Origin of the sequence: Microcoleus sp. Pol11C2, from assembly GCF_036701505.1 — a bacterium.
In the GTDB taxonomy this organism is placed as follows: Bacteria; Cyanobacteriota; Cyanobacteriia; order Cyanobacteriales; family Microcoleaceae; genus Microcoleus.
This window is the reverse complement of record NZ_JAUBQX010000021.1, coordinates 1-57,671: the sequence shown is the minus strand read 5'-3', so window position 1 is coordinate 57,671 and position 57,671 is coordinate 1. Positions and strand designations below refer to the sequence as shown.

Genomic DNA, 57,671 nt, shown 5'->3' with positions numbered 1-57,671 from the left:
TGCAGCGGCGATTGATTGAGAAAAGTGCAAGATCCGGACTTACGCATGACCTCCCGATATGGTGTTTGGTCGGGGTAATCCTCCGGTGATTGCCCCTACATCATAACTGCGGGTCTTGTACCATAAAGTAGTTCCTAGAAATTAACACATTTCTCTCTATGTAAAATCTCTATTTAAAAACATCTTTCGTCTTTTAAAGCACCAATGTTGCGGTCAAATAAACTGCGGCGTGCAGGCCTAAAATTCCCCAATTCAGAGCCAAGTTTTGCCAAGTCGGTTCGTAGACTGCGCTCTTATCGAATAAGTGCGGCAAGATTGTGCGATGGGGCAATCTTACCGCACTTTTCTCAACCGTTCACATAATAATCCCGCGTTCCCTTCGCATTCATCGCTTCTCCGAGTCGATTTAACCCGTACACGTAAGCCGCAGTTCTCATGGAAATTGAAAATTCCTGAGATTTTTTCCAAATTGCCTCAGTTTCTTCGACCATTTTATGCTTCAACCGCTGATTGACTTCCTCCAGCGTCCAATAAAGTCCGCTGCGGTTTTGCACCCACTCAAAATAACTAACCGTTACGCCTCCGGCATTGACTAAAATATCAGGGATTACCTGAATTCCCCTTGCTTCTAAAATCAAATCAGCAGCAGAATCAATCGGCCCGTTAGCTACTTCAAAAATAAACTTAGCCTTAACATCATTAACATTGGCTTCTGTTATTTGATTCTCCAAAGCGGCTGGAACCAGCACGTCTACATCTAATGCTAAAAGTTGCTCATTTGTCAAGATTTCGTGTTCGATAATATTGCAAACAGAACCTTCGCAGTAAAGGGCTTTGATACCTTTGTTAGAATCTTTAAAGCCTCGAATACTGGGGATATCCAGCCCTTGTTTAGCATAAATTCCCCCTTGGGAATCGCTGACAGCAACAACTTTGTAACCTGCTTTCCACAGCAGTTCAGCTATTTCGGCACCTGCATTGCCAAAACCTTGTACTGCTACAGTCGTATCTGGAGGATTTAGCTCAAATTTGGGTAAGATAGTTTCTACTACAAAAAAAGCACCCATTGCTGTTGCCGTATCTCTGCCCAAACTGCCGCCAATTGTCACTGGTTTTCCAGTCACCACCGCTGGAGAAAGCTGACGCTTAATAATATTGTACTGATCCATCATCCAACCCATAATCATGGGATTGGTGTACACATCCGGGGCGGGAATATCGACATCGGGGCCGATGAAATCTGCGATCGCATCCACATAGCCCCGGCTCAACCGTTCCAATTCCAGTTTAGACAATTCCTTGGGATTGAGAGTAATTCCGCCCTTTGCTCCTCCAAAAGGCAAGTTCAAAACTGCACATTTAAAAGTCATCCAAAATGCTAAGGATTGCACTTCATCAAGGGATACTCCCGGATGATAGCGCACTCCTCCTTTAGACGGGCCTCTGGTATTGTCGTAGCGCACCCGATAACCTTGAAAAATTCGCAGGGAACCGTCATCCATCCGCACGGGAATCGATACAATTAAACTGGATTTGGGGTGTTTCAGCCTTTCGATCGTATCCTCAGAAAGGGACACATATTTTAAGGCTCGTTCTAATCGGCGGCTGGCATCGGCAAATAATGATTCAGACATAAGAAGTTAGTTGAGTGTTGACTGTTGTCAGAGAGAAGAAGGCTTCGAGTGCTTAAGCTAATTTAATCACAATCCTGGTTGAATGCTGTCAACTGTCAAGGGTCAACTCTTCACAAACTGCCTTGTGTCGCTCGACAATATCGCAGTGCCAAGCAGCCATTAAGCAGATACACTTACAATAGAGAGTGATATTTAAGCTCAAGCCGCAATTTGAGTTCGATCGCTCAAATCACTGGCAGCCATCAGGGGAATTAAATTCTGAAATAGATCGAGGCTGTAGCTGACGTTAGAAACTGAATTATTATTATGGTTGGACTCCTAGCCGCACTCTCTGCGTCTGCGGCAGGGGGTATGAGAATTGCCCTGCCCCTGCTGTTAATTGGTTTGTTGCGGATTGACAAACTTTGGTCGGAAATACCTCTATTGTCGGGGGTTCCCCCCCAGGTGGCTATCACCATCTTGGTGAGTTGGTCGCTGTTAGAGTTATTTGCTTCTAAAACCTTTGTAGGACAGCGGGTACTGCAAATTGTGCAAATTATTTTCAGCCCTATTGTAGGAGCAATTATGGGAATTTCGATCGCTCAAGTAAGTTCGATCGACGAAATTATTGCTCACCCTTGGATGCTGTGGATAATTGGTATTGTCGGAGGTTTGTTGGCTTTAGTGCTGCAACTGGTACAAGCAGGATGGTTTTACCGGCTGCGGGGTTTGCCGATTTGGGTGATTTTCCTCCAAGATGTTCTGTGCATTTCCTTGGTTTTGTTTGCCTTTGACGCACCACGGCAGGGAGGGTTAGTGGCGATGATGCTGCTGTGGCTGGCAATTCGCAGTTCTAAAGAGTGGTATCGCTGGTACAAAAGTCAGGGAATACCGGGCGATAGGGGAAACCCCCGCCGCCGCAAGCGCGATCCTGATTAATTAGTGATTAGTTATTGGTGATTAGTGATATCGTTTACGGTTGTTTCGGAATGATTTAACCGCAGAGACCGCAGAGGGCGCTGAGGAAGAGAAGAGAGAGATGAAGAATTCCGATCCCAACGGATTGGATATCATTAGTCATGTGTAACAACAGTCAACAGTCAACTGTCAACAGTCAACTGTCAACTGGCAATTTAAAGCAATCCGATCGAGTGTAGCGGGCCCTGACCCGTAATTAACTCCAGCAATAGTGCCACAAAACCAATCATTGCCACACGACCGTTCCAGACTTCCGCCCCCGTGGTCAAACCCCACTCCCACTGCTCTTGAGGGTACATTTTCACTATCTTGGAAGGGCGTATAACATCAGAGAATTTAACGCTGGGAGATTCGATCGACTCGATGACTAAATCGGCCAAGGCTTCAATAAACACCGGATGAGTATTCAGGGCGGGCACTCGGTAGAAATTTTTAATCCCCGATTCTTCTGCTAATTCTCGATACTCCATGTCAATTTCTTGCAGAGTCTCGATGTGTTCGGAAACAAAACTAATCGGAACTACCAACAAATCTTGGACTCCATTCTCTGCCAATTCGGTAATGGCGTCTTCGGTGTAAGGCTTGAGCCATTCCACTGGGCCAACCCGACTTTGATAAGCTAGAGTGTGTTCGTTTGATCGATTCAAATGTTCCATAATCAGACGAGTGCAATCTTCAATCTCGCGCTGATAGGGGTCTCCAGCCTCTTCTACGTAGCTGAGGGGGACGCCGTGAGCGCTGAAAAAGATGTGAACTCGATCGGGATTTGGATTGTGGTCTAGTTGTTGGGCTATCAGTTCCGACATTGCCTGAATGTAACCAGGCCGCTGATACCAAGAAGGAATCGCGGTATATTGTATATCCTTGAGGGCAGAATCTTTGCCCCACATTTCTTCTAGCTGCCGGAAGCTAGAACCGCTGGTGCTGATGGAAAATTGAGGATACAGCGGCAAGATTGTCAAATGTTCAATGCGATCGCGCTTAATTTTGGCGATCGCCTCTTCGGTAAAAGGATGCCAGTAGCGCATCCCGACGTATACTCGAGCGTCCTGTCCCTTTTCTTGCAAGAGTTCTTGCAGGGCTAGGGCTTGTTCCTCGGTAATTCGCCGCAAAGGAGAGCCGCCCCCGATTTGGCGGTAGTTTTCCTGGGATTTTTGAAAGCGCAGGGTCGAAATCAACCAGGCGAGCGGTTTTTGCATCCACGGAAACGGAATGCGAATGATTTCCGGGTCAGCAAACAAGTTGAACAGGAAAGGACGGACATCCTCGATTTGATCTGGCCCGCCCAAGTTTAATAGCAATACTCCCACACGACCCATAGCGGTTACAGCTCTCCCATCGTCTCAGTTCTGTTACTTATCTTTATCATATAACTTAATAATATCTTAAGTCGATAGCAAGGTATACATAATTTTGACTATGGCAACAATTTTTAGAGATTTAAGTTATCGGTATCAGTGTCTCTAGGATTGCGATCGCGCGTCTGGCTGCTTTGAGCGTAGGCGGCCATACTCGTTTGGGTCACAACGGGCAAGGAAAAATCTACCATCAGCCAATTATTATTTAGAAGCTTTTGCCGACTGTCAGTTTGACCGAAGTAAACAGCAGCGTTGCGATGCACGAAATGCAACGGGCGCAATTGCGACAAATCTTTCAGGAAGTATACCGCGTGATCAAGCCCGGTGGTCTATTCATTTTGGTAGATTTTCATCGGCATACAAATCCGGTATTTAGGCGAGGGTTGGCTGTATTTTTGTGGTTGTTTGAGACTGAAACTGAATTAGGGAGTTTGTTGGCAGAGGTGGGATTGCGATCGTACAATTCCGAAAAAACTCAACAACCCAAACTTTATGCTGGCGGCAGCATTCAAGTAATCCAAGTTCAAAAGTCATATCAAATCCGGTAGCATCGTCGGGCGTCAAATCCAGTCAATAGTCAACACTTCCCGATGGTGCAACCGGAATTTATCTAATTAATTAATCTGCGTTAATCTGTGTTTATCTGCTCTCATCTGCGGTCAAAAAGAGAGAATGTATTCACCGCAAATGACAATGAATTGACGCTGATTCACGCAGATAAATAGAAGAGATATTTGAATAATTACAAGCGTAACAAATTTGATATCATTCGTCAACAATCATTGGTAGACACAATTGCCTTTCCTTGTAAACAATCGGGAAAAGCATCTGCGTTTATCTGCGGTTTCCCTCTCAAAAAAAATCGGCAATAAGTCTACTAATGACTCATGACTCCTAACTAAACAAACTTTTTTGCTTCTGCCAAAGCCGCCTCAAACTTGAGCAATACATCCTTTTCTGTGTGAATAGCTTTCTCTTGTTCCAGGAGCGGGCGGCCAAAGCGAAAAATGCCGTCCTGCTCTACGTGATCTACATAAGGCAGCGTTTCTGGATGCGGCAAAAATTTTCTGCCGATTGGGTACGGCGTGTGGAAAGAAAAACTAAAATCGGGAAACTTGTCGCTTTTGATTTCGAGATAGTAAAGCGAGTAATAATCTTTGGTTTCTGAGTACACGCATTCGCGGCACTTATTTACCAATTTGCGGTTCTGATAGAAAAAATCCCACTTGTCCCAATAGTAGGCATCTTTCATCATTTCCTCGTGGTCGTCGCACAGTTCGAGATATAATTTGTCAGCATCCGCCGGACGGTAGAAGTAAAGCATGGCGTAAGGCATTTCAATCAGTAACTTGACAGCTTGATTTTTTCGCTGGTACCATTCCTGCTGGTGAGTTTCGTATACTTCCTTATATTTAATTGCTTTAAAGCTGTTGAGCTGATTTTCTTTGGCCCAGCGCGACGCCCAAACTGTCCAGTAAGCTAGCTGGAAGGTTGCTGAAATTTCCGCCGAACCTTGTTCTTTCCAGTCGGCAATGATTTTTTCCCAAGCTGAACTAAAAGCTAATCGCGATTGTTCGTTTTCTTCTGGCTTTTCTGTATTGATTGGGGTGGGTATTTGGTGATTATTTTTAATCAGCCCTTTGGGTTCTTTGCGCCAATTATTAATATCGGTTGGCGTTAGACTTAAGATGAATCTTCTGTCGTGAACGGGATATTCTAAATGGATTCCTGATTTGCGGAAAGAGCGGTATTCTAAAATAGGGAGTTTGTCTTGTTCAATCCACTGCTGGCGTTCTGCTGGCGAACACTTGAGCATTGCTTCTAATTCAACGGGATCGACCGCTAATTCACTTTTGAATGTCTCCCAAAATCTTTCTTGTTCGGCTGGATTTGCTTCTAGCAGGGATACAATTCGGTTGACGAGATGATCGGTTTGGTCTTGGCAATTTTCGGGAAGTCCTAAGAAGTCGAGGAGTTTGGTCTTGAGTATTCGTCTGGCAGAGATTAGCTCGGCTAACATGAGAAGCTCCAGTAGAGTCATGACTTGCGCCCTTGAATTGGCAAGATTTGCACAAGTCTTATATATCTTAATAGATTCTCTTGGGTTATCGGCAATTGAAATGTCCGCGCGAGCGAAGCTATCCCGAACGCGGGTGCGAGCTCGTTGCGGTAGGGAATCGCCCACCAGCCGCCCCATCCCTAAGCTAAAATACTCAAAGCTAGACCAAAAGCCCGATCGACCTTTTGGCGTGATTGGCTAAAACTCATATCTTGCACCATTCTCAATTACTTGTTTAGGAACAGGCTTTTGGGTCTGTTCCACAAGAAAATTTATATTTTGTGGAACAGGTCCAAAAGCCTGTTGCTGACAATGGTGCAAAATATCAGCTAAAATCGATAATTGCGATCGCGCACCCACAAACTCACAGGCACAGCATGGCCTGTTTTGTCAACCTTTACTTCTACCAAAAATGATTGTCGCTGCTGCCTTTGAGCTTCGCTAATCTCCTGATTGACTTTTTCCCTTTCATCCTCTGGCATATAATAAGTTTCTAAGCCGTATTCCATCTGCCAACCGTTATATTTGCCCTTAATTGCGATTTGATTGGCGGGCAAATTGGTGGGATTTTCTAGACTGACGCGGACGGGTTTCCAAGCTTGGGGGCGGCCGGGATTAGGCGCGGTTTTTGGCGCTTCTAATATTACATAAAAACTGGTTTGTGGCTTGACCTTCTGTGTATTTTGTGGACAAACAACTCCGGGCGGACAATATATTTTTTCTGCAGGTAAATCTTTCCAGCCGGGGAGTTTTTGCAGATTTGTGCGCTCGGAAATATCATAGCTCAAAACTTGGTAATATCCGCGCAAAAAGTCGTAAGGATCTACTGGTGCTGTTTGCAGGACAACTGTTTTGCCAGTCATAAAAGTGTAAACTGCGGGAGCGGGTACGGCGGCAATTAGTCCGATTTGCAAGAGTAAAGGAACCCACAGCCTCCACGCGGGAAGGCGTTTTGCTTCTGGGGGAAGCTGAAACAGATTTGTTGTATCTGGATTTTCAACTAATAAGTCAATGTTGTCGCTGTTCATATTAGGTATGGGTTATATTGTTTAGGGTTGTTTCGGAATGATTAAACCACAGAGACCGCAGAGGCCGCTGAGTTAGAGAAGAGAGAGATGAATAATTTCTATTCATCGGGGATTGTTGCGAAGTGGCGCTCGAACCACAAACCAGCAGCAATTACGCCAATTCCGCATAATACAAAGACAAAAGATTTGAGCAACAATCCTGTGTTATATTCAAATACTCGGCTGATAATTTGCAGGGTGATTAATACCATGCCTCCCCAAAAAGTCTTGCGCTTTCCTAATGCTAAACCTTCTCGGATTAAGCCGACAGCGAGCAGAAATGATAAAACATTGAACAGAAAAGTCGCTAATTGAGGAATGGGAGTAAAACTGAGGTGAAGAAGTGGTATAAAGGCGCTGGCGAGGATTAAAATGCCGATCGCACTTGTAGTCAAATCCACTGCTTTTTGTTTTGGCCGCCGCAGTTCCAAACGTCCCAAACGCAGCCACTCAAACACCGTGAAACCGCCCACAACAGCCACATTTGCCAGCAAAACCCAATCGGGCTCAGTTGTGGCAGGATTCGGCGAATCTTGCCACAACCAGTGGAAAGAAAGAACATAAAATACACTGGCGAGAAATAGCAATGCTAAACTGCGGGCGGTAGGTTGAAACAGCTTCCTGTGTACCTTCGGCCAGATTTCATCGTCGTATCCCCACAGCAAAGCGGGCGGTAAAGCACAAAAAATTGCAGCACCCCAGCTTGGATTTAACCCTTGGACGATAGAAACTTGTAGGGAGAAAATTATCGCGATCGCACCTATGGCAAAAATAGCACGCGATCGACACCAATAAGCCAGCGGCACAAACATTATACTGGCTGCGATCGGCATTTGCCGCACCAAAACTTCCAGCCAAGAAAACTCGACTTTGGAAGACCAATCTAACACGGCAAGCCAATAGCCTAAACCGACTAAAAGTGCGGACAAAACGCCCAAGGAAGTCAACCGCAAACTGTAAGCCATTCCGAGCACGCCGATTCCCCAAGCAAGGTAAAGTCCGTAGGAAGAACCGCCAATGTGGAACATTTGCGCCATCAATGCCATATTGGTTCCTAAAATCAGAGCTCCTAACAGCAACAATCCTTCACCTAGGAGTTTGTTTCGCCCTATTGTTATGGGCAAATTGAGATTGGAGTTTTGGCTTCGGGATGGGGGAATTCGCCACAGATAGAAACCTGCTGCATTGACTGCTACGAAAAGACTTAGCAGCAGCGCGACTCTCACTTCTCGCGACCAAACTTGCCAGTTGGCCGCTACAAAGGTGATGACTCCTATACCGAGGAGAATGCCGCCGAGACTCATCAGAATGCTGAGGAATCGGTTGCGGGAGGCGGTTTCAAGTGTGTTGAATTGGTAGCGTTCGGAAAGTTGTTGGTAGAATGAAGTGTCGATGAGTCCTTCTGCTTGCCAGAGTTTGGCTTGTTCTCGCAACTCGCGCCGAAATTTATCTGAAATCATTGTTGATATTCCAGAGGATTTGAACTGTGATAGTTTTTAATATGTCACTTGTGGGTTGATTGTCGATGGAGGCTGGGACACCTGCTGAACTAGCACAAAAGTCTTTTTTGGGTTTTGAGGTTAGTTTCAATCCCTAATAGGGGTTTAGTTTGATTGCAACGATTGATTTATTTTTGATGGTGCGTGTAAAATCTTTGTTTCAATCCCTGATAGGGATTTAGGTTGATTGCCACCGGGAAAATGTAAGGGTTCTGGGATTGGGAAATTGTTTCAATCCCTGATAGGGATTTAGGTTGATTGCAACACGAGACGCTAAACGCTGAGCGTAACTGCTGGCGTGTTTCAATCCCTAATAGGGATTTAGGTTGATTGCAACATCCATTGTATTGATCGTATCCTGGAAATCGTCGTTTCAATCCCTGATAGGGATTTAGGTTGATTGCAACGCTATCAATTATTTCATTCAAGTTGTTAGCCGATTGATGTTTCAATCCCTGATAGGGATTTAGGTTGATTGCAACAAAAGCTGCCCATAAATCGCAGATTATTACAACTGGTTTCAATCCCTGATAGGGATTTAGGTTGATTGCAACTAGCGACCACTTACGATCGCCCACACTCCACCGAGTTTCAATCCCTGATAGGGATTTAGGTTGATTGCAACCGTAGAGGGGTTTATCAATAGCCGCATAGGGAGTTTCAATCCCGGATAGGGATTTAGCTGGATTGCAACCAGACTGCCTTATTATTTTGAGCCGGGTGAGGTTGCGTTTCAATCCCTAATAGGGTTTTAGTTTGATTGCGGCTTTAATCAGTGTAGAAAGCGTGGCATAGAGCTTTTTTAGTTTCAATCCCTGATAGGGATTTAGGTTGATTGCAACAGTTTCGCAAAAATTCCCGATCGACATTGTGCAGCCGTTTCAATCCCTGATAGGGATTTAGGTTAATTGCAACTCTTCTCAGATAATGCAGATATCCCGAATAAAAGTTTCAATCCCTGATAGGGATTTAGGTTGATTGCAACTGTGTATCGTATGAATCTTTCTCAGTGTTATACGATGGGTTTCAATCCCTGATAGGGATTTAGGTTGATTGCAACATGATTATTATTACAGATATATAAGCGATAGTATGTTTCAATCCCTAATAGGGATTTAGGTTGATTGCAACGTATCTTTCAGCAACTGGTTGGGCGGAAGCTGTGTTTCAATCCCTAATAGGGATTTAGGTTGATTGCAACTCAAAGAGTCGCCGTTCATAGCTAAAGGATACGTGTTTCAATCCCTGATAGGGATTTAGGTTGATTGCAACTATATCGGAGCGTACAATTGCGCTTCTGTTCCAGTGTTTCAATCCCTGATAGGGATTTAGGTTGATTGCAACTTTTTTAACCGAGGTTCCCCCGAATAACACGGTTGCCAGGTTTCAATCCCTGATAGGGATTTAGGTTGATTGCAACGTGATCTGCAAAATCAAAACCGATTCAACCGGATGTTTCAATCCCTGATAGGGATTTAGGTTGATTGCAACATTGTGAGCATTATCAATAATCGGTGCAAGCACAGGTTTCAATCCCTGATAGGGATTTAGGTTGATTGCAACAGTTGGTTTCTGACACTCTTACTGTATTTAGTTTTCCAGGTTCGTTTGCGTCTGTACTAAAAGTACCTTTTCAATACCGACCTGTCAAGAGGCAAAATTTTAAACAAACCTCAAAACCTTTGACAGCAAGCAATACAGCATTTGCGTCGGATTTTTCATAAAGTGCCTTAAACCCATACTACGCAACTGATACAGCCGAAAAAAATTACCCCCTCAAAAAAACACCTACCCCTAGGCGCAAATTTTATCCATCAACCCGATTCAAATTCCAGTCGTAAGGCAAAAAAACGATCGCCCATCCATCACCCACAGCCGCCTCGGGCCCCAAATAACCGCCCACATACTCAGCCACCGAACCCGCCGCCTTTACAAAATCCTCGCCGTACCACTTAAAAATCTTGCTCAAATAAAGCGTCTTTTTCTCGGCATCATATCGCACCTTATCAGGATTGTGAATAAAACGGCTGGCATCCGCTTCTAGTTGAGTCCGTACCGACTCCGGGAAATAAGCCCCCCGGCGCAGCAGCGGGCACCCGACAGAAGCGCAAACTAATGCAAAATGGATGCGCGGTTCGGCAAATTCCGGCCGCAAAATTGCGTGTTCGATTTGATTGAGACTGTACTTTTTGCCGCCAATAATCGAATTTGAACGAGTGAAAAAATCCAAAAAACTCAGCCAGTTGGGAATTCCCAAAACTTTGGGACGGATCGACGCGATCGGATATACTTCGAGAACTTGAGAAATTGCGATCGCATTGTACGCATTCAGCCACAACGCCAGCCGCGCATCCGCATCAGTACCATCCGCCAAATCCACATCCGCCAAACTTTCCAGCCACGCCCTCAAAACATCCGCCCCCTCAGCTTTCCAGCCCCGATAATTGACGCGGCCCAAATCGTCAACGTAGCGTTGCAGCAACTCGTCCCAAATCGTAAAGTCGATCGTAGCGATCATTTATTACTATCCATAATATAAGGCGGGCATGGCTTTAACTTATGCTTCTATTTAATACTACCGTCAACCGAAATAACACCTACAAAGGTAGTATTTTTTAAATTAACCCCGTCAAACGGGCTCTGGATTAAATTAACTTGAGTCAAATTAGCGCCTTGTAAATTAGCTTGCCACAAACAAGCCCCGCTCAAATTTGCCCCCAATAAATTAGCTTCTCTAAAATTTGCTTCTCTCAAATCTGCCGCTTGCAAATGGGCATTTGCTAAACTCGCCTGCCGCAGGAAATGCCGAGAAATCGCCGCCCGGACACTGGTTAGTTTACCACAACTAATTGACTTGCTGGGGCTTAGGTGCAATCACCTGTGTAGCCAACCCGAAAATCATTCCCCATGAAACTGCTCGCAAAGTTACAGATTTCCTGCTCTTTACATTCTACAATCTTAAAAGATTCTTAATTTCAATTTCAACGGGGATCGGTTTCTTCCGGCCCAACACCAATTCCGCTTTGATCTGCAATTTTTTTAATTCCCCTTACCTTCCTAACACACTATGAGCGATCGCACCGACTTTTTCGATAAACTGTTAGCCGCTGTTGAAAACAATCAAAGTTTGCTGTATTTAGCCCTCGATCCAGACCCAGAAACCTTGCCCCCGCTGGTTTCCATGACGGGGGAGGAAACTCAAAGTTTTGTAACTGATTTGTTGGCAAAGCTAAAAAGTGCGATCGACCAAACATCCGATTTAATTTGTGCTTGCAAAATCACCCTCGGTTTTTACCAATCTCTCGGTATTCCCGGTTGGGCATTGCTGCAAGAAATTTTAACAATTATTCCCCCTCACCTGCCAGTAATTTTAGATGCCAAACACTGCGATTTAAATACCAGCACAGTGTTTGCCAAAATTGTATTTCAAGACTGGCGAGTTGATGCTATTACTTTAAGTCCCTATGCCGGATTCGACCAAGTAGCGCCTTTTTTGTTATACGCCGGAAAAACTGTTTTTGTACTCTGTGCCACCGCCAACCCCTCAGCCGAGGCTGTGCAAGAATACCCGACGCCAGAAAATCCTTTGTACTTGCAATTAGTCCGACTTTCTCAAACTTGGGGAACTCCAGAAAAACTCGGTTTAGAAGTAGGAGTAATGCCGGATATGTTAGCCCGCATCCGCCAAGCCGCTCCTGAACGCCTAATTTTAGTCGAAGGAGACATCGCCGAAGAAATTGATCTCACAGAAGAAAACGACCTCGCACAACTGCTGGCGGCCGGTTTAAGCAAGAATGGTGAAGGTTTATTGCTGCCAGTCCCCCCGAGTTTATTAGCGGGGAAAGAGCCGCGCCGAGAAATTGAGAAATTGCGGGATAATATTAATCAACTGAGGCTAAAGGCGATCGAAGGTAGTCCAACTTGCGAATTGTGGTTGCCCGATGTTTGCTTTTTGCAACCCGAACCTCACCGCGATTTAATTTTACAACTTTATGACATCGGCTGCGTAGTTTTTGGCGACCACGTACAAGCATCGGGCGCCGTATTTCCATATTACATCGACTTGCGGAAAATTATCTCAATTCCTCAGATTTTCCATCAAATTGTCAGCGCTTATGCAGACATTCTCAAGGATTTAAAATTCGATCGCATTGCCGGAATTCCCTACGGTTCTTTACCCACAGCCACCGGTTTAGCATTGCGGATGGAACGCCCGATGATTTTTCCGCGCAAGGAGGTGAAAACTTACGGTGCCGGCAAGTTAATTGAGGGGCATTTTCAGGCAGGAGAAACGATTGTGGTAGTCGATGACATTTTGATTAGTGGCAAAAGCGTGATGGAAGGCGCGGCTAAGTTAAAATCGGCTGGCTTGAATGTGGAAGATATCGTGGTATTAATCGACCACGAACAGGGAGTTAAAGATAAGATGAAAGCCAACGGTTATCGCGCACATTCTGTGTTAGCGCTTTCGGAAATTGCTCAAACTTTGTATCAAGCAAATCGCATTGATACCGATCAATTCAATCTTTTGACAGCGGAACATTAAAGTAAAAAAAATCTAGTTACCAGGCTCTGCCTGGTAATTAATATCCGGAGGCTCTGCCTCCAAATTTCTGTCTCGTTTGGCTTGTTTTAATGGAGGCAGAGCCTCCTGAAATGCGTTACCAGGCAGAGCCTGGGAACGAGTAACAAGCGAGATTAAGCTTGCAAAACTTCAATTAAAGCATCGCCCATTGCCCGACAGCCGACGAGTTTCATGCCTTCCGACATGATATCACCAGTGCGATAACCTCGATCCAAAACTTCGACAACTGCTTGCTCAATTTTATTAGCAGCTTCCGGCTGATTTAAGGCGTAGCGCAGCATCATTGCCGCACTCAAAACTTGGGCGATGGGATTTGCTTTATCTTGTCCGGCGATGTCTGGTGCGGAACCGTGCACGGGTTCAAAAACTCCCGGCCCGGTTGCTCCCAAACTAGCAGAAGGCAGCATCCCAATACTACCAGTTAGCATCGCCGCCGCATCGGAAAGAATGTCGCCGAATAAATTGCCGGTGACAATTGTATCGAACTGTTTCGGCCAGCGAATTAACTGCATGGCGGCGTTGTCAACGTAGAGATGAGAAAGTTCGACATCAGGGTATTCTGAAGAAAGGGCAATAATACGATCGCGCCACAGTTGCGAAACATCCAAAACATTCGCTTTATCAACGGAACACAGCCTTTTTCCCCGCTTCCTGGCCGTCTCAAAAGCGACTCGCCCGATTCTGTCAATTTCCGACTCGGTGTAAGCCATCGTATTAACACCGCGTTTTTCGCCTGTTTCCGTCTCAAAAATACCTTTCGGTTTGCCGAAATAAATGCCGCCTGTGAGTTCGCGGATGACCATAATATCCACGCCTTCGACAACTTCCCGTTTCAAACTAGAAGCATCAACCAATTGCGGTAAAATAGTCGCAGGACGCAAATTTGCAAACAATCCCAATCCGGCGCGCAGTCCTAATAATCCCGTTTCCGGGCGCTGTTCGCGGGGCAAATTATCCCACTTGTAACCGCCAATCGCTGCCAACAATACTGCATCGCAGTTGCGGCATTTTTCCAGTGTTTCTTCTGGCAGCGGATTGCCTGTTGCGTCAATAGCAGCGCCGCCCATTAAAGCTTCTTGAAATTCAAAGCCGATGTCCAATTGTTGACCGACAAGTTTCAGGACATCTACCGCCACAGCGATAATTTCAGGGCCGATGCCGTCTCCTGGTAAAAGAGTGATGCGGTAGTTTTGAGTCATATCTAGTAAGTTGAGAAATTTTTGCGAGCTTATCATTGTATCAGGACAAGCTAGCTAAAAATTCATTCTCGATCTCTTAGTCCGCAGAGGCAGACTTCGTTTGACTCTTAAGCGGTTTCAACCGCCGATTGATAAAGACGATAACTTAATCTATAACTAACAATAGTTCGATCGCACGCACGTACAAAAAAATCGGCAAGGAGTCGCGCAGTGACAGAGGGCGAAGGCATACCAACATCAGCACAGATTGATTCTCGGGACTATTCTTGGGCCTTTTGGCCGGTCGTCCCCCTCTATCCCTACAGCAAGCGGCGCACCATCCGCAAGGAAATAGTCAAGGACACAATCTGGACTTTTGACCAACTACAAGGCATTTTCTACGTTGTCGTCCCGATTCGGATGACAGTAATTAAACTAGAACCCGAAGGCCTTCTCGTCTACGCCCCCGTTGCACCGACTCCTGAGTGCATCCGCTTGGTAAAAGAGTTAGTAGCAGAGCACGGCGAGGTGAAGTACATCCTGCTGACAACGGTTTCCGGCATCGAGCACAAAGTTTTTGTCGGCCCCTTTGCGAGGAGTTTTCCCGAAGCGCAGGTGTTGGTGGCCCCGCAGCAGTGGAGTTTCCCCGTGAATTTGCCGCTGAGTTGGCTGGGTTTGCCCGCAAAACGCACCTCTGTACTGCCCCTTGACAGCAGCAACACGCCGTTAGCCGATCAATTTGACTGGGCAATTCTCGGCCCCCTCAACCTGGGTTTGGGCAAATTTGCTGAAGTTGCGTTATTTCACAGGCGATCGCGCACGCTGATGTTAACAGATTCCATAGTTTCGATTCCCGAAAATCCGCCCGCGATCGTCCAACTCGACTCGTACCCGCTGCTGTTTCACGCCAAAGACAGCGCCTTGGACACGGTGGCAGACACCCACGAAAATCGGCGCAAAGGGTGGCAGAGAATCGCCTTATTTGCCATGTATTTTACGCCTAGCGTGCTGGAAGTGCCGCCGTGGTCGGAGGTGTTAGCCAGCGCGCGCCAAGCGCCAGAACGCTCTAGGAAAGCTTATTTCGGGTTGTATCCATTCAAGTGGAAAACACATTGGGAGCGATCTTTTGAGGCTTTGCGGGGAGGAGGGCGGTTGTTTGTCGCGCCGATTTTGCAGACATTGATTCTCAACCGCGCCCCGAGGGAAACTCTTGATTGGGTGGATACAGTGGTGAGTTGGGACTTTCAAAGGATTGTACCTTGTCACTTCGATGGTGCGATCGACTCCCGGCCGCGTGAATTTCGCCAAGCATTCTCATTTCTGGAAAAACACTCGCCTGTTAATTCCTTACCCGAAGATGATTTTAAATTGCTCAGGCAAATTGATGCGGGTTTGAATAAAACCGGTTTGGTTCCGCCTGCGAAAGACAAGGTTTAATCTTACATCTTGCACCTTTGTTAAGAACAGGCAAGATGCCTGTTCCCCAAAACTCAATGTTATTGTGGAACGGGCATCTTGCCCGTTCCTAAACAGGTAATTAAGAAGGGTGCAACATCTCAGTTTAATCTTATACCAAGTTGCGTTCAGACGTACAATCATGAGTGATACCAAGTTGGGGTATAAACCGTAATTCCATGAATAAGAAAAACTTTTTGCTGATACTCTGTCTGTTGCTACCAAGCCTAGTCATAGGCTGCAAGCAGCCAGAAACCTCTCAAAAACAGGCATCAAGTCCGTTTGTCGCCACACAAACCACCAGCATCCCAGGTTGGAAAAAATTTGAGGGACGCGGTGCACAATTGCAGTTACCGGAGAGTTATAGCGGCGGAGATCTCAGCCAAAATCTGGACGTGGTGGTTCAAAAGCTGGAATCTTTGGGGCCCTACTATCAGCAGATAGCTCAGTCTCTCAAACAGAATCCATCCGCATTCGTCATTTGGGCTTTTGACTCGAAGGTTGGTAAACCCAATTTTCTGAGTAATGTCGCTATTGCTAGAGAGTCAGTTGGCTCTACAGTGACAATAGATACATACTTGGATCTGATTACCAAACAATTACCCAGCGAATTTCGTGTCGTGGAGCAGAAGAAGGTGTCGCTTGACCGCTATCAGGCAGGTCAGATCGTGATAGAAGCAACAATTTCGGGTGTAACTGCCAAACAGATAATGTACACGATTAAGCAAGGGAGCAATATGTGGATTGTTGCATTCTCTACCAGTGCTGAGGAATTTGAACAGCGCAGGCCCACGTTTGAACAAAGTATTAACACGTTTTCAGTGAGCGATTAGCTCGACTTTTTTTCCAGCGAACCTTGTAGGTCTGTTGTATAAGCTGATACTAAGTTGCGTTCAATGAGCTTATTCTAAAATGTGGGAAATAAGTCATGGAACGCAAGCGTTCCGGACTAGATGCTAGATTGACAACTCCAGGACAAAGTTCATCGACTACCTTAGACATTGACTTGAATATTCGGTTATTAAATAAAGTATTTTTCTCGTAAATCTTCTCACAGATGTTCAACGGGCATTAATTCGGGGGTATAAGACGGTGGAGTCAAAAGCCGAATTTTTTCGGAAATTTCAAATTATTTGACATTTATCACCCTCAACTAGATTCTACATCAGAATGCAACTTGGTATTACATCTTGCATTATTCTCAAAAACAGGCATCTTGCCAGTTCCACACAACTCAATATTATTGTGGAACCGGCAAGATGCCCGTTCCTAAACAGCTAATTGAGAATAGTGCAACATCTCAGTTCAATCAGATATCTGTAGGGACAGGGCATTGCCGTGCCCTTACCTTTCGCACTTAAACTCATCAAACTTCACCACTTGCGACTCCGGTTTGCGCGTATCAAAATAGTAGCTGCTAACCATACCCTCCCCCGTATCAAAAATAGTAAAAGCCGTAATATCATTGCTATCAATATACGGCAACGGCCGCCCGTCTTCTCCCAACAAAGGCGCCACAGTCGGCACCACAGGTTCCAATCCGTTCGGGTCTCCAATAGCGCTGTAATCTTCCCGATATGCCGGCGGCACAAATCGGCGCTTTTCCCCCGCAAAAGCACCGTAACTGTTGCCCACATTAGAAGTCTCCAAAAAGTGCATTCCGCTGGAACTTACAAACCGATTCCACAAGTGCGAATGTCCGTAAAATACCAACTGCACCCCCGCTGTTTCTAGTAGCGGCACTACATCCCGAATCAGATAATCTTGCTGTTTCGGATACTCGTAACGCACCATTTTAATCTCGCCATCGAGAGCGCGATCGACTATTTGCACTGGATCAGTATAAGCAGGTACAATATTGTCGCCCAGAGAATGCGGCGGGTGGTGAAACATTACAATTTTATATTTTGCCTGCTGGAACTCCGAACTCTTTAACTCTTGTTGCAGCCAAGTATATTGAGCGCTACCCTTGACAATCGGCTCAAAAATATGCTGTCCGTATCCCCATTTTTCAGGCTTATTAAAATCTTCGTCTCGTTCGCGATACCTGCCTCTGGCACCCGGATCTAAATTCGGAGTCCGCCAGATATTCGTAACATACAAAGTTACTAACCGCACGTCCCCAAAAGTCACCGCATAGTATTTTTTGTTACCCCCTAAATTAAAAATTTCGTCATATGTATCGCTATTAAAAGTATTGTTTTTTAGCCAAATTTCGCGCACTGAAGGGTCATTATTGGGATTCAAAGATACAGCACGTTGAGCGTATATTTTCTCGGCAGCGGCGCGGGGAAAAGGATCGTGAAACTGCTCGTAGAGTGTGCTGCTATTTGAATACCTACCCATGATTTCGTGATTGCCAATGGCGGGAAATAAAGGCGCGTGTTGGATCAGTTCGCCGCCGCTGTAAACGGTTTTGATGCCGTTTTTGTCGAGTGCGGAAAATGCCCGACCTTGCAGCGCGGGAAAGAAGGCGCGGCCTTGGTAGTCGTCAAACCATTCAGAAGCGCGATCGGGTATATTAATTAAATCCCCTGCCATAAAAACCGCGTCAACTCTCCCAATTGTTTCGGCTACTTTCTGGAGATTTGCTGCTGTCATAGGCATCAATTGATGGTCGGAAGTGAGGAGAATTTTGAGCGCCCTTCCTGCTGCTGGTGTTGGAGAAAGAGTGAAAACTTTGCTGCTGACAGATGCGCCGTCTTTCCTTTCGCTGGTGACTCGATAAGGAATGCGAACACCGGGCATTAAATTGGAGACTTCTGCTTCGTGGCGCCAGATGTCGCGGAGAATTGGATTGCTGTCAATTATGCTTTGTTTGATTTCATCGGAGATGCGCGAGTCTTTGTCTTCGCGAGTGCGGCTTAGCTTCGTAGTATTTGCAGCCGCAATTTCATTCAGATTTTCGCCGTAAGCAACCGTGTTGCGAGTACCGGCAAACTCGGTGAACCAGACAACTCGCACCGAGTTTGCTGTTGGGAGTTGCAGAAATGGATCGGTTAAAAGTTGAGGTTGGTTGAGGTAAGATTGCATAATGAAACCTAGCAATAGGACAATCAGAAAGAGGACGGCAAAAAACCAGGGATTGCGGGGTAAATCTCTAGAATTTTCTAATTGATCTGGCAATGGTGTCAACATAATTCATTAGCCATAAGTCATTAGTAAGCAGAAAAAAAAGCAATCGATTGTAGATTCTCGACTCGAAATTTTAAACTGCCAAGGTTATCAAAAAGTTAAGAAATTAGTAGAATATCTCAGATATAAGAAACCTCAACCCTTTTTTGACATCTTCTTATCTCTCAATTCTCTTTCTCTGCGCCCTCTGCGCCCTCTGCGGTTCATTAAAAAAAATCTTTCTCAAAAATGCTTGAGACTTGCGATATAACATTTTTAACACCCTTCCTTCAATCTAAAATCTAAAATCTAAAATCCCATGACTCGCCACCTTCTCAAGGCTAACTGCAACACCGTACACTTGGGCGGTTTCTCTCCGAATATCGAACCTGCTTTAAGGGTGGATTCGGGCGATCGCATCGACATCGAAACCTATTCAGGATATTATGTTGCTGACAAGGCCCCGCCCGAATTTCTGACGCCGGAATTTTTAGATATTTGTCAGAATTTGCCTCCCCACCGCAAAGTTGGCCCCGGGCCCCACTTGCTAACAGGCCCGATTTATGTTAATAATGCCGAACCGGCAGACGTTTTAGAAATTCACATTGAGGATGTTTACCCAAGTTTGCCAGTCGGATTTAATGCAATTCGTGCCGGATGGGGAGCATTACCTGACTATTTTTCCGAACCTAAATTGCGGTTTATTCCGCTAGATTTACAGCAAAAAACTGCGGAATTTCCCCCAGGTAGCCGCCTTGGGATTCCCCTGCGTCCTTTTTTTGGAATTATCGGCGTCGCCAATGCCGAAATCAACCGTTCTTCTATTCCTCCAGAGCGCTACGGCGGCAATATGGACAATCAGGAACTCCAAGCAGGAACGCGGTTATTTTTACCTGTTTTTCTGCGCGGCGGTTTACTGTCCATCGGTGACGGACATTCGGCACAAGGAGACGGTGAAGTTGACGGTACTGCTATAGAAACTTCGATGAACGGGACTATTCAAATCATCTTACGCAAAGATTTTATTTTGATGTTTCCGTTTGCAGAAACGCCCACTCATATTGTAATTATGGGATTCGGTAGAACATTAGATGAAGCGTTTGAGATGGCGGTCAAACAGACGGTTTATTGGTTGCAAAAGTTTGCGGGTTTCAAAGAGGAAGATGCTTATGTTTTGTGTTCCATTGCCGTAAATTTTCGGGTTACGCAGGCTGTCAACAATCCTCAGAAAGGAGTTCACGGAATGATGCCCAAGTGTATTTTGCCCGATGTGAACATTATTGACCACCGAGTTTGAGGTAAAATGATAACACGCGATCGACAAAAAAATTACGATCGCGATCGCACACAATACACAAATTTGTCACTGCTGTGGTCGATCGGGATCGCCATCCTGTTGACAATTAAGCTTAAAATAGGATAAGTTACCAGTTCTACCTAAATCGAACTCAACATGAAAAACCAGACTGACGATGTTGCCAAAAAAGATTTAGTCGATCGAGCTTTTGGGAGTGCAGAAATACCAGATCCGACAGCGTGGGTGCACGAACATTATTTTCTGGCTAATTTCGCCCATACTCTGGCCCACATCCAAGAACATATGTCTGAAGACAGTTGCGAAATCGGCGAGAATGGTGAGTCTGGCGAGGGGATATTATCGATCGATGCCAAAATTAGAGATATGTTGAGAGCTACTTTTAGCGACGACGGCTGGCAGTATGTCGAAAGTTTATTGTGAGTTTGGTACAATGCCTAAGTATTTGTACCTTCATAACTTGAGCTCGTAAATGATACCAGTTTCACAAAAGAATGCAACTGTAGCCGGGTGATCTAAACCCTTAGATCATTCGTTATCCCCAATTTTTTAATCTCAAATATCAAATCTCAAATAATATCACTTTCCTCCCCCAAGACAGACTCGCAATTCAGACTGCCTGCGTGCATTTCCACCCCAATTTGAAGTAAATTTGACCTATTGTGATGTAGGATACTTTAGATGGGGGGGAAATTACTGTCACTAGGAATTTCGATCGATCGCAAAAACGCCGCACTTTCTTCAGGCAAAGCAGTATTGATAAACATCCCGCTGCCCAACTCAAACCCTGCTTGCTTGGTGACTCTGGGAATAATGGCGATATACCAGTGAAAGTATTTTGTTGCCCGTTGGGCGATCGGCACCGATCGAATATTATAGTTGTAATCGGGATTGTTCAATCCGTAATAAAACTTAGCCAGTACAGTTTTTAAAGTATAGGCAAGATCCGTAAGTTCCGCATCAGTAATCTCATCAAACGAAGAGGAATGGCGGCGCGGAAAAATCCAAGTGTGAAACGGTGAAAGTGCAGCGTAAGGGATAAAAGCCACAAAATGTTCACTCTCACAAATCACTCTTTCTCGCGCGGCTAATTCATCTTCCAAAGTCCGGCAAAACAGACATTCTCCCGTGTCATCAAAATATCTAATAGCTTCGTCAATGCGGCTGCGAAATTGGCTGGGTACAACGGGCGTCGCTGCTATCTGCGAGTGGGGGTGTTCGAGAGAAGTTCCGGCAGTTTCGCCGTGATTTTTGAAGATAATAATTGTTTCAATGTGGGGATTTTTTCTAATTTCTACATAGCGCTGGCGGTATACTAAAAGTATGTTTGCAACTTCTTCAACGCTCAACAAAGCTGTCGTCAAATCGTGCCGCGGGTGTTCGACAATTACCTCGTGAACGCCGATTCCCGCCATCGTGCGGTGAATTCCCGATGATATCCTCATCCATTCTGCTGTCGGGGAGAGGGCGGGATATTTGTTATAAATTGCCCTGACTTTCCAGCCAGCGCGATCGCCCAAACGGCAAGTTTCTAAGGTTCCGTCTTCCTCATTTCCCACGCAAAAGGGGCAATCGGCACGGTGCGGTGGCACTAATATTTCGCACTTTTTTTTGTTAGCAAATTGATCTGGTCTTGTCGCCCGTTCGGTGGCGATGATTACCCAATCTCTGGTAATTAAATTTTGTCTAAGTTCAGACACTTTTTTACCTTCACTTGTAGGGCTTAACCGTTTATTATTGTATAGAAAAATTTGTATGTTGTCATTCCCTATTGCAATTTTTTAACAAATCTTGATTTCTAATTTTCCCAGCCGTTTCCCAACAAAAGTTAACAACAGTTGGCATCGAGGAAAGAGGGCGAGTAGGGACTACAGTGGTTGCTCGCGATCTTACAGAATATCTGTCTAGGCAGTACAGGCAAGCACAGATTTTAATTGCAGAGATTAAGCCAACTGCAACTGCACATTCTGCAACTTGCAAATAGCTTTCAACACTTGCACTAACAAGAGCGGTCGCTCTTTGTAAATCAAGTTCAATTCCGGTAAAATCTGATAAGTGCAAGGATTTCCGCGCGTCACCCGCAAAAACCGATAACTTTCGCCATTCGTTGTCAATCCCCAAACAGACGATTGCTGCTGCAAACTTTTATAAGCATAAGTCAGCAATTGCGGCAAACCGGCCCAAGGATCGATCGCACTATTTTGCGCCTCGACTACCAAAATCCAAAACTGTGCCACCGCGAGCTCTGCATCCGGCTGATTTACGGCTAAGACATCCAACCGCCCTTTAATTAAAGTATCCCCATCCTCAACCTGGATCGGGATGCTATCTCCCATTGTCAGCACGATCGGAATATCAAAAAATCCTGCTAATCTCATTAACGGTGAAAGCACTAAAAATTTAACAAGTTCTTCTGAAACTTTTCCGGCGGATAAGTAGCGTCGAAAGTCAGTTCTAATTTTTAATATTTCCTGCTGTTCTAATTCTGACAGCGGTTCCAAAGAGAAAAAATCGGTGAAGGCATCTCCTTCTCGCTCTTCCAGTTTGAGAAGGCGGCAAACGTCATTTAGCGACAGTTGGCTTGCTTCTAAATTTTGGGTTATGCTTTTCCCTATCATTTAGGTTGAATAATTCTTTTCAAGCAGCTTCACATCATTATACTATTAAACTAAAACTTGTACAATATTTTATATGAAAACTTTACCCGAAACGAAGCTCTATCGAACTTTATTTAGCCTCAAGATTCGATGCCATTATAATTTTCAAATAAACAGCCACCGCCCCAACATTTACACAATCACCAAAATTCTTAACGAAACTAAAGATATTTTTGCGGTCAATTGCGTACAAAATAGTTTAAAGAAGTAGATGCAGTTACAGAAAAAGCAATGTCACAAGATACCATCGAATCAATTCTTCATGAAAAACGCCTATTTCACCCGCCCGCTGAATTCTCAGAAAAAGCACACATCAAAAGCTTAGAAGAGTACCAAGCCCTCTACGATAAAGCCAAAGCTGACCCCCAAGCATTCTGGGCAGAACTTGCCGCCCAAGAATTGCACTGGTTCCAAAACTGGGATACCGTGCTCGACTGGCAGCCGCCTTTTGCTAAATGGTTTGTCAACGGCAAAATTAACATTTCTTACAATTGTCTCGATCGCCACTTAACCACTTGGCGCAAAAATAAAGCCGCCCTGATTTGGGAAGGCGAACCCGGAGACTCTCGCACCCTCACCTACGCGCAACTCCACCGCGAAGTCTGCCAAATGGCGAACGTCATCAAAGAATTGGGAGTTCAAAAGGGCGATCGCGTCGGCATTTATATGCCGATGATTCCCGAAGCTGCGATCGCCATGCTAGCCTGCGCCAGAATCGGTGCAGTACACAGCGTTGTTTTTGGCGGATTTAGTGCAGAAGCTTTGCGCGATCGGCTAAACGATGGCGAAGCAAAACTCGTCATCACCGCAGACGGTGGCTTCCGCAAAGATGCAGCAGTTGGCCTCAAAGCACAAGTAGACAAAGCCCTCGCCAACAACGTCGCACCCAGCGTTACCAACGTTCTCGTCGTCCAGCGTACCAAACAGGAAGTGCACATGGAACCCGGGCGCGATCACTGGTGGCACGAGTTGCAAAAAGACGCTTCCGCCGACTGCCCCGCCGAACCGATGGACAGCGAAGATATGCTGTTCGTACTCTACACCAGCGGCAGTACCGGCAAACCGAAAGGAGTCGTCCACACCACAGGTGGCTACAACCTTTACACCCACATGACCACCAAGTGGATCTTCGACCTTCAAGATACCGATGTCTACTGGTGCACCGCAGACGTAGGCTGGATTACAGGCCACAGTTACATAGTCTACGGCCCGCTTTCCAACGGCGCGACCACAATCATGTACGAAGGTGCACCCCGCGCGTCCAACCCAGGCTGTTTTTGGGATGTGATCGAAAAATACGGCGTCACAGTTTTCTACACTGCACCCACTGCGATCAGAACATTCATGAAAATGGGTGAACACTTGCCGAATGCGCGCAATTTGTCATCTTTACGATTGTTAGGAACCGTCGGCGAACCGATCAATCCCGAAGCTTGGATGTGGTATCAGCGCGTAATTGGCAACTCGAATTGTCCGATCGTCGATACTTGGTGGCAAACAGAAACCGGGGGAATTATGATTACCGCTTTGCCCGGTGCAATTCCTACAAAACCCGGTTCTGCCACCCTACCGTTCCCCGGAATTGTGGTCGATGTTGTTGACCAAGATGGCGAACCAGTCACTAACGAAAGCGGCGGTTATTTAGTGGTGAAACATCCTTGGCCGGGAATGATGCGTACACTTTACAACGATCCAGACCGTTTTCGCCGCACCTATTGGGAATATTTGCACCCGAAAGATGGCGAATTTGTGTACTTTGCAGGGGACGGCGCGCACAAGGACAAAGACGGTTATTTCTGGGTAATGGGCCGCGTTGACGATGTAATTAATGTGGCAGGACACCGACTCGGCACAATGGAAGTCGAGTCGGCTTTGGTATCGCATCCAGCGGTGGCGGAAGCTGCGGTTGTTGGTAAACCGGATGAGATTAAAGGTGAGGACATTGTGGCTTTTGTCACGCTGGACAACTCGCAGCAACCTAGCGATGAATTGGCTAAGGAATTGAAGCAGCACGTTGTTAAGGAAATTGGGGCGATCGCCCGTCCCGGCGAAATTCGATTTACCGATGCTTTGCCGAAAACGCGAAGCGGCAAAATCATGCGCCGGTTGCTGCGTTCTTTAGCTGCGGGAGAAGAGGTTTCTGGAGATACTTCGACCTTGGAAGACCGGACGGTTTTGGATAAATTGCGCGGCGGTTCGTAAGGGGATTTTTTTCAGGGCAGGTTCTTAATAGCAGTAGGGTGCACTGCCCGGCGCACCTTACTCTTTCTCCTTATGCTATGTTAGATATTTTTACTGTAGCAATGAATTATTTGGCTCATCTATTCTTATCAAAAGGCACACCAGAATCCCTGATTGGCAACCTCTTAGGAGATTTTGTCAAAGGTTCGGCCGTCAACCTTTATCCCGAGGAAATTAGAAAGGGCATCGATTTGCACCGCAAAGTAGATAGCTACACGGACTCTCACGCAATAGTGCGATCGAGTAAAAGCCTTGTTTCTTCCCACAGACGAAGGTTTGCTGGAGTTTTGATTGACGTGTTTTACGACCACTTCTTAGCTAAAAATTGGCTGGAATATTCAGAAATTCCGCTCCGGGATTTTTCTCAGGATGTCTATAAAATCCTGCAAGACAACCGCGATATATTACCTGACTCTCTCCAGCGGGTGCTGCCCACAATAATCGCCCGCGACTTGCTTTCATCTTATCAGGAAATTGCCGAAATCGGCATCACTCTTACAAGAATGTCGGCGCGACTAAAACGCACAAATAACTTGGCAAGCGGCATAGAAGATTTGACAGCTAACTATCAACGATTAGAATCGGATTTTCGTGATTTTTTTCCCGATTTGATAAGATACGCGACTGTTGGCAAATTTTAATATAAAAAACAAAAATTCCAGTTGCTCGCGATAACGAACTCGTGTATAATCCAAGCCATAACTGCATGAAATCTCAAATGCAACAGGGTTCAAAATATGGCAACCAGAATTCCGAACCTGCAAATAACTAAAGTAGTTGATGGCGACAGCATCAAAATTTTTCTCAACGGAAAAACCGAGTCTCTGCGCCTGATTTGCGTCGATACAGAAGAAAGTCATTCAGGAGGCTCCAAACCTATAACTGCGGCGGGAAAAGCAGCTTCGGAAATGGCTAAAAAATATTTCGCCACAGCAGAGGGCGGATTTGCTACAGTTGACATAGAATTTGATACAGATGACCCGATAGAAATTGCGGTGGAAAAACACCGCGATAACTACGGGCGTCTACTATGTTACGTGCATAAAGACGGAGAAAATTACAATTTGAAACTGATTGCCGAAGGCTGGAGTCCCTACTTTGTGAAATACGGGCGCTCCAGATTGTATCACCGCCCAATGACTGAGGCAGAATCGGCAGCTAAAGCTTACAATCTGATGATTTGGAATCCGATTATCAATGCCAAAATTCCCTCTCGCAACTATGCTAATTTACTGCCTTGGTGGTCGATGCGAGCCTCAATTGTTGAAGAGTTTCGGTTGTCGGAAGCAACAGGAGGAGCGCTTTCTTTGAGGTTGCACTACCCAAAAATATTAGCGGCTTCTGAGAGAGCTAAATCTATTACTATTTTCTGCGATTTGCAGGCGGGAATTACTAAATGGATCGGCGGGAGCGCTCTAATTTATGCTGGTTCAGTGTATCATAAATTAGATTTGTGGATACCAGATGCTGAAACTGATGAAAGAGCTCCCTTGAAGCGGCTAATCGAGAAGCGTTATGCGGGCCTGGGACGGGGATATGTGTATGTCAGTGGGAAAGTAGAACTGTACAAAGGGAAGCCTCAAATAGTTTTGAAGGATATCAAACAACTTTCAGACTTTCCCAGATAATATTTTAACTAGAGTGAATTTTATCAATCCTTTTTACTATATATAATTTTCTGAGGAAGTAAGATCGCAAAAATAGAGGGCGTTGCTAAAAAACGATCGCCCTCTATTCAGCCATGATATTCTATTTATCAAGAGATGCAGAAACATTTATTGCTGCATTGAAGGAATATCAAAAAATCGGCATCCTAATGGATTTGTGCGTGCAGATTGATTTTGAGGAGTTGTTATAGGAAGACTAGAGTTAGGAGGTGTGGTATTCAATTCTGAGACGGTAAAAGATTTAGAAATGTTAGGATTTTTCCCGAGATTGCTGGCAGAAGTGTTAGCAAGATTTGGTGACTCGGTAATTGTAATCTTTTGTGTTGCATTTACATTTGTCTGCGATTTGACAGTGGTTTGTGCCTGACACGGATAGGCAATCATAGCAGAAATTACAGCAAAGCTCAGACATCCAATATAGCCCGTTGATTTAATCATATTTATCTAAACCTAAACTTAAAGAACTATTAGTAATGCTCCTAATAATAGATTAAGTTAGGAAAACTTATGTTTCAAGCGTGTTTATGCGTATTTTTTTAAACTTAATAATTAGGTATTTGTATGTAGGAAAAAAAGATAAAAACGGGGAAATTACTACTAAATGTAAAGTTGCAGTAAAGATAGCGGGTTTTTACTGAGAAAAAATTTTAGGAAATCCCGCTGGAGTTTTAATCACTGTCTGCTGACGGAAGAACACCTTTCTCGCTTAACAGGAAGGATGCCTGTTCCACAAAATAAAATTTTCTTGTGGGCCCTTCCTCGGGACCGAGTTCACCAAAATTGTTTGCAATTGGCGATCGCTCTACTAAACCCAGCCCCACAGGATTAAACTCTTAAAAGGAGAATGAAGTTCTCAATACACCAACTGAGATCGGGTCGCTATCGCGAGTGTGACCGGGTTGAAAAATCCAGATCAATCCAGGGGTGACGCTGATATTATCATTCACCTGCCAGCGGTAGAATACCTCTACATGAGTAGTCGTTCCGGGTTGCCCGCCCGATCGCCCTAAACCCGTATCTAAAAAATCAGGAACGTTATTGCCTGTAGGTAAATTGCTGCTGACAATTTTAGGCGGTTGTCCGATATAAATCCCTCCTAAATTTCCAGCTTTAAACAAATCGGGGAAATTTACAAAAACCATATAATTTGTAGTGGCTACCGTACCCGATTTACTAGGAATCCGAGAATTAGTATAACCAGCCCAACCTCCCAGAGAAACTCGCGATGAAATGCGCCAATTTAAACTTGCTCCAACTGCATGGGTTTGCAGAGAAGCGGACTTATTTGTGTTAGAATTGATAGCTGTTAATTGGCTATCGCCTGCCAAAGTAATCAGATTACCGTCAGGCGAATAATCGTTAACGTAATAGATAGTAAAATCAACGGGATCGGCTGGTGTCAGAGTTAGTTGTACACCCAATGTATTGTGTCCTCTAGACCCGTTAGAACTGACAAAAAATCCAGAAATGTTAGTTGAATAAACTGCTTGCAAACTGGCTCGCTTCGCAAATTGCCAGTCAATGCCGATGCCGCCTAAACCCAAACCAGTGTTCAAAATAGGGTTTCTTTGGGCGAAGGCAGAAATGGGGCCAGAAGCTGCACTTTCTGCCCGATTCGGCCCTCGAAAAGCGGTAATCATGTTAACTCCTGCTGTTCCTGCAAACACTGCCAATTTGTCACCGACCAGAAAGCGGTAGTTGAGGTCGCTGACAGTTAATCCAGAAGTTTCGGCTACATTATAAGCAACGTTTACGTCTTCGGTTAATTGTGGTGAATTGCTTCCGTTCTGGTTGTAAAAACCGATTAATAAGTTACTGCGAGGACTAAATTGAGTGGTTAAGTAGAATTGATTGAGGTTAATGGTGTTGACATTTGTACCCGGGTCTTTGGTATCTCTTTTGCCGTCTCTGGGAGTCCGATCCGCACGGTTGGGCGTGCGCCCTTGTATTCCAAAAATTGTGAATCCCGACAGCTTAGTTGTGGTCGAAAATTGATTGGCTTCTAGTTCGCTAGTTCGCGCTTCTAGCACATCCACTTTGCCTCGAATTGTGGCAATTTCGGCGGCAAATTCTTCTTGCAATTTTTGTAGTTTTATTAAGTCGTCTCGCTTAGCTAGACTTTCAGTTGATTTGGCGATGGACTCGCGGATTGTATCTAAACAAGCATTGACTCCGGCTGCAAATTCATAGCGCGTTATAGCGCGGTTTCCGCGATAGGTTCCGTCGGGGTATCCAGCTATGCAGCCGTATCTTTCTACTAAGGATTGCAGTGCTTGAAATGCCCAGTCTGTGGGCTGTACGTCGCTGAGTTGGGAAACTGATGTAACTTGTTCTAGTGAGTTGTCACCAGGGTAAACTAATGGGGGATTTTCTAATTTATTTTCTTCAACTAATGCGGGTATTGGGGCGGGCTGGGTTTCGCTGGCTTCGGATACGTGAGTTTCTATCTCACTCGCGATAGGTACGGGTGGCTCCGATGTGGGGTTTATCGGTGAAGTTTCATCTACATTGTCAGCTTTTTCGACTAATTTGCGATCGGGATTACGATCGAAATTACCCGCTAGATTATTGGTCGGTGCGGGTAATTGATACCATTCATTAACTGGATCTTCCGAATTTGCACTATTTGCTGTTGTTTCCGGATCAGTCGTTTCTGCTAAGGCTGGAATGCTGAATAATGCCTGCAATCCGAATCCTAGTATTAAGCTGCTAAGGATTTTCCAAATTGGTCGATCGCACTTATGATTTTTCATATTATTTATACTTTGTGAGTAAAAAGCTAAAAAAGTGAGAAAAAGCGTTATTTCCTACGGAATAGCTACGCACGCGCGTACTATTCGAGATGAAGGGCGATCGTAAATTGCATTCCTTCTCCCAAAACCGACGAACAAGTCAAACTGCCACCCTCGCTTTCTTCCAATATGTGACGGCTGATTGACAATCCGGTTCCCGTTTTTTTTAACAGATTTTGTAATAAATGAAGAGTCAAAAATATGTGATATTTTTCCCTCATATCTTCCTCTGCTATTGTCCTTGAGTTTAATCAAAACCTATCGATTTCAACCCCAAAAAGTAGTAACACTAATAATTGAGCCTGGCCTATAATCGATAAAAATTTATTTTTGTGGTTTTTGTGGTCACTTAATTTTTTTAACAACTATAAAACTATATAGACAGATAACTTAGTGATCTTTAAAAGCTTGAGTAAATTAATATTTTTTTATCTTTGGAATTTACGGACGGTTATTATTTCCCTTCACACTAGGTCACAAAACAATAAAAATTATATCATTTTTTCCAGGACGCTAATACTTTATCCTCGCTGTATGCACGTAAAAGGTGCGGAGCGAGTGAGCGTGTAACATCGTTCCGACAGAAACACAATCGATTGTTTTAGCTTGCCAACTTTTTAACTTCAGTATTATTAAGGTTGGTTAAGCCCAATATTAAGTGTATTTAACCCGTTAATACTATAATATTATCACCGCAAATCTGTAGCTGCCAATAGCTGCGCGATCGATCCACACTCCAGAGACTTAAAAGCTATGTGCCAATTACTGGGAATGAACTGCAATGTTCCGACAGATATTTGCTTTTCTTTTGAGGGTTTTTCTGCAAGGGGGGGCAAAACGGACGTTCATCAAGACGGTTGGGGAATTGCTTTCTTTGAAGGTTTGGGATGTCGCCTCTTTATAGACTCTAAACCTGCGATTGCTTCTCCGGTTGCAGAAGTAGTGCGTCGCTATCCCATTCATTCCACTAACGTCATTGCTCACATCCGCAAAGCTACCCAAGGCGAAATTGCTCTGGAAAACTGCCACCCTTTTATTCGGGAACTTTGGGGACGTTATTGGGTGTTTGCTCACAACGGAAATCTCGAAAACTTTTATCCAGAATGTGCCGGAGTTTACAAACCGGTTGGCAAAACTGACAGTGAAAAAGCATTCTGTTTAATATTAGAAAAGCTGCGCTCTACTTTTCCTCAAAGTAAGCCTGCTTTAGCGGAAATTTACCCGGTACTGGAGGAAATTACTAAAACTTTGGCAGAACACGGAATTTTTAATTATTTACTTTCCGATGGAGAACACTTGTTTACCCACTGTTCTACTAATTTGCATTATATTGTGCGACAAGCACCTTTTGCTAGCGCTCACTCGATCGACGAAGATATAACAGTCGATTTTCGGGAATTGACCAAGGAGGACGATCGCGTGGCTGTTATTGCCACTTTTCCGCTGACAGATAACGAAGTTTGGACGCAAATTCAGCCGGGAGAATTGCTGGTATTTCAGGATGGTTGGCCAGTCAATTCTGGGCTGTTGGAGTTAAGCTAACGAGACTTAAACAAATTTAAAGCCTAAACAAAGCCCCAACCTGCTAAATGACCGGCTTTCGAGTTTGATTGATAAAGCCAGATTTGCCATCGCGCTTGACAGTGGCTAAGCCTTCCGAAAAACTGCCCGCCGCCGAAAATTGCGGGGCGATCGCCCACTGGTCTGCTTGATTGATATATCCCCACCCTTTTAAAGCGCTAACTGCTGCTAAATCTTCATTAAATGAGCGGGCGTTGCACAATTTGAGGATGATTCTTGTGGGGTGTCCCGCCTGCTGTGAAAATACACGCCTTCGGGCTACGATATCCCATCCCACAAAACAATCAAAATCATCCCGCAATTATGCAACGCCGAGTAGTTACAGATTTGGTTGCTGCCTAGCTTCCGACTGTCCCCGAACTGACAACAGAGGGATTAATTCGGTTGAACAGCCGCTAGAATTTGTCCGGCTGTCACCGTTTGCCCCTTTTCACAAAACAATTGGGCGACAGTACCCGCAACATCAGCAGTAATAGCAATTTCCATTTTCATCGCTTCCAAAATTAACAGGCGATCGCCCTCAGCAACCGCATCTCCAACATTAACCAGCACCTGCCAAACATTGGCCGAAACGTGAGCGACAACCGCCTCACAGCCGATCGGCAAAGTAACCTCCGCCACCGTTTCAGAAGCTACATCCGCCGAGGCTTCTGCGGCCGCTTCAGCGTCAAATTCCCCGGATGCGGCCCAGCGATCGCGCTCTGCATTAAATGCGGCCTGCTGCTGCGCTTTAAACTCAGCCGCACTGCCCGCAATAGAATGCAAAAACTCATTGTATTCTCTCAAATTAAAAGTGATTTCCTCAACCTTTAATTTAAACTTTCCTTCAATAAATTCTTCCCGACAGCGGTGCAATTCCTCATGAGAAACCGGATAAAATCTCATTTGATCAAAAAAGCGCAAAAGCCAAGGTTTACCAGACTGGAAATCCGCCGTTTGTTTGAACCGATTCCACATTTGCACCGTGCGGCCGACAAATTGATAACCTCCGGGCCCTTCCATCCCGTAAACGCACAAATACGCGCCGCCAATGCCCACTGCATTTTCAGGAGTCCAAGTGCGGGCGGGATTGTATTTAGTAGTAACCAAACGGTGGCGCGGATCGAGGGGAGTTGCGACGGGCGCGCCTAAATAAACGTCTCCCAAACCCATCACTAAATAGCTAGCATTAAATACAATTTCTCTGACTTGTTCGATGCTGTCAAGCCCGTTTATGCGGCGAATAAACTCAATATTGCTGGGACACCAAGGTGCATCCGATCGCACAGACTGCATATATTTTTCAATTGCCAACAGCGTCGATTCATCTTCCCAAGATAAAGGCAAGTGTACAATTCGTGCCGGCACTTCCAAATCCTCGATCGCTGGAAGTTCCGCCTCCGCCGCAATCAGCGCCTGCATTAGCTGCTGTTGCGAAATCTGGCGGCTGTCAAAGTGAATTTGGAGCGATCGCATTCCCGGCACTAATTCGATAACACCCGGCAACGGATTTGCTTTCAACTGTTCCATCAATGCGTGCGCCCGAAAACGCAAATTTAAATCCAGCACCAAGGGGCCGTATTCAACTAGAATATATTTATCCCCAGCTTGACGGTAAGTAACAGCAACCTGTCCCGTAGATTCGGGAATTTCGTGCAAAATGGGAGAAGCGGGAACTGCGGGCAATTCCTCCGCATTTTCCTCAAAAACAGGCAAGCAAAAATTAGCAATTTGCTTATCTTGTGCTAATTCCCGCTGCAAAGCTTCAGCAAAACTCAAACAGTGAAAGCGAATGCTGTCCCCGGGTTTTAGTTGCCCGATTTTCCACAATTCCGACTGCACAATAGTAGCAGGACAGACAAAACCTCCCAAACTCGGGCCGTCAAGACCGAGAATTACAGGCATATCGCCCGTAAAATCGATCGTGCCGATCGCGTAAGCATTATCGTGAATGTTAGACGGGTGCAAACCCGCTTCTCCTCCGTCTTGACGCGCCCAGGTGGGCTTCGGGCCGATCAGCCGAATGCCCGTCCGCGTCGAGTTGTAATGCACCTGCCAGTCTGTGGAGAAAAACATTTCGATGTCTGACTCCGTAAAGAAATCCGGCGCGCCGTGAGGCCCGTATAAAACGCCGATTTCCCAATTATTGCTGTAGGCGGGAATTAGTTCCGGAGGCAAAGATATTTCCGCTTCCAGAGTTGCAGTTTGGTTGAGTTTTAACACATCTCCCGGACGCAGCGTGCGGCCCGCGTGTCCGCCAAATTTGCCCAGTACAAAAGTTGATTTGCTGCCCAAATAATCGGGGACATTAAAGCCGTGTTTGACTGCTAAATAAGTGCGGTAGCCGCCGCCTTGAATAGCTTTTAACTTGAGAATGCTGCCAGCTTTTACGGGAATTGCCGTCCAAAACGGCACCGGTTCGCCGTTTAGCGTTCCCTTCATAATTGCCCCAGTCAAACTAATAACTGTATCGGCATTAAAGCGCAGAGTTGGACCTGTAGCTGTGAATTCCAATCCTGCTGTCGATTCGGGATTTCCTACTAAACGATTTGCCGATCGAAATGCCAGATGATCCATCGGCCCAGAAGGCGGCACGCCAACATCCCAATAGCCAATCCGCCCCGGATAATCCTGAATGCTGCTGTAGGTTCCCCCATCCAATACATCGATCTTTAAAGGTGCGTATTCAAAAGAGTTTAAAAAGCGCGTGCTCAGTTCGCCCCGGCTGAATCGGGAGTCGTCCAAAATCTGGCGGAGGTAATCTAAATTAGTTTCAATTCCCGCTATTTCACTGGCATCTAAAGCAGCTTTAAGTTGAGCGATCGCCTGGGTTCTATTATCCCCGCAAACGATTACTTTGGCTAGCAGCGGATCGTAAAAAGGAGTAACCTCCGTGCCGGTTTCTATCCAACTGTCGCAGCGGACGTTTTCGGGAAACGCAACTTGATTCAGCAACCCGGAACTCGGCTGAAAATTCTTGCCGGCATCTTCGGCATAAATTCGCACCTCAATTGAGTGTCCCTGCGGCCGATAGCGGTACTCTTCCAGGGGGAACAAATCCCCAGAAGCCTGTTTTACCATCCACTCAACGAGGTCGATGTTGTTGACAGCTTCAGTAACGCCGTGTTCAACTTGCAAGCGCGTGTTGACTTCCAAAAAATAAAACTGTTTCGCATCGACATCAAATACAAATTCAACAGTACCTGCTGACTGGTAATTTACCGCTTTTCCCAACCGCACTGCTGCACCGTACAACTGATTTCGCTGTTCGTCGCTAATAGCAGGGGCGGGGGTTTCTTCTATTACTTTTTGATTGCGCCGCTGCACGGAACAATCTCGCTCGCCCAAGGCGATGACATTGCCTTTGCCATCTCCAAAGATTTGGACTTCAATGTGCCTGGCTGTTTGAATGTATTTTTCTAAAAAAACGCCGCTTTGTTTAAAATTGCTTTGACTCAAACGCTGTACTTTTTCAAATGCTTCTGCCAAATCTCGATCGCTAAAACAAGCCTGCAAACCGATGCCGCCGCCGCCTGCGGTACTTTTGAGCATCACCGGATAGCCGATCGCCCCAGCCGCTTTTTGGGCATCTTCTAAACTTGCTAAAAGTTCGCTTCCGGGGGTTAGCGGCACTTGATTTGCAGCGGCTATTTCCCGCGCGGTGTGCTTCAATCCAAAGCAGCGCAACTGACTCGGAGTCGGGCCGATAAATGCAATATTTTCGCTGGCACAAGCTTCGGCAAATTCAGCATTTTCGCTCAAAAAGCCGTAACCCGGATGGATAGCTTGAGCTTTTGTTTGGCGCGCAACTTCGAGAATGCGATCGAACCGCAAATAACTCTCGGCTGCGGCGGCTGCACCGATACAAACGGCTTCGCTGGCGGCGAAAACGTGCTTGGCGCGGGCGTCGGCTTCAGAATATACTGCTACTGAAGCAATTCCGAGGCGATCGAGCGTGCGGATAATTCGGCAGGCAATTTCACCGCGATTTGCAATCAAAACTTTGTTAAACATTTAGGTAATTGCTAATTGATAATTGATAATTGATAATTGCTAATGGGCAATCGATTCTTCAGTCCTATGCAAGAGGACTTTCGCTATTAGCCAGGGGTTTAAACCCCTGGCGGTTTCTGGCGGATATGCAGCTACAACCTATACCGCATCCCAAACAATCAACTGAATCGGTGTAGGATTGTAAGCATTGCAAGGATTGTTCATTTGCGGGCAGTTAGAAATAGCAACCAGCGCGTTCATTTCGGCTCGCAAATCAACTGTACTTCCCGGATCAGAGATGCCGTCAACAATTTCAAGCGTGCCATCTTCGCTAACCGGAACATTCATAAAGAAGTTGATATTGCTGACTAAATCTCGCTTGCCCAAACCGTAGGGAAGAATTGCGGCGAGGAAATTTTCAACGCAGGCGTGCTGGTATTTTTTATCGAGTCCAAACCGCACCGAATTGCTCTCGCAGCTACAGGCGCCGCCGGAGGTATCGTGCCGCCCGCAGGAGTCAGAAATTATGGTCATCATGGCTCGCCCTTCATTGGAAATGAGTTGGCTGTTTGTAGTGACAAAGATGTTGCCTTGGTTGACGATCGTATCGGGGGCGCTGTAGCGTTCGGAAGGGTCATCGGCATTGTAAACTAAAAAATCTACTGCTTGATTTCCGCCTAAATCTACAATGCGGAGAATCTGTCCTTTTTTGATGACACGAGCCCAGGGATATGTGGCTGGTAAAACTTCGTTATAAATTGCAGTTTTTGGATCGAGAAGTTGTTGGGTAGTTGCAGTCATGGTTCACTTTTTGTGAGGAAATTGTAGAATATTTCACCGCAGATTGATGCGGATAAGATTGAGTTGGGGAATCTAGTTTATTGCACGAACAAAGCATCGGTGTTGATGAACCCGCGCACGGCTTCCGGGTTGGCGGTGCGGCACAAGTCGTCTGGTGCGGCTGCGGGGGATTTCACAATCTGAATTTGGATGGGTTTTGGATCGTAAATTGACCCAGGATGCAGGATGTGGGGGCAGTTAGAGATAACGGTCAATACGTTCATTTCTGCTCGCAAATCGATAAAACTACCCGGTTTTTCGCAGCCTTCGCGAAACTCCATCGTGCCGTCTGGTTTGACGGCAATGCGAGTAAATAAGTTGATGTTGGGCATGATATCTTTTTTGCCTAAACCCCACCGACTTAGGGCTTTGAGGAAGTTGTCGCGGGAGTTTTTCCAGTCTCCTTCGCCGTATTTTTTGGCATTGCTAATGGCGTTGCTGCATCCTCCTAGCAAATCGTGACAGCCGGAGGTGTCTTGGGTGATGGAAAATAGGATGCGCCCCATGTCTGTGTAGATCACCATGCCTTGTTTGAGAAAGGCGTTGAATTGAATTTTGGCGGTGTCTGCTGCGTTGAAACGTTCGATCGCATTGTCGGCGTTGTAGCACAGCATGGAAACACCGCGAGAGCCTTCTAGATCGGTGATTCGCAGGGTGTTTCCCCGCTTGATGACTCCCGACCAGTACGCGCCGCCAGGTACGGTTTCTTGCATTAATACGAGGTCAGAATCAATTTCTGAGTTTGTGTCGATCGATGATAGTTGCACCATAAGTTCCTCTTGATGTATTTGGGGGGGTCAGCGAAACAAAACAATAGTATTTTGTAGTGGCCAAACTCACCCTGTCCCAAAGTAATATTTATCTCCACTGATATCTTGCACCATTCTCAAGAACGGGCAAGATGCTCGTTCCACAATAAAATTGAGTTTTGTGGAACGGGCATCTTGCCCGTTCCTAAATAGGTAATTGACAATGGTGCAAGATGTTAAGTTTCCACTTACTTAAGTTGGCAGTTAAACTCTTGGCGCGGGTGCAAAAAGTGCAAATACAAACCTATTTCTATTTAAGCAGCCATTGCAACTGCTTCCTGTCCGTTTATATTTGGCACCATTCTCAAGAACAGGCAAGATGCCCGTTCCACAAAGAGTGAGTTTTCTTGTGGGGTGGGCATCCTGCCCGCCCAAAAAGTGCAAATACAAACCTATTTCTATTTAAGCAGCCATTGCAACTGCTTCTTGTCCGTGTTTCCGCATCAAATCCATGAGTTCGTCGCGGTAATCGTGGAATTTGGCGTGGCGTTTAACGCTGGGAGTGCGATCGGGCAAATTAATCGACATTTCCTTTCTCACTGTACCGGGACGAGCGCCCAAAGCATAAATCCGATTGGAAAGAAACACCGCTTCTTCGACATCGTGGGTAATCATAAAGATTGTAATCTGAGTGCGGCGCCACAAATCGAGCATGAATTCGTGCATCGATTCTTTAGTGTGGATGTCCAAGGCGCCGAAAGGTTCATCCATTAATAACACTTTAGGTTCAGAAGCGAGGGCGCGGGCGATTGCCACCCGCTGTTTCATCCCGCCCGACAATTCCTTCGGCAGCGACGAAGCAAACTGCGTCAATCCTACCACATTCAAATAATAGCTCGCTTGTTCGCGCCGCTTTTTCTTGGACACGCCTTGAAGTTTGAGGCCAAACTCGGCATTTTCCTGCACGTTCATCCAAGGATAAAGAGTGTAATGCTGAAATACCATACCTCGATCCGGCCCAGGCGAAACAACTTCTTTGCCATCAATTTTCACTTCCCCTTTTGTCGGCTTGTCTAATCCCGCAATCTGCCTCAACAGAGTTGATTTGCCCGAACCGGATGCGCCTACCGCGCAGATAAATTCGCCTTGCTTAATGCTCATATTGATGTCCTTGAGGACAACTAATTTACCGTTTTTCGTTTCAAAGTTTTTGTGCAGGTTGTTGATTTGTAGAAACATGAGTTTATCCTCTGTATTGTAAGTAAAAAATTGATTTTTTCATTCCCAAAATATGTAGATTTTAGGCCTAAAAACGATATCTAGCGTGGGTTTCAATTTTATTTTACACCACGACCTTCTTCCCTCTTCCCTCTTCCTTCTTCCTTCTTCCCTCTTCCTTCAACATCTGCTTACTGTTTCTGAATTGACCATTTACAAGAAACCCGCAGCAGATATTGAAAAAGCAAGTCAAAAGTCAGTCCGATCGCCCCAATGACAATCAGCCCCACAAAAATTTCATCGGTTCGGAGAAATCGACCTGCGACGCTGATCCGGCGGCCTAAGCCTTCGGTTGCGGCAATCAATTCCGAAACGATTACCAATTGCCAAGCCGCAGCTAGGTTGATGCGGCTTGCATCAAGAATTCCCGGCAAAACGTGGGGAAAAATAACTTGAGTTAAGATTTCCCAGCGATTTCCGCCCAACATATAAGTAGATTCGATCAAGTCTTTTGGAACAAACTTGACTGTATCCATCACCATCAGCGAATTGAAGAAAAAGACGCCGATAAATATCAGCATTATTTTGGGTTCTTCGCCGATGCCCAAGTAAAGAATTAGTAGGGGAATGAATGCTGGTGCGGGCATATATCGCATCAAGCCGAACATGGGTTCAAGCAAGGCACGAATACTGGAAAAACTGCCCATCAGCACGCCAATTGGTATGGAAAAAACCAAGGCGAACAGAAAGCCCACTCCCACCCGCCACAAACTCGCTACCGTGTCTTTCAAAAGTTCGCGAGTGTTCCACAGCCGACCAAATGCCTCTAAAACTTTGCCGGGGGAAGGCAAAAATTTGGGGTCTACGTTGGCGAAGGTTGTTACTAGCCACCACAGCAGCACCGGCAGTGCGATCGATGTTACCGTTAACCCAATATTGAGGGGTTGTGGTATCTCTTCCGCAATCCGCCAGAAAACGGTGGGATTTAGGCTTTTTTGCTTGAGGTGGGATTGGATCGATCGGGGTTCGGGATTTGGTGGCATGATTTAATTGCAGAATTGTTGAGCGAGTAATTTTAGTAGCTTTTTGGTATAAATAATAAGGTTGAAACTTTGTTGTGTCTGCAAAATCGTAGATTTGACCTCCTAGCTTTTACCTTCGGCATAAGCTTTGATAAAGCGATCGTCAAATAATTTGCTGAGATCTGGTTGGGTTTTGGCTAAATTTACATCGACGAGAAATTTAGTCATTTCTGCCGCCGCAAACTGCAATGATGTCATGTCATTTCCCGGTTGAAAGGCTTTCAAGTTTTCCTCAATCGTAAATATTTTAGTGCCATTTTCATATTCTTTGTATTCTTCAACGCTAACTCCGGCGCGGTTGGCTAGAATTTCGTAAGATTTTTCTTTATTTGCTTTCATGTATTCCCATGTCGCAAACCATGAATTGACCAGCGCTTGCACTCGATCTGGGTGTTGGTTAATAAACTTTCGGGTGAATACCAAATGGTCGGAAATCGCCCCCGGAAAATCTTTGGAACTAAACAGTTCTTTGCTGTTCGATCGTTTTAATGCCTGGGTGGTAAACGGCGCAAATACTGCCACCGCATCGACTTGTCCTCCGACGAAAGCCGCCGCAGCTTTGCCGGTTTCCAGCGGTACAAATTGAATGTCCTGCACTGATAAGCCTGCTTTTCTCAGCCCTAACAATAAGAGAAAGTGATCGACTGTACCTTCCTCTGCTGCGACTTTTTTACCTTTCAAATCGGCAACGGAATTGATGCCTTCGGCGACAATCACTTTGTCATTTCCCGTCGAGTTGTCGTTGACTAAAACAATTACTTGGTCGGCGCCGCCGGATATAGAGTTTACTGTATCGCCGAGGGTTTGGCTGTTAGCATCTATCTGTCCTGCTGTGAGGGTGCTGATGGATTCTAAGTAGCCGTCAAACCATTTTAAGTCTACAGGAACATTGTTGGCTTCAAATATCTTTTGTTCTTTGGCAATTTGCCAAGGAAACCAGCCTGGCCACGCGCTGAATCCGAGGCGAACTGCGTTAGCACTTACTGAAGAAGCTGCTTCGGTTTCTGTCGTGGTTTTGATATAAATTGCCGGGTTGACGCAGCCGACAGCGAAAAACAAGGTGATGAAAAATAGGGCGAAGTAAGATAAGGGCGATCGCGTTATTTTGGGGGAGCAATATCGGATATTCATAGCATATTCTGGTTGCTGGTTAGAGGTGAATATGTCGATCGAGCTTTTGCACCTTCTTTGGCTTCCTTAGCTTCCGCAAACCCCCCTGATATACAAGGATAAAGCCCGAGAGCTAACGAACCGAGTCTTGCTGACCGATCGCGTTTCTCCCGGGCTTTTATCCCGCCGTGTAACTGGTTAGTGTTTCCCTCAAATTAATAAAATATTGCGAGAACCAGTCTGCTTCTCTCGGACCAGCACTTGAACTTTCTAAGCTGACTTAGAAACTGATTCAAATCGGAACCCTAGAAGCGGTTAAATTTTTAGTTTTTTCTCTGTATAAGTCCTGTTTGCAACCCATGGACTTATTCGAGACTTTTGGTAACAGCAATGCACTTAGCTTTTTGTAAGGTAAGCATACTGTAGTTTGCAATCTTACTAGATTGCTACGTTTCAAACGGTAACAGCAAACTTGATACGAAAATGTGTAAGATGTTACAAAAAACAGTTTTTCTGGAATTTGTAAAATTAAATTTTTTGGAAGATTAAACGGGGCGATGAGATGGGGCGATGGGAAATCGGGAAGTTTAGCTGCACAAAAAGACGAAACCCGCAAGGTCAGGGTTGAATATTTATTGAGGAATACTTCGACCCCTAGACTAGATGCAAGTACGATCGACAATGCGGTAAAGTAACCTGCTATTTTTAATAACGATCGCCAAACACAGCCTGTGAAGTCAACTCTTCAATCTAAAATCTAAAATCTAAAATCGACTTACCAGAGAAAATTGGTTTAAAGCCTCTCCCTGATCGGGAGAAATTAAAAGAAGACTATTCATTACTCCAATCCTCGGACTTCCAGGTAGAGGTCGCTGTCAACTGTCAACTGTCAACTGTCAACTGTCAACTGAAGGTGCATTATGGAAAAATTTAACTACAGCAACAGTCTCGACATTCATTCGCTGCTCGATCGCTACCGCACCGACTCGATCGCGCCCGCAGATGTAATGGCGAGCGTGTACGATCGGATCGAGCGCTATGCAGATCCGGCAGTATGGATTTATTTAGCACCGCAGGCGGAAACCCTCGAACGCGCCAAAGCCTTGGAAAACCTAGACCCGCAACAATTGCCGCTCTACGGAATACCTTTTGCGATCAAAGATAATCTCGATTGGGCGGGCGTTCCCACTACGGCGGGATGTCCTCCGTTTGCTCGCACTCCAGCGCGATCGGCCTCCGTCGTAGAGCGCCTGTTCGCTGCAGGTGCGATCGCGATCGGCAAAACAAACATGGATCAATTTGCCACCGGATTAGTGGGAACCCGCACGCCTTATGGAGTTTGTCGCAATCCGTTCGATTCGCGCTACATTCCGGGCGGATCGAGTTCCGGTTCCGCCGCAGCAGTCTCGGCCGGATTGGTGAGTTTTGCTCTGGGTACCGATACCGCAGGATCGGGGCGGGTTCCCGCTGCTTTTACCAACATTGTCGGGCTGAAGCCAAGTTGCGGCTCGATCGGCACTCGCGGCCTACTACCGGCGGTGCGATCGCTCGATTGCGTTTCTGTGTTCGCTCTCACCTGTGCGGATGCAGCCTCTGTGCTGCAAGTAGCCAGCGGTTTTGACGCTGAGGATGCGTTTTCTCGCCACCCTGAAACGAAAGTTTTGCCGGATTTATCTCGCTTGCGGGTGGGAGTTCCCGGAGACGGCGAACTCGAATTTTTCGGAAATGCAGAAGCTGAACACCGCTACCGGGAGGCGATCGCGCGCTTGCAATCATTGGGCTGCACGATCGCACATATTGACTTCAAGCCGTTTGCGGATGCTGCCGAACTGCTCTACGGCGGCCCTTGGGTAGCAGAAAGGTTGGCCGCGATCGGCGATTTCCTCGACGCGCACCCAGAGGATATCGATCCGATCGTCTACGAAATTATCAGCGGCGGCAAACGCTACGATGCCGTCTCTGCCTACCGCGCGTCGTACCGGTTGGCCGAACTCCGCCAGCAGGCAGAAATTCAGTGGCAGTCAATGGATGTGTTGGCTGTTCCCACGACAGGCACGATTTATACTGTCGCAGAAGTTGCAGCCGAGCCGATCGCGCTCAACACTAATCTCGGACGCTACACGAACTTTGCGAATTTGCTCGATTTGTGTGCGATCGCAGTTCCCAGCGGGTTTCAAAGCAGCGGATTGCCCGCAGGATTGACACTGATGGCTCCTGCGTGGCACGATTTATCCCTCTGCCACCTGGGATCTGCTTTCCACGATCGCTTGGGGGGAACTTTGGGCGCAACCGGCCTGCCGCTGCCAACCCTCCCGGAACCCGCCATCCCAGCCAAACCTGCCTCAGAAGAACGAGTCAAAATAGCCGTTGTTGGCGCTCATTTGAGCGGTGAGCCGCTGAATTATCAACTAATCGAGGGGGGAGGCGTTTTAGTTCGCGCCTGCCGTACCAGCCCGATTTACAAGCTGTACGCTTTGACGGGTACTGCTCTGGGCAAGCCGGGATTGGTGCGTCAGATAGAGGGCGGTAGCGCGATCGAGGTGGAAGTTTGGGAGTTGTCGATCTCCGCTTTCGGCGGATTTGTCGCTAAAATTCCCCCGCCGCTGGGAATTGGTACGCTGGTGTTGGAGGACGGCTCGACGGTGCAGGGCTTTTTGTGCGAACCTTATGCTGTGGCGGATGCGATCGATATTTCTGATCTCGGCGGTTGGCGAGCTTATAACTTCCGGTTTTAAGCTAAGTTAGAATGGCAAATTTCTACCCATCTTCAGAATCATGCCATCATCAGTGCCAATTCGACCAATTCCCGTCACCACCCCAACCCCCACCGGCGGCGGTACCAGTCCCGGAGGGGCACCTGGCGGCACTCGCGGCACCACCGGCCCCGACTCCCTCAGAGGTACTGCAGGCGCTAACTTGATATTTGGTTTGGGTGGCCCTGACAGCATTTTGGGCTTAGGCGCAGACGATTCCCTCTACGGCGGCGACGGCGATGACTCACTGCTGGGCGACGTTGGCAATGATTTGCTCTTCGGCGGTGCCGGTCGCGACAGCGTTTTGGGCGGCGCCGGCGGCGATACTTTCTACGGCGGCAAAGGTTCTGACTCCATGCTGGGCGACGAGGGTAATGATTTGCTGTTTGGCAACCAAGACACCGATACTTTGTTGGGAGGCGCGGGCGATGACTCGCTTTTTGGGGGTGCCGGCGATGACTCGCTGTTTGGTGGCATCGGCAATGACTGTTTATCGGGCGATCGCGGCCTAGATACTTTAACTGGCGGCACCGGAAACGATACTTTTGCGATCGGGCGTTTGGCAGACGGGGATGTGATTACAGATTTTACTGATGGTACGGATCAAATTCGCTTGACTGCCGGCCTCACCTTTGGCGAACTCACCATTTCCGCTGGGGCCGGAACTTCCCCGAGTACAATTATTCAGCTTACAAACACCAAGGAAACTCTCGCTACTTTATTCGGAGTTGCCCGCGCTTCTATCAGTCAGGCAGACTTTATTCTTTAATGGGTAATAGGGAATTGGGAATTGGGTTGGCGGATACTTTGTAGTTTTAAGTTTTGAATGTTGAACTTTTTAACTCAAAACTGCTTTCCCGTTGCGAATAACGTTAGCTTTCGCGATGCGAAGGAAAGCAATCTCACAACTTTTCATCTTCTTTTTTCCTGCTTCCTTCTTCCCTCTTCCTGACATCCGTTATATCCGTTACATCCGTTACAAAATCAGTTTCCGAACTTCCTAATGACTACTGACGGTTTTCTCAATCTCAACAAACCTGCGGGCATGACATCTCACGACTGCGTGGGGCGAGTGCGCCGGCTATTGAAACTCAAGCGAGTCGGACACGGAGGAACCCTCGATCCTGCTGTGACTGGCGTTTTACCGATCGCCCTGGGCAAAGCAACCAGACTGCTGCAATATCTTCAACACAATAAAGCTTACCGAGGCACGATTCGATTTGGCTTAACTACTGCTACTGACGATTTAGATGGAGAAATTATCCATTCTCGACCGGTGCCAGAGTTGAGTTTGGAAAAAGTGCAAGCTGCACTGCCAAAATTTATAGGAAAAATTGAGCAGTTGCCACCGAGTTTTAGTGCGGTTCAGGTGGGAGGAAAACGCCTTTATGAGTTAGCTAGAAAAGGCGAAACTGTGGAAGTTACTGCTAGGAAGGTCGAGGTTTTTCGGCTGGAAATCTTGGATTGGCGACCGGGGGATTTTCCTGAATTGGATTTGGCGATCGCCTGCGGGGCGGGTACTTACATTCGGGCGATCGCGCGGGATTTGGGTGCGGTGTTAAATACAGGCGGTACTTTGGCTTGTTTGACTCGCACCGAAAGTAGCGGTTTTTTGATCGAGGAAAGTCTCAGTTTTGAACAATTGGAACTGCAATTGCAGGAGAATAAATTCTGCCCGATTTTGCCATCGGCGGTTTTGGGACATTTAGGTGCGATCGTCCTTTCCCCTGAATATACCAAACGCTGGTTTCAAGGACAGCGCCTCCCGATTCCCGAAACGCCGATCGGGCCAGAGGAGGAAAGTAGCAACCATCCCCCCCACAACCCAATACCCGAACATCCCTATCCCTTGCAGGTGTACGATCGAGACGGTAATTTTTTAGGTATCGGTCAAGTAGCGAACTCAGAGACAAGTACCATATTATCTCCTCAAATTGTGCTTTAAGTATCTAAAATAAAAATGAAAATAGGTATAATTGGTACAGGAAAAGTTTGCGGAACTCTAACCGCTGGGAATGCTCTCGATGCACCTAGCTTACAGCGGTACGAAACGAGATTGGCCTATAAATCTAATCAATCGCTGAGGTAAAAATTGTGAAGATATTGCTGATAGGATTAATCCGAGGCTACAAAATGGGGATTTCTCCTTACCTGCCTAACGCCTGTAGATTTCAGCCAACTTGTTCGCAATACGCGATCGAAGCAATAGAAAGATTTGGATCGGCCCGCGGCACCTCAATGGCAGTTAAGCGGATTTTGCGCTGTCATCCTTTTCATCCAGGCGGTTACGATCCAGTACCTCCTAAAAATAACGAGGGGAATTAGTTATTAGTTAGAAGCCGGATTTTAGTTATTAGTTAAGAGTGCAATTAGGTGTTTCATCCTCATGGCTAAAACTACCGAGGGGAATCACTCCCTAAGAGGGTTAAATTCGCACAATTACTGGTGTTTGTTAACCCAACTTCAGTAATATTACTGTTATCTTTCAAAACTCAGCAGCTATATAATGGTACAAACAGAGTACAGGGGATGCGAGTTGATATGTCTGCTACCGCAATCGGATACAAAATGTTGTCCCATACTCTGGCTGTACTCAGCCAGAAACAAGCAACAGGGAAACTGGTGTTAGAGCAAGGGGAACAACAGTGGCAACTTTACTTTTTTCAGGGTAGTTTGGTGTATGCCACGGGAGGAGCGCACAGAGCGAGACGCTGGTACAGGGCGATTGGGCAACACTGTCGAAACTTTCAAGTGGATCTCAGAGACCTCGATGCTGGAGAACTGTGGGAATATCAACTGCTTCAGCGAGGGATAGCAGCCAGCGAAATGAGCCTGGAACAAGCTAGGGCGATCGTCCACACCAGCCTTTCCGAAGTGTTATTTGCTCTGATCGGTCAATCGGGTTTGCGCCGGGAGTGGCGTCCGTCCCAGAAATATTTTTCTACAATTACCTCTTCTTTGCTGCTGTCTTTAACAGAAGTAGAGAAAATTCTGTGTTGTACAGAAGAAATTTGGCAGAAGTGGAAAGCAATGGGTTTGTGGCTGGTAGATCCAGAACAAGCACCACTTTTAAAAGCATCAGCCCAGTTGCAGCAAAATCGATTTAGCTCTAATTCTTTGATCGCTTTGGGTAACGTATTCAACGGCGAGAATACTCTTTGGGATATTGCATTTAAGAAAAAGCAGTGCGTGACAGTGGCAACTCGCGCTTTAGTTAATTACATCAAACAGGGTTTAGTAAATTTCCGAACAGTACCAGACTTACCGTCGCCTATAGAACAGTGGCGCCTTGCCGCAGCGATGGCCGGGGCGGGTCGCCCTTTAATTGCCTGTATCGATGACAGTCCGACAGTTTGCGAATTTTTAGAACAAATTTTATTGCCGGAGGGGTATCGAGTCCTAAAAATTCAAGACCCCATGCAGGGAGTGGGCCTCCTCGCAAAACAAAAGCCTGCTTTAATTTTTATGGACGTGGTGATGCCGAAGACAAGCGGCTTTGCTTTGTGCAATTTTTTGCGAAAAACACCTGCTTTTCGTGAAACTCCGATCGTGTTTTTGACCAGTCAAGACAGTATAATTGACCGCACGCGAGCGAAATTGACAGGTGCTTCCGATTTTTTGAGGAAGCCAGCCAATCCCGAACAGGTTTTGCAAATAGTTGACAAGTATTTGAAGGTAAAAGGCGATCGCCACCCTTCAGCAATTCACCCCCAAGATATACTCCATTCACGACAACTTACCCTGGCAAATTCTTGAACCCAAATTATGCTGATCAAGATCAAGCGTCACTTATCGGGCGCGTGAGCCTCCGGGGCACCCGATAAGTATTGTAAAATAAAGACGCTACCGAATTTTACCAATAAATCTTGTAGGGGGGGTTGCATGGTTTTTCTTGATTTCAAAGCCAAGATTTCCCTAAACCTGCTCAGCGGGTATTGATTTTAATATCTGTTCCAACCTCTTCACAAAAAGAATGCAACTGTAGGCAAGTTTCCAGCCAGAGGCTCATCAGTCATTTCCAGTTTTTTAATCTAAAATCTAAAATCTAAAATCTAAAATGGTATAATCCATAAAACTTGATATTAATTATGAGCGATCGCACCCCGCAGGTGAGCGTAGTAATTCCGGCTTACAACTGTGCTGCTTACGTCGGCCAAGCCGTAGATAGCGTTCTGCACCAAACCTATACTAACTGGGAAATTATTGTCGTAGACGACGGCTCCCGAGACGATACCAAGTTAGTTTTAGAGAAATATGGCGATCGAATTCGCTACATTTACCAACAAAATCAAGGAGTTTCGATTGCCCGAAATCACGGCATCGAGCTATCGCGAGGAGAATTCATCGCCTTTCTCGATGCTGACGACTACTTTTTTCCCGACAAATTAGCAGCACAAATGGCTGTATTTGCAGCGCGACCAAATCTCGGAATAGTTCACAGCGGCTGGCGTCTGGTTAATAGTATAGGTGAACCGCTAAAAGATGTCAAACCCTGGCAAAATGTCCCTAAATTAGACTTAGAAATGTGGCTGCGGTGGAAACCAGTATTACCCAGCGCGATGGTATTTCGCCGTCAGTGGTTAAAGCGCGCCGGCGGATTTGATCCTCGATTTCCCCCGGCGGAAGATACAGATTTAGTGCTGCGTTTAGCCTTAATGGGATGCGAAGCAGAGTGGTTGCAGCAAGTAACTGTTTGCTACCGCCAGCACGAACAAAGCGCCATGTACAAAGGTTTACCGCAGGCTAAATCCCTCGCCGCAGTCATGGACAATTTTTTTGCCCGCCCCGAGTTGCCGGATAAAATACGTTTGTTGGAAAAGCAAATCAAGTACAGTACCTTAGTTTGGATTGCTTGGTATTTGTACCGCACCGGTCATGCTGTTGAGATGGTAGAGTTTTTGCAGCGTTCTTGGAATTATACGCCTTATTTGCCTGTGGAAACAGTAATTAATTGGGCGGAAGCTTTCGCCGAGTTTTCGCAGGATGCGGGAAATGAATTCGATGCTGATTTATTAGCTCAATCTTCCGAGTGGCAGCAGTTAATGCAGTGGACTATTCTCGGTACGCCAGCTTGATTGTGTTGATAGTCGATCGAGCTTTTATGTCATTTGTGGTTGATTCGTGATAGTATAATTTGCGCGTTCGTAAAAGCAGATTTTACCAACTATCTATAGCGCTTTTCACGGAGGTGAGATACACCTAATTGTACTCATCAAGGGTATATTATGTGATGCTGATCTGTAGGTGCGAAATTGTTAGATGTTCGATGACACTTGCAGATTGTTTCGTGCGACACACCTTACCCTACTGGTTTTCTAGGAACCTAGGTATATAGGACTTACGCAACTGGCACATTAAACAAAGGTATGTAGTTGCGCTTCAGCGCTCTTCTCTAAGTTAAGAGCGCTGAAGCGCAACTACATACCTAAATTTCAACCCCTATTTGTGACAGTTGGCTTTAGTCCAAATGGGATAAGTATCGGGATTTCTGAGTTCGATATTGCCGTCAATTCCTAATCCTGAATAGGCGTCGAGATTGGTAGTCTCGATCGGCTTATTTGAAGGTTTTTTGGACTTTTTATAAGTCTTTGAGTGTCATCCTATAGATTATTCCTTGGCAGAAAAGGAGTTGCCGCAGCTACAGCTTTGGGCGGCATTGGGATTGTGAAATCGGAAACCTCCGCCCATCAAGTCTTCTGAATAATCCAAGGTGAGCTCATTGAGATATTTTAAGTGCTGGGGGTAGATCGCAACTTCAATTCCCTCCGACTCGCATACAGCGTCTTCTGGGGCTGGCGCATCGTCAAATGCCATTGTATAAGACAAACCGGAGCAGCCGCTCGATTCCACGCCCAGACGAAATAAAGCATTGGGGTTCGGATGCTTCGACTTGAGGCGCGTTACTTCTGTTGCTGCTGTTTTGCTCAGATGAATCATTATGAGTAATTGGTAATTGGTAATTGGGAAGTAATGTTGAGTTTTGAAAATCTAGAATGTGCCTAGGCGTGTAACTTACCCGGAGAATGTAAAGTGCGCCGAACCGCGCACCTTACCCCTATATTTTTAGCAACTTGAGTTACTTAGCCTTTTCATTACGAGCATAATCGTCTTGAAAGCGGATAATATCATCTTCTCCGAGATATTCGCCATTCTGCACCTCAATTAAAACCAGGGGGATAACTCCCGGATTTTCCAGGCGGTGAGAAGTGCACTGAGGAACGTAGGTAGACTGATTTGTAAACAGAACTTGTTCAGTGTCGCCACAAGTAACTTTTGCAGTACCAGAAACCACAATCCAGTGTTCGCTGCGGTGGTGGTGCATTTGCAGGCTGAGGCGGTGTCCCGACTTAACTTCGATCCGCTTAATTTTATATCCTGGGCCTTCTTCTAAAGTCGTAAAGGATCCCCAAGGCCGCAATTCTGTAGCGGCTATTCCATTGGGTGCTGCAGGTGCGTGCAGGGTAGATACTTGAGAAATTTCTTGAATCTGAACCATGATTTTCACTCCTTGAGGATTGCTTGCGGAATCCTTTGGTAAACGACGTTGTTTTTTGAGATTAACTAATCTATAGTTAAAACCGAAGTCCACCTGCGGGGACTGGTTAGCCGACTGTAGAGTTTTGCAAGAGTTGTGCTCAGCCCGATCGACTTGCCTTAACAACCATAGCAAAACCAACATAGCTGTTGTCACCTGTTATTAGATCGATCGCCCCAATCTACATCAAATCTTCATAGAAAGGGCGCTGGTTCTTGAATATTGATTAAAGGTGAATCCTAATCCAGCTCTTGAGACTGCTGCTGCAAAACTTCTAGCATCTGGTTAGAGACCCTCTGGGATGAAACCTGGTAGAATAGTTAGACTTGAATAAGTTTGGATAATTTCTGTAAAGCAGTGATAAGTAAACCGAACGTCATATAGCGATCCTGGCATCCTTTGTGAATTTCTTACTCCCTCCCCTTGATAAGGGGAGGGTTGGGGTGGGGTAAAAAATTTACGACTCCTGCAAGGATTGCTATAGAGTTTTTTCAATTCTGCAACTAGGGTGGGAGAAAGCGGCCGAAAGCTATCTAACCTGGCTTTGAGTCGATCGACTTTTTGCAATTTTTCAGAAATACTCATTGCTGTTGAGAAGGCAAAATGCTGGTGGAGAATGTCACCCACACGCTGAGGATACAGTCGCATTAACAATGCTATAAACTCATTTCTCAAGAACAGGCTTTCGGGCCTGTTCCACAGAGAGTAAATTTTGTGGGCCCGGCCGGAAAGCCCGCCCTTGAAAAGCTTATTAACAAGGTGCAAGATGTGAGTTGGTATCGGAATTACTCATCTCTCTTCTCTTCTTCTGCGCTCTCTGCGGCCTCTGCGGTTTAATAATTCACATAATCGAAGAGTCTTTAAGCATAAATGTTTAACCTCCGGGTTCCCTAGTTAAGTTATCGGCTTTAACTATTTTTTTACGCTTGATCGAATAAGCTTTGATTTTTGGGTACATCTACCCAATTGAGTAGATCCACATATAATACATGATACTAGAGCGATCGGCATCCCATCCTCTACTCTAGATCAACATCTTTTCGCCACTTTGACAGGAGCATCAAAATGAACAGCAACGGACTGCCACAAAAGCAAGGTCTGTACGATCCGCAGTTCGAGCACGACGCTTGCGGAGTCGGATTCATCGTACACATGAAGGGTAACAAATCCCACGAAATTGTCGAGCAGGCACTGACAATCCTATTGAACCTCGACCACCGGGGCGCGTGCGGCTGCGAACCCAACACCGGAGACGGGGCGGGGATTTTGATGCAGGTGCCCCACAAGTTTCTCAAGAAAGTAACCGCGGCCCTAAACATCGAACTTCCCGAAGCAGGCGAGTACGGCGTTGGCGCGATTTACTCGTCGCCAAATCAAACTGAACGCGAAAACGGCAAACGCATTTTTGAGGAAATCGCGGCAGAAGAAGGCCAGGAAGTGCTGGGCTGGCGCGATGTGCCCACCGACAACTCGTCCCTCGGCGACACCGCAAAATCTAGCGAACCCTTCATGCAGCAAGTGTTCCTCCGGCGCGCCGCAGGTATTGATGAGGCGGCTTTCGAGCGGAAACTGTACGTCATCCGCAAACGAGCTCACAATGCCATCCGCAGGACTAACACAGACCCCTACTGGTACAATTCCACTCTCTCCTGCCGGACGATCGTCTACAAGGGTATGTTAATGCCCGTGCAAGTCGGCGATTACTATCCCGAACTGCACGATCCAGACATGGAAAGCGCTCTAGCCCTAGTTCACTCGCGCTTCAGCACGAATACTTTTCCGAGCTGGGAACGATCGCACCCTTACCGCTACATCGCTCACAACGGCGAAATTAACACGATGCGCGGCAACATTAACTGGATGCACGCGCGGCAATCGCTGTTCGAGTCGGAACTATTCGGCGATGACTTAAAGAAAATCCCCAATTTAATCAATATCGAAGGCAGCGACTCGACGATTTTTGACAATGCTTTGGAATTGCTGACTTTGGCCGGGCGTTCTTTGCCGCACGCTGTAATGATGATGATTCCGGAACCTTGGACAGCCCACGAGTCCATGAGTGACGAGAAAAAAGCTTTCTACGAATACCATTCTTGCTTGATGGAACCTTGGGACGGCCCAGCTTCGATCGCCTTTACCGATGGTACTTCGATCGGGGCCGTGCTCGATCGCAACGGTTTGCGCCCTTCCCGCTACTGCGTCACCAAAGACGACTTGGTAATTATGGCATCGGAAGCCGGAGTTTTGCCGATCGCCCCAGAACGAATTGTATCAAAAGGTCGCTTGCAACCGGGGCGGATGTTCCTGGTCAATACCGAGGAAGGCCGCATCGTCTCTGACGAGGAAATTAAAACCAAAATCGCCACAGAACACCCGTACCGCCAGTGGATCGACCAGCACATGGTCGAAATCGCCAAACTGAAAGATGCGCCGGCAGTAGCAGAATCTCATCCCGAAACATTATTGCAGCGGCAAATGGCCTTTGGCTACACCTTTGAAGAACTGCGGTTGCTGTTAGCGCCGATGGCGAAAGATGGCGTGGAAGCTGTCGGCGCGATGGGTGCGGATACGCCGCTGGCGGTGCTTTCCAATCGGCCAAAACTGCTTTATGAATACTTCCAGCAGTTGTTTGCTCAAGTTACCAATCCGCCAATTGATTCTATCCGGGAAGAAATTGTAACTTCTGCCGAAACTACGATCGGCGCTGAACGCAATTTGCTCAAACCGGAACCAGAAAGCTGTCATTTGATAGAACTGAAAACGCCAATTCTCAGCAATGAAGAATTAGCTAAGCTCCAACACGTAAATGAGGGCAATTTCAAGTCCGTCACCGTGCCGATTTTGTTTGACCCCAAAAGCGGCGTGAAAGGTCTAGAACAAGCGTTAGAAGAGGTTTTTGCAGCAGCAGACAGCGCGATCGCCTCCGGGGTGAATATCATCATTTTGAGCGATCGGGGTATCAGTCCAGACAAAGCCCCAATTCCAGCGCTGCTGGCAGTTGCGGGCTTGCACCACCACTTGATCCGTAAAGGTACGCGCACGCGGGCGGGACTCGTTCTCGAATCCGGTGAACCGCGCGAAGTGCATCACTTTGCGACACTTATTGGATATGGTTGCGGCGCGATTAATCCGTATTTGGCCTTTGAGACGATCGCCGATTCGATTCGCGAAGGATTGCTGCTAAATGTCGAGTACAAAACAGCTTGCAAAAACTACATCAAAGCCGCAACTAAAGGTGTGACGAAAGTTGCCTCGAAAATTGGGATTTCCACAATTCAAAGTTATCGCGGCGCGCAGATTTTTGAGGCGATCGGCTTAAACAAATCCGTAGTCGATAAATACTTTGCTTGGACAGCCTCGCGGATTGAAGGTGTAGACCTCGAAGTCATCGCCCAAGAAGCAATTTTGCGCCACAATCACGCATTCCCCGATCGCCCATCCAGCGGACATACTCTCGATGTTGGCGGCGAATATCAGTGGCGGAAAGAAGGCGAGGCGCATTTGTTTAGTCCGCAGACAATTCACGCGCTGCAAAAGTCAGTGCGCGAGGGCAGTTATACGCTTTTCAAACAGTATTCGGGCCTGGTAAACGAACAAAACCAGCAGCATTTTACCTTGCGCGGTTTGTTGCAATTCAAGCAGCGGGAATCGATACCCATTGAGGAAGTTGAGCCGATAGAATCAATTCTCAAACGCTTTAAAACTGGGGCGATGAGTTACGGTTCGATTTCTAAAGAAGCCCACGAATCGCTAGCAGTAGCGATGAACCGCATTGGTGGCAAATCGAACACGGGTGAAGGCGGCGAAGATCCCGATCGCTACACTTGGACGAACGATCGCGGCGACTCGAAAAACAGCGCGATCAAACAAGTTGCTTCCGGGCGTTTCGGCGTTACCAGCTTGTATCTTTCCCAAGCGCGGGAACTGCAAATCAAGATGGCGCAAGGCGCGAAACCCGGTGAAGGCGGACAGTTGCCCGGTAAAAAAGTATACCCGTGGATTGCGAAGGTGCGGAACTCGACTCCGGGTGTGGGTTTGATTTCGCCTCCTCCTCACCACGACATTTATTCGATCGAAGATTTGGCCGAATTGATTCACGACTTGAAAAATTCCAACCGGGAAGCGCGGATTAGCGTCAAACTCGTGTCGGAAGTTGGAGTCGGGACGATCGCGGCGGGTGTTGCTAAGGCCCACGCCGATGTCGTGTTGATTTCCGGCTACGACGGCGGAACCGGCGCTTCGCCACAGACTTCGATCAAACACGCGGGATTACCTTGGGAATTGGGACTGGCTGAAACTCACCAAACTTTGGTACTCAATAATCTCCGCAGCCGGATTGTCGTGGAAACTGACGGTCAAATGAAAACCGGCCGCGATGTAGTAATTGCTGCCTTGCTTGGCGCTGAGGAATTCGGTTTTGCGACCGCGCCGCTGGTGACATTGGGCTGCATCATGATGCGCGTTTGCCACCTCAACACTTGCCCGGTGGGCGTGGCGACGCAAGACCCGCTGTTGCGGAATAACTTTACCGGCGACCCCGAGCACACGGTAAACTTTATGACCTACGTCGCCCAGGAAGTCCGGGAAATTATGGCGCAGTTGGGCTTCCGCACGCTGAATGAAATGGTGGGGCGGACTGATGTTTTGGAAGCAAAACAAGCTGTGGAACACTGGAAGGCTAAGGGTTTGGATTTCTCGAAAATCCTTTATCAGCCGGAAGTTGGGGCGGATGTCGGGCGCTACTGTCAGATGGCGCAGGATCACGGTTTAGAAAAGTCTCTCGACATGACTGTGTTGTTGGATTTGTGCAAAGGTGCGATCGAAAATGGCGAAAAAGTACACGCCAAACTGCCGATTACCAATGTCAACCGCGTTGTCGGCACAATTCTCGGCAACGAAATCACCAAACGCCACTGGGAAGGTTTGCCGGAGGACACGGTGCACCTGCACTTCCAAGGCAGCGCCGGACAAAGCTTTGGGGCATTTGTGCCCAAGGGAGTCACCCTGGAGCTCGAAGGCGAAGCTAACGACTATTTGGGCAAAGGGCTCAGCGGCGGCAAGATTATCCTGTATCCGTCGCCAGCTTCTACCTTTGTCGCGGAAGAAAACGTGATTGTCGGTAACGTAGTGCTTTACGGCGCGACATCCGGCGAGGTTTTCATCCGAGGGATGGCGGGCGAACGTTTTGGGGTGCGTAACTCCGGCGTTAACGCAGTAGTTGAAGGTGTGGGCGATCACGGTTGCGAGTACATGACTGGCGGCAAAGTTGTAGTTTTGGGCGAAACCGGGCGCAATTTTGCAGCGGGTATGAGTGGCGGTGTTGCTTACATTTTGGATGAAGCGGGCGATTTTGCTACTCGCTGCAATATGTCGATGGTGGATTTGGAAAAATTGGAGGATGTTGAGGAAATTAGCGATTTGCGGCAGTTAATTCAGACTCACTTTGATTTGACTGGAAGTGCGAAGGCATCGAAGGTTCTGGCTGCGTGGGATGAGATGGTGCCGGTGTTTGTGAAGGTGATGCCGAGGGATTATAAGCGCGTGTTGCAGGCTATTGAAAGGGCGATCGCATCGGGTTTAAGCGGTGATGATGCGCTGACGGCTGCGTTTGAAGAAAACGCTCGCGATGTCGCTCGGATTGGCGGCAGTTAGTATTAGTATGGGTGCGTTACGGCTACCGCCTAACGCACCCTACTCGACTGGTTCCTATCAACAACACAAGAATCGCAGTTGAAACATAATGAAATTTAGCTGTAAAAATTTTTTAACTGTTGCTGCGTCTTTTCCTGTAAATTTATAACTAGCTTCTAATACCTGTTTAGATAATTTATTAAATTTTTTACATCCTGAAAATTATAACTTGTTTGGTTGATCGCCCAATTTAGCCAGCAAATCTTCACAAACAGGATTTGTCAAGTCACCGCCAAGAACTCGTAATACCGAAGCGCCCAAAAAAGCTGTAGTTAATACCATTCCGAAGAATTTATAATTGATGTCGATAGGAACTGGAAAGCATAGGCTAGGAGCAAATCTTACAAGTTACATTCAGCTACTCGCTTGAGAATTAACCTCCATCCAGCACTAGCAAAGCGAGCATTCCAGTACATCCAAAATGAAGTAGGGACAAGCCAAGTTATCGGTAAATGCCCAACAGGAGCATCAATAGTAAAATTAATTTTATTGTAATCGATCCAATTTTTTTCACTATGCCAACCCACTCGCTCAGCCAGTACAAAATAATCCTCATCCACTGCTTGATAGAGATTTGATATCGCACTAAATCCGAAACGTCCACGACTCGCTTTAACCCAGAGTCGATCTATCTTTTTTAACTCGGGACATGGAAAATTTTGAATGTCGTTGGCTGTGAGTAGGCGATCTTGTCTGGAATCTGCCCCGGCAATTTGCAGCATTAGTTGTCTGGTTTCAATGTCGGCATCTTTCCAATCTTTCCGAGTCAGGAAGTGATGCAGTTGAGTGTAGTCAGTTGTGGTCATTAATTTTATGATTGGTTTTATATTCTAAGCAGAACTCCTATAAGCCTCTCCTGAACTCACCGCTGCCGATTTAGTCAACGTTTGATTCATGGCTTTCTTTCGCAATAAATATAACGTTCATGTTCAGCGGTTGCCAGTATCCTTAGCAAGGCTCTAGGGAAATAAGATATTACCACCATACAACCAAATTAGCAATAATTCCCAAACAAATAACTTTGCAGTTTAACTAGATATTGACTTGCATATGATGCGACCCAAAAACCGATCTTTTCCTAAATTATTGCAGCTTTTATTTCCTGTCAAGAGCAACTCAAAAAAAAATTAGGATTTGCCAGTATCTACCAGGTTACCGGGAAGTTCATTGAGAACACAAACAAGTTTGCTAAAGTGTGAAACCTAGTGTTCGACAAAAATCTCTTTTCAATTTAAAAATTTCCTGTTGCAACTCAGTTATAATATGCGTTTATTTTATTCTATAATAAGCCTATGCCCCAGCTTGACATCATCCACTACGCTGTCAAAAACGTACCGATCAAATACGGCTGGACGATTACTGACGATCCGTATGTAATTCAGTATCGCAGAAAAACGCTGTACGCCAATCTCGGTGCGGAACAACCCATTGCTGCTGAACGGCCGGGACAGAAACTTGTAGTTGAAGTGAAAAGCTTTATCGGTGCCTCGAAAATCCAAGATTTAAAAGAAGCTCTTGGTGAGTATGACATTTCTCTTTACCTTTTAGAAGAAACAGCGCCGATCGCAAACTTTACGTCGCAGTTAGTGCGATCGCATATAAAAGTTTCTTCACTCAAGATGTAATTCAATTAATTGTAAACAGACATCAACTTCCGCTAATTATCGTAAATACAGAAGTAGAGGAAATTGTGCAATGGATAAACTAATCGAGTATCCCAAACTAATTAAGCGTATTTTGACCGAGTATATAGAATTGTGTGATCGCTCTTCCCAACAAGACATCGAGACATTCTTGATTGCAGACGAGCAAAACGGTCATTACATCTGGATGAACCTAGGCTGGCCTCATGGCGATCGCAAATTCTGGATTGAGGAAGTCTGGACAGAAGATGGGATTGCAACGGATTTGGTGCGCGCTGGAGTTCCCAAGGAAGACATTGTGTTGGCATTTCACGAGCCTGGGATGCGGCAGTACACAGATTTTGCAGTAGCTTCGTAGCAGTTCAGGGATGGGAAAATTAAAAAGCTCGATCGCACAGCTATTGATGGTTATTTAGTGAACAAAATTTTTTTTGAAACATTAGTGTACTTACCACCATATTCTCGTCTACCTAAACAAGATTTAGCCAAGAATAGTCTTAGTTAAAGAGTTGAACCCGCCCACAACTGGAACAGTTTGATTGTTTACGTTCTGGCAATTGAAGACGTCTTAGGTCAAGCGTCATAACTGCCTTAGCGGCTGCTATACTTCCCATCCCCGCAGTAAAAATCTTTTTCCCCAAACAAAAAGCGCCCCTATTTCTAGGAGCGCTTTTTGTCAATCAACAGCTAAAACTTAGCCATTGATAGAAGGAGCAACCAAAGCTACGGGAGTTGTTTCACCAGCAGCCAAGTCAAGCGGGAAGTTGTGAGCATTGCGCTCGTGCATTACTTCCATACCCAAGTTAGCGCGGTTGATCACATCAGCCCAAGTATTGATAACGCGACCTTGAGAGTCGATAATCGATTGGTTGAAGTTGAAACCGTTCAAGTTGAAAGCCATCGTGGAGATACCCAAAGC

At 46.2% G+C, this 57,671-nt stretch carries 44 protein-coding genes, 3 pseudogenes, 1 CRISPR repeat array and 1 riboswitch; of the genes and pseudogenes, 21 read left to right on the top strand and 26 right to left on the bottom strand.

What is annotated here, in order from left to right; all coding sequences use genetic code 11:
- Window positions 1-347: 347 nt before the first annotated feature.
- The gene (locus tag QUA42_RS14325; RefSeq protein WP_333137852.1) at window positions 348-1,634 is read right to left on the bottom strand and encodes a Glu/Leu/Phe/Val dehydrogenase; all 1,287 of its coding nucleotides are present in this window, start codon (window positions 1,632-1,634) and stop codon (window positions 348-350) included.
- A gap of 306 nt (window positions 1,635-1,940) precedes the next feature.
- Between QUA42_RS14325 and QUA42_RS14320 the strand changes: the two genes are divergently transcribed.
- Window positions 1,941-2,552, top strand: a complete 612-nt coding sequence (locus QUA42_RS14320; RefSeq protein ID WP_333137851.1) for a DUF4126 domain-containing protein — start codon at window positions 1,941-1,943, stop codon at window positions 2,550-2,552.
- A 194-nt stretch (window positions 2,553-2,746) separates the two neighbouring features.
- Here the strand turns inward: QUA42_RS14320 and hemH are convergent, their stop codons facing one another.
- The gene (hemH, locus tag QUA42_RS14315) at window positions 2,747-3,910 is read right to left on the bottom strand and encodes a ferrochelatase (protein WP_333137850.1); all 1,164 of its coding nucleotides are present in this window, start codon (window positions 3,908-3,910) and stop codon (window positions 2,747-2,749) included.
- 254 nt (window positions 3,911-4,164) lie between these two features.
- Here hemH and QUA42_RS14310 point away from each other — a divergent pair, with 254 nt between their 5' ends.
- Window positions 4,165-4,497 (top strand): class I SAM-dependent methyltransferase, encoded by a 333-nt coding sequence (locus tag QUA42_RS14310; RefSeq protein ID WP_333137849.1) that lies wholly within the window; start codon window positions 4,165-4,167, stop codon window positions 4,495-4,497.
- Between the two features lie 350 nt (window positions 4,498-4,847).
- Here the strand turns inward: QUA42_RS14310 and QUA42_RS14305 are convergent, their stop codons facing one another.
- The gene (locus tag QUA42_RS14305) at window positions 4,848-5,969 is read right to left on the bottom strand and encodes a hypothetical protein (RefSeq protein ID WP_333137848.1); all 1,122 of its coding nucleotides are present in this window, start codon (window positions 5,967-5,969) and stop codon (window positions 4,848-4,850) included.
- A gap of 19 nt (window positions 5,970-5,988) precedes the next feature.
- Here QUA42_RS14305 and QUA42_RS14300 point away from each other — a divergent pair, with 19 nt between their 5' ends.
- Window positions 5,989-6,210: a hypothetical protein gene (locus QUA42_RS14300; RefSeq protein ID WP_333137847.1), complete on the top strand. Its 222-nt coding sequence runs from the start codon at window positions 5,989-5,991 to the stop codon at window positions 6,208-6,210.
- A 127-nt stretch (window positions 6,211-6,337) separates the two neighbouring features.
- Here the strand turns inward: QUA42_RS14300 and QUA42_RS14295 are convergent, their stop codons facing one another.
- From QUA42_RS14295 to QUA42_RS14280, 4 genes are all read right to left on the bottom strand, one after another.
- On the bottom strand, window positions 6,338-7,036 hold the full coding sequence (locus QUA42_RS14295; protein WP_333137846.1) for a GDYXXLXY domain-containing protein: 699 nt from the start codon (window positions 7,034-7,036) through the stop codon (window positions 6,338-6,340).
- Window positions 7,037-7,134: 98 nt separating this feature from the next.
- Window positions 7,135-8,535 carry a DUF2157 domain-containing protein gene (locus QUA42_RS14290; protein ID WP_333137845.1) on the bottom strand — a complete coding sequence of 467 codons (1,401 nt, stop codon included), beginning with the start codon at window positions 8,533-8,535 and terminating at the stop codon, window positions 7,135-7,137.
- Window positions 8,536-8,658: 123 nt separating this feature from the next.
- Window positions 8,659-10,137: a CRISPR direct-repeat array (repeat unit 37 nt; unit sequence GTTTCAATCCCTGATAGGGATTTAGGTTGATTGCAAC).
- Between the two features lie 244 nt (window positions 10,138-10,381).
- The gene (locus QUA42_RS14285; RefSeq protein WP_333137844.1) at window positions 10,382-11,092 is read right to left on the bottom strand and encodes a DUF547 domain-containing protein; all 711 of its coding nucleotides are present in this window, start codon (window positions 11,090-11,092) and stop codon (window positions 10,382-10,384) included.
- A gap of 47 nt (window positions 11,093-11,139) precedes the next feature.
- Window positions 11,140-11,448 (bottom strand): pentapeptide repeat-containing protein, encoded by a 309-nt coding sequence (locus tag QUA42_RS14280; RefSeq protein ID WP_333137843.1) that lies wholly within the window; start codon window positions 11,446-11,448, stop codon window positions 11,140-11,142.
- Between the two features lie 193 nt (window positions 11,449-11,641).
- Here QUA42_RS14280 and QUA42_RS14275 point away from each other — a divergent pair, with 193 nt between their 5' ends.
- Window positions 11,642-13,120 carry a bifunctional orotidine-5'-phosphate decarboxylase/orotate phosphoribosyltransferase gene (locus tag QUA42_RS14275; protein ID WP_333137842.1) on the top strand — a complete coding sequence of 493 codons (1,479 nt, stop codon included), beginning with the start codon at window positions 11,642-11,644 and terminating at the stop codon, window positions 13,118-13,120.
- Window positions 13,121-13,272: 152 nt separating this feature from the next.
- On the opposite strand, the gene leuB is transcribed toward QUA42_RS14275, so the two are convergent.
- Window positions 13,273-14,358: a 3-isopropylmalate dehydrogenase gene (leuB, locus tag QUA42_RS14270; protein WP_333137841.1), complete on the bottom strand. Its 1,086-nt coding sequence runs from the start codon at window positions 14,356-14,358 to the stop codon at window positions 13,273-13,275.
- Window positions 14,359-14,568: 210 nt separating this feature from the next.
- On the opposite strand from leuB, the gene QUA42_RS14265 reads away from it, so the two are divergent.
- Both QUA42_RS14265 and QUA42_RS14260 read left to right on the top strand, forming a co-directional pair.
- Window positions 14,569-15,774, top strand: a complete 1,206-nt coding sequence (locus QUA42_RS14265) for a DUF4336 domain-containing protein (protein ID WP_333137840.1) — start codon at window positions 14,569-14,571, stop codon at window positions 15,772-15,774.
- 197 nt (window positions 15,775-15,971) lie between these two features.
- Window positions 15,972-16,625, top strand: coding sequence for a hypothetical protein (locus QUA42_RS14260; RefSeq protein ID WP_333137839.1), 654 nt, complete (start codon window positions 15,972-15,974; stop codon window positions 16,623-16,625).
- A 511-nt stretch (window positions 16,626-17,136) separates the two neighbouring features.
- On the opposite strand, the gene QUA42_RS14255 is transcribed toward QUA42_RS14260, so the two are convergent.
- Complete coding sequence (locus tag QUA42_RS14255; RefSeq protein WP_333137838.1) at window positions 17,137-18,930, bottom strand: metallophosphoesterase family protein; 1,794 nt, start codon at window positions 18,928-18,930, stop codon at window positions 17,137-17,139.
- Window positions 18,931-19,225: 295 nt separating this feature from the next.
- Here QUA42_RS14255 and QUA42_RS14250 point away from each other — a divergent pair, with 295 nt between their 5' ends.
- On the top strand, window positions 19,226-20,203 hold the full coding sequence (locus tag QUA42_RS14250) for an acetamidase/formamidase family protein (RefSeq protein ID WP_333137837.1): 978 nt from the start codon (window positions 19,226-19,228) through the stop codon (window positions 20,201-20,203).
- Between the two features lie 156 nt (window positions 20,204-20,359).
- Window positions 20,360-20,644 carry a hypothetical protein gene (locus tag QUA42_RS14245; RefSeq protein ID WP_333041379.1) on the top strand — a complete coding sequence of 95 codons (285 nt, stop codon included), beginning with the start codon at window positions 20,360-20,362 and terminating at the stop codon, window positions 20,642-20,644.
- 254 nt (window positions 20,645-20,898) lie between these two features.
- Here the strand turns inward: QUA42_RS14245 and galT are convergent, their stop codons facing one another.
- Both galT and QUA42_RS14235 read right to left on the bottom strand, forming a co-directional pair.
- Window positions 20,899-21,921, bottom strand: a complete 1,023-nt coding sequence (gene galT, locus QUA42_RS14240) for a galactose-1-phosphate uridylyltransferase (protein ID WP_333137836.1) — start codon at window positions 21,919-21,921, stop codon at window positions 20,899-20,901.
- 243 nt (window positions 21,922-22,164) lie between these two features.
- Window positions 22,165-22,839, bottom strand: a complete 675-nt coding sequence (locus tag QUA42_RS14235) for a restriction endonuclease subunit R (protein ID WP_333137835.1) — start codon at window positions 22,837-22,839, stop codon at window positions 22,165-22,167.
- Between the two features lie 270 nt (window positions 22,840-23,109).
- Here QUA42_RS14235 and acs point away from each other — a divergent pair, with 270 nt between their 5' ends.
- The 3 genes from acs (at window position 23,110) to QUA42_RS14220 (ending at window position 26,747) form a co-directional block, all read left to right on the top strand.
- Window positions 23,110-25,080 (top strand): acetate--CoA ligase, encoded by a 1,971-nt coding sequence (gene acs / locus QUA42_RS14230; RefSeq protein WP_333137834.1) that lies wholly within the window; start codon window positions 23,110-23,112, stop codon window positions 25,078-25,080.
- Between the two features lie 77 nt (window positions 25,081-25,157).
- Window positions 25,158-25,760, top strand: a complete 603-nt coding sequence (locus QUA42_RS14225; protein WP_333137833.1) for an ACP phosphodiesterase — start codon at window positions 25,158-25,160, stop codon at window positions 25,758-25,760.
- Between the two features lie 96 nt (window positions 25,761-25,856).
- Entirely contained in the window at window positions 25,857-26,747 is an 891-nt protein-coding gene (locus QUA42_RS14220; protein WP_333137832.1) for a thermonuclease family protein, read from the top strand.
- Between the two features lie 147 nt (window positions 26,748-26,894).
- Here the strand turns inward: QUA42_RS14220 and QUA42_RS14215 are convergent, their stop codons facing one another.
- The 3 genes from QUA42_RS14215 to QUA42_RS14205 all read right to left on the bottom strand — a co-directional run bounded on the left by QUA42_RS14215 (window position 26,895) and on the right by QUA42_RS14205 (window position 29,799).
- On the bottom strand, window positions 26,895-27,224 hold the full coding sequence (locus tag QUA42_RS14215) for a hypothetical protein (protein ID WP_333137831.1): 330 nt from the start codon (window positions 27,222-27,224) through the stop codon (window positions 26,895-26,897).
- Window positions 27,225-27,619: 395 nt separating this feature from the next.
- Window positions 27,620-29,539, bottom strand: coding sequence for an iron uptake porin (locus QUA42_RS14210; protein WP_333137830.1), 1,920 nt, complete (start codon window positions 29,537-29,539; stop codon window positions 27,620-27,622).
- 80 nt (window positions 29,540-29,619) lie between these two features.
- Window positions 29,620-29,799 (bottom strand): hypothetical protein, encoded by a 180-nt coding sequence (locus QUA42_RS14205; RefSeq protein ID WP_333137829.1) that lies wholly within the window; start codon window positions 29,797-29,799, stop codon window positions 29,620-29,622.
- Window positions 29,800-30,331: 532 nt separating this feature from the next.
- Between QUA42_RS14205 and QUA42_RS14200 the strand changes: the two genes are divergently transcribed.
- Entirely contained in the window at window positions 30,332-31,120 is a 789-nt protein-coding gene (locus QUA42_RS14200; protein WP_333070642.1) for a class II glutamine amidotransferase, read from the top strand.
- Between the two features lie 43 nt (window positions 31,121-31,163).
- On the opposite strand, the gene QUA42_RS14195 is transcribed toward QUA42_RS14200, so the two are convergent.
- The 7 genes from QUA42_RS14195 to QUA42_RS14165 form a co-directional block, all read right to left on the bottom strand.
- Entirely contained in the window at window positions 31,164-31,460 is a 297-nt protein-coding gene (locus QUA42_RS14195; protein WP_333137828.1) for a WG repeat-containing protein, read from the bottom strand.
- Window positions 31,461-31,534: 74 nt separating this feature from the next.
- Window positions 31,535-35,152 carry an urea carboxylase gene (gene uca / locus QUA42_RS14190; protein ID WP_333137827.1) on the bottom strand — a complete coding sequence of 1,206 codons (3,618 nt, stop codon included), beginning with the start codon at window positions 35,150-35,152 and terminating at the stop codon, window positions 31,535-31,537.
- A gap of 138 nt (window positions 35,153-35,290) precedes the next feature.
- Window positions 35,291-35,932, bottom strand: coding sequence for an urea amidolyase associated protein UAAP2 (locus QUA42_RS14185; RefSeq protein ID WP_333137826.1), 642 nt, complete (start codon window positions 35,930-35,932; stop codon window positions 35,291-35,293).
- 77 nt (window positions 35,933-36,009) lie between these two features.
- Complete coding sequence (locus QUA42_RS14180; RefSeq protein WP_333137825.1) at window positions 36,010-36,741, bottom strand: urea amidolyase associated protein UAAP1; 732 nt, start codon at window positions 36,739-36,741, stop codon at window positions 36,010-36,012.
- A gap of 441 nt (window positions 36,742-37,182) precedes the next feature.
- Window positions 37,183-37,959 carry an ABC transporter ATP-binding protein gene (locus QUA42_RS14175; protein WP_333137824.1) on the bottom strand — a complete coding sequence of 259 codons (777 nt, stop codon included), beginning with the start codon at window positions 37,957-37,959 and terminating at the stop codon, window positions 37,183-37,185.
- Window positions 37,960-38,129: 170 nt separating this feature from the next.
- On the bottom strand, window positions 38,130-38,981 hold the full coding sequence (locus tag QUA42_RS14170) for an ABC transporter permease (protein WP_333137823.1): 852 nt from the start codon (window positions 38,979-38,981) through the stop codon (window positions 38,130-38,132).
- A 102-nt stretch (window positions 38,982-39,083) separates the two neighbouring features.
- On the bottom strand, window positions 39,084-40,151 hold the full coding sequence (locus QUA42_RS14165) for an ABC transporter substrate-binding protein (protein ID WP_333137822.1): 1,068 nt from the start codon (window positions 40,149-40,151) through the stop codon (window positions 39,084-39,086).
- A 144-nt stretch (window positions 40,152-40,295) separates the two neighbouring features.
- Window positions 40,296-40,450: riboswitch (guanidine-I (ykkC/yxkD leader) on the bottom strand.
- A 600-nt stretch (window positions 40,451-41,050) separates the two neighbouring features.
- Between QUA42_RS14165 and atzF the strand changes: the two genes are divergently transcribed.
- The 6 genes from atzF to QUA42_RS14135 all read left to right on the top strand — a co-directional run bounded on the left by atzF (window position 41,051) and on the right by QUA42_RS14135 (window position 47,958).
- Window positions 41,051-42,865: an allophanate hydrolase gene (atzF, locus tag QUA42_RS14160; protein WP_333137821.1), complete on the top strand. Its 1,815-nt coding sequence runs from the start codon at window positions 41,051-41,053 to the stop codon at window positions 42,863-42,865.
- A 40-nt stretch (window positions 42,866-42,905) separates the two neighbouring features.
- Window positions 42,906-43,652, top strand: a complete 747-nt coding sequence (locus tag QUA42_RS14155) for a calcium-binding protein (RefSeq protein WP_333137820.1) — start codon at window positions 42,906-42,908, stop codon at window positions 43,650-43,652.
- Window positions 43,653-43,886: 234 nt separating this feature from the next.
- Entirely contained in the window at window positions 43,887-44,828 is a 942-nt protein-coding gene (truB, locus tag QUA42_RS14150) for a tRNA pseudouridine(55) synthase TruB (protein ID WP_333137819.1), read from the top strand.
- A 149-nt stretch (window positions 44,829-44,977) separates the two neighbouring features.
- Window positions 44,978-45,208 (top strand): membrane protein insertion efficiency factor YidD, encoded by a 231-nt coding sequence (yidD, locus tag QUA42_RS14145; RefSeq protein ID WP_333137818.1) that lies wholly within the window; start codon window positions 44,978-44,980, stop codon window positions 45,206-45,208.
- A 216-nt stretch (window positions 45,209-45,424) separates the two neighbouring features.
- Complete coding sequence (locus QUA42_RS14140) at window positions 45,425-46,639, top strand: response regulator (protein WP_333137817.1); 1,215 nt, start codon at window positions 45,425-45,427, stop codon at window positions 46,637-46,639.
- 332 nt (window positions 46,640-46,971) lie between these two features.
- Window positions 46,972-47,958: a glycosyltransferase gene (locus tag QUA42_RS14135; RefSeq protein WP_333137816.1), complete on the top strand. Its 987-nt coding sequence runs from the start codon at window positions 46,972-46,974 to the stop codon at window positions 47,956-47,958.
- Window positions 47,959-48,490: 532 nt separating this feature from the next.
- Here the strand turns inward: QUA42_RS14135 and QUA42_RS14130 are convergent.
- Together QUA42_RS14130 and QUA42_RS14125 are read right to left on the bottom strand one after the other, a co-directional pair.
- Window positions 48,491-48,820, bottom strand: coding sequence for an iron-sulfur cluster assembly accessory protein (locus tag QUA42_RS14130; RefSeq protein WP_333137815.1), 330 nt, complete (start codon window positions 48,818-48,820; stop codon window positions 48,491-48,493).
- 139 nt (window positions 48,821-48,959) lie between these two features.
- A complete protein-coding gene (locus QUA42_RS14125; protein ID WP_333137814.1) occupies window positions 48,960-49,379 on the bottom strand; it encodes a phosphomannose isomerase type II C-terminal cupin domain in 420 nt (139 codons plus the stop codon).
- Between the two features lie 1,104 nt (window positions 49,380-50,483).
- Between QUA42_RS14125 and gltB the strand changes: the two genes are divergently transcribed.
- Window positions 50,484-55,070, top strand: coding sequence for a glutamate synthase large subunit (gene gltB, locus QUA42_RS14120; RefSeq protein WP_333137813.1), 4,587 nt, complete (start codon window positions 50,484-50,486; stop codon window positions 55,068-55,070).
- A 57-nt stretch (window positions 55,071-55,127) separates the two neighbouring features.
- Here the strand turns inward: gltB and QUA42_RS27770 are convergent.
- A pseudogene (locus QUA42_RS27770) lies at window positions 55,128-55,256 on the bottom strand (hypothetical protein); the annotation flags it as partial.
- A gap of 194 nt (window positions 55,257-55,450) precedes the next feature.
- The gene (locus QUA42_RS14115; protein ID WP_333137812.1) at window positions 55,451-55,915 is read right to left on the bottom strand and encodes a GUN4 domain-containing protein; all 465 of its coding nucleotides are present in this window, start codon (window positions 55,913-55,915) and stop codon (window positions 55,451-55,453) included.
- Between the two features lie 486 nt (window positions 55,916-56,401).
- Between QUA42_RS14115 and QUA42_RS14110 the strand changes: the two are divergent.
- Window positions 56,402-56,817 (top strand): annotated as a pseudogene (locus QUA42_RS14110) (element excision factor XisH family protein).
- A complete protein-coding gene (locus tag QUA42_RS14105; protein ID WP_333137810.1) occupies window positions 56,805-57,110 on the top strand; it encodes a XisI protein in 306 nt (101 codons plus the stop codon). The pseudogene QUA42_RS14110 and the gene QUA42_RS14105 overlap by 13 nt, the downstream one beginning before the upstream one ends.
- 336 nt (window positions 57,111-57,446) lie before the next feature.
- Here QUA42_RS14105 and QUA42_RS14100 read toward each other — a convergent pair.
- A pseudogene (locus tag QUA42_RS14100) lies at window positions 57,447-57,671 on the bottom strand (photosystem II q(b) protein); the annotation flags it as partial.

What these genes read in the sequence shown, in the direction of transcription:
- QUA42_RS14170 (WP_333137823.1), bottom strand. Translation starts at nt 38,981, where the DNA reads ATGCCACCAAATCCCGAACCCCGATCGATCCAATCCCACCTCAAGCAA.
- QUA42_RS14255 (WP_333137838.1), bottom strand. Translation starts at nt 18,930, where the DNA reads ATGTTGACACCATTGCCAGATCAATTAGAAAATTCTAGAGATTTACCC.
- gltB (WP_333137813.1), top strand. Translation starts at nt 50,484, where the DNA reads ATGAACAGCAACGGACTGCCACAAAAGCAAGGTCTGTACGATCCGCAG.
- hemH (WP_333137850.1), bottom strand. Translation starts at nt 3,910, where the DNA reads ATGGGTCGTGTGGGAGTATTGCTATTAAACTTGGGCGGGCCAGATCAA.
- QUA42_RS14250 (WP_333137837.1), top strand. Translation starts at nt 19,226, where the DNA reads ATGACTCGCCACCTTCTCAAGGCTAACTGCAACACCGTACACTTGGGC.
- QUA42_RS14205 (WP_333137829.1), bottom strand. Translation starts at nt 29,799, where the DNA reads ATGAGGGAAAAATATCACATATTTTTGACTCTTCATTTATTACAAAAT.
- acs (WP_333137834.1), top strand. Translation starts at nt 23,110, where the DNA reads ATGTCACAAGATACCATCGAATCAATTCTTCATGAAAAACGCCTATTT.
- QUA42_RS14125 (WP_333137814.1), bottom strand. Translation starts at nt 49,379, where the DNA reads ATGGTTCAGATTCAAGAAATTTCTCAAGTATCTACCCTGCACGCACCT.
- QUA42_RS14155 (WP_333137820.1), top strand. Translation starts at nt 42,906, where the DNA reads ATGCCATCATCAGTGCCAATTCGACCAATTCCCGTCACCACCCCAACC.
- QUA42_RS14105 (WP_333137810.1), top strand. Translation starts at nt 56,805, where the DNA reads ATGGATAAACTAATCGAGTATCCCAAACTAATTAAGCGTATTTTGACC.
- QUA42_RS14320 (WP_333137851.1), top strand. Translation starts at nt 1,941, where the DNA reads ATGGTTGGACTCCTAGCCGCACTCTCTGCGTCTGCGGCAGGGGGTATG.
- QUA42_RS14275 (WP_333137842.1), top strand. Translation starts at nt 11,642, where the DNA reads ATGAGCGATCGCACCGACTTTTTCGATAAACTGTTAGCCGCTGTTGAA.
- QUA42_RS14225 (WP_333137833.1), top strand. Translation starts at nt 25,158, where the DNA reads ATGTTAGATATTTTTACTGTAGCAATGAATTATTTGGCTCATCTATTC.
- QUA42_RS14210 (WP_333137830.1), bottom strand. Translation starts at nt 29,539, where the DNA reads ATGAAAAATCATAAGTGCGATCGACCAATTTGGAAAATCCTTAGCAGC.
- QUA42_RS14300 (WP_333137847.1), top strand. Translation starts at nt 5,989, where the DNA reads ATGACTTGCGCCCTTGAATTGGCAAGATTTGCACAAGTCTTATATATC.
- QUA42_RS14165 (WP_333137822.1), bottom strand. Translation starts at nt 40,151, where the DNA reads ATGAATATCCGATATTGCTCCCCCAAAATAACGCGATCGCCCTTATCT.
- QUA42_RS14135 (WP_333137816.1), top strand. Translation starts at nt 46,972, where the DNA reads ATGAGCGATCGCACCCCGCAGGTGAGCGTAGTAATTCCGGCTTACAAC.
- QUA42_RS14180 (WP_333137825.1), bottom strand. Translation starts at nt 36,741, where the DNA reads ATGGTGCAACTATCATCGATCGACACAAACTCAGAAATTGATTCTGAC.
- QUA42_RS14325 (WP_333137852.1), bottom strand. Translation starts at nt 1,634, where the DNA reads ATGTCTGAATCATTATTTGCCGATGCCAGCCGCCGATTAGAACGAGCC.
- QUA42_RS14140 (WP_333137817.1), top strand. Translation starts at nt 45,425, where the DNA reads ATGTCTGCTACCGCAATCGGATACAAAATGTTGTCCCATACTCTGGCT.
- QUA42_RS14295 (WP_333137846.1), bottom strand. Translation starts at nt 7,036, where the DNA reads ATGAACAGCGACAACATTGACTTATTAGTTGAAAATCCAGATACAACA.
- QUA42_RS14200 (WP_333070642.1), top strand. Translation starts at nt 30,332, where the DNA reads ATGTGCCAATTACTGGGAATGAACTGCAATGTTCCGACAGATATTTGC.
- QUA42_RS14285 (WP_333137844.1), bottom strand. Translation starts at nt 11,092, where the DNA reads ATGATCGCTACGATCGACTTTACGATTTGGGACGAGTTGCTGCAACGC.
- QUA42_RS14260 (WP_333137839.1), top strand. Translation starts at nt 15,972, where the DNA reads ATGAATAAGAAAAACTTTTTGCTGATACTCTGTCTGTTGCTACCAAGC.
- QUA42_RS14305 (WP_333137848.1), bottom strand. Translation starts at nt 5,969, where the DNA reads ATGTTAGCCGAGCTAATCTCTGCCAGACGAATACTCAAGACCAAACTC.
- QUA42_RS14175 (WP_333137824.1), bottom strand. Translation starts at nt 37,959, where the DNA reads ATGTTTCTACAAATCAACAACCTGCACAAAAACTTTGAAACGAAAAAC.
- QUA42_RS14185 (WP_333137826.1), bottom strand. Translation starts at nt 35,932, where the DNA reads ATGACTGCAACTACCCAACAACTTCTCGATCCAAAAACTGCAATTTAT.
- truB (WP_333137819.1), top strand. Translation starts at nt 43,887, where the DNA reads ATGACTACTGACGGTTTTCTCAATCTCAACAAACCTGCGGGCATGACA.
- QUA42_RS14215 (WP_333137831.1), bottom strand. Translation starts at nt 27,224, where the DNA reads ATGATTAAATCAACGGGCTATATTGGATGTCTGAGCTTTGCTGTAATT.
- QUA42_RS14115 (WP_333137812.1), bottom strand. Translation starts at nt 55,915, where the DNA reads ATGACCACAACTGACTACACTCAACTGCATCACTTCCTGACTCGGAAA.
- QUA42_RS14130 (WP_333137815.1), bottom strand. Translation starts at nt 48,820, where the DNA reads ATGATTCATCTGAGCAAAACAGCAGCAACAGAAGTAACGCGCCTCAAG.
- atzF (WP_333137821.1), top strand. Translation starts at nt 41,051, where the DNA reads ATGGAAAAATTTAACTACAGCAACAGTCTCGACATTCATTCGCTGCTC.
- uca (WP_333137827.1), bottom strand. Translation starts at nt 35,152, where the DNA reads ATGTTTAACAAAGTTTTGATTGCAAATCGCGGTGAAATTGCCTGCCGA.
- QUA42_RS14235 (WP_333137835.1), bottom strand. Translation starts at nt 22,839, where the DNA reads ATGATAGGGAAAAGCATAACCCAAAATTTAGAAGCAAGCCAACTGTCG.
- QUA42_RS14245 (WP_333041379.1), top strand. Translation starts at nt 20,360, where the DNA reads ATGAAAAACCAGACTGACGATGTTGCCAAAAAAGATTTAGTCGATCGA.
- QUA42_RS14220 (WP_333137832.1), top strand. Translation starts at nt 25,857, where the DNA reads ATGGCAACCAGAATTCCGAACCTGCAAATAACTAAAGTAGTTGATGGC.
- QUA42_RS14290 (WP_333137845.1), bottom strand. Translation starts at nt 8,535, where the DNA reads ATGATTTCAGATAAATTTCGGCGCGAGTTGCGAGAACAAGCCAAACTC.
- leuB (WP_333137841.1), bottom strand. Translation starts at nt 14,358, where the DNA reads ATGACTCAAAACTACCGCATCACTCTTTTACCAGGAGACGGCATCGGC.